The following is a 45,160-nucleotide window of genomic DNA, read 5'->3' as shown; positions in this document are numbered from 1 at the left end:
ATTTAATATTTTATGAAAAATTTCACGTTTATTCTCAATATCATCTAAAGATTCATCAATTCTAATAAAGTTGCTTTCTATATATCGGTTCAAAGCATACTGATCTATATCAACATTATGTATCTCAGGGTCATAACCTTCTGAATATTTTTTTATATTTTTAAAAAAATGCTCATCATCAAATTCAAATTTCGTATCTACATAGTTTTTAGCAAACACTTCTACGCTATCTAAAAAGAAAATGTTATTTCTTTGCTTATGGATATGGCATGTTTCATGCTCTAGAATTCGTCTAGCTATATCTATAGTTCTTGGCTTAGATATAGTCTGTTCTATAGCATTATTTGCGTTTTTAAAATTCTGCTTTGTTAAAAAGTTTTCAAAAGATTTTTTGTTTGAAGAGATGGTGGTTGATTGATTATTGGAGTTCATAGATTATGCCTATACAATAGTTAAGATCTATAGAAGATATTTATGAAAGTTATATGCTTTTTCTTACTAATTTTTTAATATAGTCAATACTAAATAAAACTGATATTGGACATTATAACGCGAGACTGGCACAAATTTTCCTTGCTTCCTTGCTTCCTTGCTTCCTTGCTTCCTTGCTTCCTTGCTTCCTTCCTTGCTTCCTTGCTTCCTTGCTTGCTGTGCCTACGCCGACAGAGGCTACGAAAAATTCCTGCCAGTCATGCTGTATCATTTTTATATTGAATTTACTATACTTTAAAAGTAAATTCGTTCTGTCTTAAATAAAATTTCTATATGTGACTGCGTGACAAAGCATGTAGAATTCTAGTAGCCGGTAAGTTTATCAGGGACGTATGACTTTAATTTAATATTATTTTGACATGTAGGAAAGCTGTAATTAGTTTGATTTAATTTGTTTAACGATCTGTATTAATAGATCAGGCGACACACCTTGTGCTTGTAAGCTTTTTATTAAAACATCTTTATCATGCAAAGCTATATCGACTGCTTGCTCATCACGACTACGCATTTTGTTAGTAATTTCATCTGGCGTCATTAAGTCAAAATTAACAGCCTTGCCAGCTCGAAGATCATCTAAATGATTTGCCCATTGATTCATCATCATCTGTCGTTCTGCTAAATGTGCAGACAAGTCATAGCGCTTTTTGACACTAGACTGCTTAAGATGGGCTAACTGTATTTCTATTACATCCTCACTGAATTGCATTTCATACAATCCTGTGCTGGCAAGCTGTCTAAATCCATGCCCAGTCATTTCAGGGTAGGGATCACCTGTGTAACCCATGCGTTTCAGAGCTTGATTAAACCAAGCCTCACTATAAGGTTTATTCTTTCTGAAGTTATAAAATACGTAACCCGTTTTTTCTGTCAAAGGTCGCATACGCTCGATAATGGCCATCGCTTGTGATGACAGCGGAATGATGTGGTCTTGACGCATTTTCATCTTATGAGCCGGTATACGCCACACATTTTTATGATAATCAATCTCCGACCACTCAAAAAACCTTAGCTCTTTCGTTCTAACAAAACAGAAGGTCATCAGCTGCATGCCAGCCACGGTTTGTTCATGGGCATTCGGATGATCTGCAACATATTTATCAATATTATGTAATAATTCAGAAAGTTGATGCTGCTCGACCGCTTTCATACGCTTAGCCTGATGAGGTCTTAAAGCTTTATTACGACCATGAGCGACATTAATGATATCGTAGCCTAACGTATTAATAGCATATTCAAAAACTGAGCCAATTAGCTCAACACACTTACTTGTAGTATCGGCTGTCCATTTGCCTTGTTTTTCGAAGTAGTTTTGAATTTCTAGACCTGTTTTGATAACGTCTTGTGCAGTAATAGAGGCAATAGGATAGTCACCGATATGAGGTGCAATATGCCTATTTAGATAGTTGTGAAGTTTTTGAATATTCTTAGAGGTAGTGGTAGATTTTTCGTCAATATAGCTCTTGGCAATCACTTTAAATAAGTCTTTTTGCTCAAAATTATTTTTTTCATGATTTTTGTGCTCAGTTGGGTCAATGCCATCACTGAGGAGCGCCTGAGCTTTATCGCGTGCCAGCCGAGCCTCTTTTAGTGACACCTCTGGTTTAAATGTAGAGCCAATGATTTGCTTGGCAGATTTATAAATACCGATCTGATAAGTTTTTTGCTTTGGCTTAAGGTCTTTAGGGGATTGATAGCGATAAGTCACCTGCCAAAACAGTGAGCCATTTGGGTGTTGTATAAGATATAGATTGTTGCCATCACCATGGCGCGTGACTTTGGTCGGTGTGGATTGTTTGGCGATGGCTTTCACGCCAGCGTCAGTTAGACGGTAGTCTGTTTTTCTTGTCATGGCTTATACCTCTAGGCTCTCGGAGGTTTAACAACAACCTCACTGCATAATTAACAACAAAAAATGATGTTGTATGCTATTTAACAACTTATTTAACAACATTGTAGAGGTGCTAGCAGGTAATAACAAGTAATCAATAAAGACAGCTATGTATGCGTATAAGGGGTTTAAAGGGATTGAGGTAATGCGAGGTTATGTCTAAATACAATGATTGGTGCGCCCACCAAGACTCGAACTCGGATCGATCGCTTAGGAGGCAACTGCTCTATCCTGTTGAGCTATAGGCGCATTTTGGAATAACATTGTAGGAAAAATTGCTCATAAAAGCAATCAACAAAATATAAAGATTTTATGATTAATTGCCATTACTCAAGGCGTCAGCGACATTCACAGTGTTGGCATTTGATGCTTCTTGTGTACGTGATGTTGGATTAAATAAATCATTTACACTGTTTTTATAACCTTCAATATTATAATAATCGTACTTTGCTAATATATCTTGTCCGGTACTCGAAAGTAAAAAATTACGGAAGTTAATAGCAGCAGTATTTTCTGTCAAGATAACCCCTTCAAGCGCTTGCTTGTCTCTCAGTGCATAGCTGAAAGAATTTAGGGTACGTGCCTCTGCATTGTCAGTCTCAGCAGCATCTACTTTTTTATCATCAGTATTGCTGATATTTGCTTTGTCTTGGTTTATTTTATCTTGAGCCGCTTTTAGCTCTGCTTGTAACGGTGTGAGACGGTCTGCAGATAGACTGTCGTTAGCGATGATCATGTCTATATCAGCGCCTAATTCTGAGCGTTTATCATGGCTAGGATTGGCGTTTGATAATGTTAAGAGGTCGCTGGCGGGTACATAACTTGGCACAACCTGCACATGAGGATAACGAGATTCGAAGCTAACGATGATATCGTCCAAGGGTGCTTGTAAATCCTCTTCAGCCTTTATATACAGCGTACTGTCGGTGAGGGTATTTACCTCGTCTTGAGTGGTGGCTGACGACTCATTTGCATTTGCCATGATCGGTAGGGGATCTATATTTTTACGGTTACTGCTCCATAACCACGTAAAGATTGCAATAAAGATTATCAGCAGCAGTAAAATTAGCCCAGCCAGTAGCAGCTTGTAGTCTCTCATATGTTACTGCTCTTCTCTTAATGGGTTTGTGTCAAGTTTACATAAAATGCGGTGTGTGACGTATGATTTTTAAAGCTGTTGGTGTAACACTTCATCTGCTAAGTCCGCAAGCATATCTGCAAAAACATCGGTTTCTGAATCAGGTAAAAGTTTTTTCTCGCTATTATTCTTATGACCAATTGTACTATTTTGATTGGATAGCACAGGTTGATCGTTTGAGGGGGAGGTAACATCATTGTCAATGGCTTTTATTTGGTGTGCAGCCAATGGCGATTCGCCCATCGTAAGCTTGTCTTTAAGCCATTCAAAACCATGGGCTTCCCACCATGCTTCAAAGCGTGGCAGTGTGCTCCCACGCACTGCGACAGGCAGATTCAATGTTCGCAGTTTTTGTGCAAGTATGGGGTCGTTAATGGCTTGATGGATGCTCAAATAAAGCGAGCGACTGTCATCAGTATAGGGCTGTCTGTTTTGCCACGATCTGTCGTCAATTTTCATACGTGGCAATTGCCACAATTCACCGCGATAGTATACAACATATAGACGTCGTTTAGGATGAACGAAAATGGCATCAATGGGACGCAAGGGCATAGTATTAAGTTATTCCGTTAAAAAAGGGTTATGGACATAAAAATTACAGCAATTAATCTGACAACAGCACTGACTTCTCTATTCGTAAATATGAGACTTATCAATGCGACACTATCTGTCGTAAGATATTATAATAGTGGCACATATACTAGTAAACGATAGCTATCGATGGCACACTAATCAGCAGCCTATTTTATGATTGTTATAAATAATCACTGATGATGCAATGATAGTTAATCGTTGTTGTCATTTGCATCGTGTTTATGACAGCCATGCTAGCAGAAATACATTGTAGTAACGACCGCGAAACATAGATTGGTGAGTATCCTTCGTGGTATTCCTTAGCAGCCATCAATATGCATTAGAGAGTTAACGCAAATGTTATTCCATTTCAGGCATTCACGACCGTCTACATCACACTATCACTCATATTATAACTTCAATCAGACTATCCTCTATGTTTACCATTATTCAATCGCACCGCACCGAAAACCTTGTTGATCAACTGCTTGTGCAATATCAGTCTAAGGATCAGCCTGTTTTTGAGCCTTTTATTGTTATTGTGCCGTCAATGGTATTGGGCGATTGGTTGGACAAAACCATTGCCAGTCGTGCTGGGATTAGTACCTTGGTACGTACTAAGTTTTGGGGTCAGTATCAGTGGACGCTCATGCAGGATGTGTTAACCCGCCATAACGCGTATTTGTTAGAGAATGACCCTGAAGCGGCAACCCTAAATGTGCCAGAAGTGGCGGTGTTGTCACCAACGGTCATGCAGTGGCGATTGTTTGGGTATTTGACTTACTATCAAGAGTCGATTGTTGCAGATGAGAAACACCCAGTCAATCCGCTATTGGCATCTTTGATTGATGACCCACAGGCAAGTGCTCAACAAGACAGCTTACAACAGGATAAGGCGCAACAAGATGCCCGTATTTGGCAGCTGGCAAGCGATTTGGCAAGAGTGTTTAACCGCTATTTGACTCACCGTGAGGATTGGTTGGCGTTATGGTCGTATAACAAACCGCTAAATGTAGATGAGTTGATAGCAGATAAAGATGCACTGTCACTGCGTTTTGATAAATATGCGCGCGGCACGCCTGAATGGCTGGTGGAGCATTATGTTGAGTTAGAGGCGGCGCAACGATTTTTGTGGTCGCATTTGTTTGCTGACGTTCATCTACACCGTGTGGCACTTGAAGATGTCTTCTGGTCGGCTTTGAAAGATAATAAGGCGAATGAGCGTGCTCAGTTGCCCAAAGTACTGCGCATTTTTACCATTCAACAGTTGCCACAGACCGAGCTTGATTTTTTACAGCGCTTATCGAAGTACATGAATATCACGCTATTACATTATAATCCGTCAAAGCTGTTTTGGGCCGATATCGTCGATAAATCATGGTTACAGCGCCAACAGATTATTAACCCTGAAAGCGTGTTTTTGCGTGATTATGGTCACAGTTTGCTATCACGTTTAGGCAAGCAGTCGCGCGATGCTTTTGCCATGCTTGCCAACTTGTCGGGTAATGAGCAGTACGACGATGCACTGGTTGAATGGCAAGATAATTTTGATGATACGCTGAGCATTGGTTCTAATAATGGGGTTGCTGCTGAGTATATCTATGATGCTAGTAGCGCTCAGAATAGTCCAAGTTTGTTAAAGCGTTTACAGAACGATGTGTTAATGCTTGATGAGCAATCGACTCAGCAAGCAACGGCTGCTACAGTCTCGCAAGCGGTAAGCCAGCAAATAGAGTCAAGTTTTGATGAGGATAAACAAGAGACAGCTTGGTATGAAGATGAAGCGTTAGAGAATAAGCGTTTTGAGATAGACCGTTTTTGGGCAATTTCTTCCCAAGATAATAGCCTAAGCATTCATTCGTGTCATAGTTTGCAGCGTCAACTTGAAGTGCTGCGTATCATGATTGGGCGCTGGCTAAATGAACCTATCAAATCTGGTGAGAAAAAACGCCATATATCTGACATCGTGGTGTTACTACCCGATGTTGAGCGTCATCATGCGCTGATTAACTCTATCTTTGTCAATGGTAGAGGTCAAGATGGTTTGACCTTACCTGCTAAAGTCACTGGTGTTGTCGATGCCGATATTCGGCAGTTATGGGAAGCGATTATTGGTTTTTACAAGCTGTTAGGCAGTCATAGTGCTCGTTTTGAAGCAGCCGAGGTCCTAGACTGGTTGATGCTGCCTCCTTTATTTGAAAGTTTTGGGCTGACTCACGAACAAATGAGCCGTGGTTGTGACTTGTTGGTAGAGGCGGGCTTTATCCGCGGGTTTGATGAGCTGCATCTTAAGCAAACCTTAGATATTAATGACTACGATTACCGATTTAGCTTTGCACAAGCATTAGACAGATTGACCTTAGGTCTGGTGATGCCAGAGGCCGAGTTGAGCGATTGTTTATATCCTTTAGATGAAGATGAATGGCCAAGCACTGCCTTACCAGAAATGAGCTTGCCACTGCCGCAAGTGAGCTTAAATGATGCGTTGATCGTTGAAGCGCTTTGCCGCATTTATACTGGCTTGGTCGCACGACGCAATGACCATACACAAAAAATGAAAGCGGAGGATTGGTTGGATCAGATTGAGACCCAAGTCATCCATCGCTACTTTGGTGATGTTGATCAAACGCGTACGATGCGCGCCATATATAACGCAATGAACGGCTTTAAATCAGGTTTGCGAGCTAACCGCCACTATAGACAGTACTCTAGTGGTGATAGCGCCAATAGAGAGGTTGAACAAAAGCTGTCAGGTGTAGAGCAATTACCCCTTAAATTAAGCTTTATGTTAGACAGTATCGAAAACGAGCTTGAAAGTCAGCAAGTCAGTGCGGAGCCTACTGGTGTGATTACTTTTGGGCGATTTGGGGCGCTCAGGAACGTGCCTTTTGAGCTGGTGGTGATGCTCAATATGGATCTCTCAGAGTTCCCTGGGCGTGATCGTGATAATAGATATGATTTGATGAAAGCGACTAATTCACGTCGCGGTGACAGAGTCAGTGAAGATGATGATAATGGGGCATTTTTAGATGCACTGCTGTGCGCACGTAGTGCTTGTTGGATGTTCTACAACGGTCAAAGCCTGACGGACACTCATGAGCATCTGCCAGCCAACCCAGTGAGTGAGCTATTACAGTTCTTACAAGGCGAGGTGCAATGGCAAGTGAATTCGCTGGATACATTGCCTGAGAATATTGACCCAACCACCGAGAGTCTCAAACGCTATTTACCTAAATTGATTAAGCAGTGGCTAGTAACTGAGCATCCTGCATTGCCTTTTCATGAGAGTCTGTTCGAGACAGAAATTGAAGGCGATAATGTTTTTGAGCAAGCGTCTACTGATATCGAAGACAAGGATCAAAACAATAGCCCTGTCAATACGATTGATGAGCTGGATGCTTTATTGAATACAGCGATGCGTAAAACTAAGCTGGCTCAGAAAAAACAGTTTCCACCTGCGCCGCTTTGGCAAGCTGTGTTTGATACATTGAAAGGGCGAGTGGCTAGTGAGCCTATGCAACTGGTTGGCTTACCCACAAGAGCACAGTATGAGTCAATTGCTCAGGTTCTAGGTCAAGGCTTGGGACAATTAGGTCAAGTGGACAATAAAACCTTGTCTGCATTGGCTGATATGCTAGCGCTAGATACGGTTGTTAATACTAGCAATGTCAGTAGCATGACAGAGGCGCTCATCCAGAATTTATCTGATACTGTGTTTGATATTGGAGAGATAGACATTGAAGGGGTGCTGGCTTACCAAGTGCGCCATCCTGCCAAAGCGTTCTTACGGTCCCAAAAGGTGCATGTGGTACAAGGTGAAGAAGCGCTGTCGCAGCAAGAGCCATTATTTCTAAACAGTTTGACTACTTATCAAATAAAAGACCATTTGATTAAGCAATTGGTCGCTGATGAGAATAAGGCCAATGGTGGTGATACAATCGCTGAAAGTTCCACTCCAATCCTGATGTATCAAAAAATTATGCCCGCTGGTGTCGCTCGCCAAACTACATTACCCAATCAACAAAAGAAACTACAACAACAATGCGTGGAATTTAAAGAGCAATTAATAGCTAATGATTTTGGCGAAAATATTGTACCCAATGAAGATGGGATAGAGGGTACGACAGGTTTGCAGCTACTAACGCCAACCGCCGAGCATCCTGTTCAGGTAGAGCTAAAAAATATACTTAGTAGCACTGACAACGAGTCAAGCAATCAGACGAATATAGAGGATATAGAAGCACTGCTTAAGCTGTTGCCAAAAGTCATTAAGATCAAAGGTTCAGTACCTATATTGGCGCCCATATCAGTTATTCAGGCGGGTATGCCTTATGCTCAGCAATCACCCAAGCAGTGGTTAAATATATTGCCCAATTCTGCCAGTCCTAGGCATTTACTCAAGTTTTGGTTATCACATTTGTATTGGCAAGTGGCCAGACGTACCACTGCCGAGCAAGCGGCATTAAATGATGGGGTGAGTATTTGGCGCTTTAATAAGCCTAGCTCGCAAGTCAAAAAGTACGAGAAAGTAATCGCATTTAAACTAAGCCCAATTGTCTATGAAGATGCTGTGATTGAGCTGATAAAATGGGCTGTTTTTGGTAAGTTAACAGGTCTAGTACCTATCACGTTATTACCAGAATATGCACTCAATTACCTAGATCAGTGTTCAAAATCTGAAGATAGTGAAGGCAGTAGTTATTGGCCAAAACGAGCAGACTTTTCAGATTGGTTACGATCTGGCTATCATACAGACACAGTATATGATACTTGCTCTCAGCATGCCATTTGGCAATATGTACTACGTGACCAAGATGCATTCAAAGCACTATCAGCGGCATTGACTACCTTGGCTCAACCATTATATGAGCCGATGTTTACTGCGTTAATTGACTTAGATGGCTAGCTAGCCATTTAGAATAATCGATTTCTGCTTTCATGATCTAATAAATAATAATTAAAAGTATGCGCCCATATGACAGACTTGACTGATCCAACCCATATCATTGAACTTTCTGCACAGCCACATTTATTCGATGAGCACTCAGATGCGCCTCACTCAGATCCTATGAGTGAGCGTCAGGCTGATGTGATACCAGCAGTTGATGTTGACCTAACGGGCAAGCACCTGATTGAAGCGTCTGCTGGTACTGGTAAAACTTGGACGCTAACAGGCATTGTATTGCGCCTGCTAATTGAAGCACGACGTGCGCCAGAGCAAATTATTGCTACTACCTTTACGCGAGCCGCTGCCGCTGAGATGCGTCAGCGTATTCATGATCGTTTGGTGGATTTTTATCAATTATTGCAGTGGGTCAACAGTTTAAGTGCTGACATCAGTAATAAGGAGGCTTTGTATCCCAATATATTGCAGGTGATGCCTGAAAGCGATAAGGATAAACAAGAGGGCAAACAATCAAGTACGGATTTAAATACTGAGATAGGCGCTGATGAGTTAAACCAAGACCTTGCTACTGATAAGCAAGCTGCTGCCACAAAGCGTGTACAAGCAAAAAAAGACCGTGAAGACTGGTTGGTAGCACAGGCTAAATATGTGCGCTTAGATGGCATCATGCAAGATCCCATTAACCTGCATCTCGTCGGTTATTTGCTGGATCACGTGTACAGCTATCCAATGACGGAAGCTATCAGGCGTACCGCACTGGTTTTAACCACGTTGGATAAACTGTTTGTGGGTACGCTCGATAGCTTGGCGCAAAAATGGTTGACGGAGTACAGCAGCGAGACGGGTCACCAGCAGGGCATGGGGATTATTGAAGACAGCAGTATTGAACAGGTGACTGACAGCATTGTTCATGATGAGCTACGTCAATTTCAGAGCCGTTTGTATTATGAGCAGCCTAAACTTTACGCGCTAATGGATCAGCAAGGTAAGCTGACTGCCGTGAGTGATCATAAAAAATATGTGACTCGATCGCTTAATTTTATCTCTGCGCCGATTGATGAGATTGTAGTAAATGACTTTTCGTTTGAGGGCTATGAGCGGCTTATAAATACTATCATTGGGCGCAGCGATGAGCTTGATATCTTTTTTAAACCTGACGGCGAGTACTATGACGTTCCCAAAGGACAGCTACAAAATAATAGAGACTCTTGGCCGAAAATCATTCAAGCATTAAAAGATTTTGGTCCAGCCGCTTACAAATTTATATCAGACGCAAAAACTTATACAGGAAAGTTAATACAAGCTTTTCAGAAAACTGATGACGTAGGCAAACAATTCTATAAACCAAAAGATGGCGAAAGAGTTAATCTGATATTTAATGAGTCGCAGGTCGTTCGTGACTTTAAACGCTATATTGAAGAAAGCAAAAAGCTCGATGAATACATAGTGACTGTTTTAGCCAATCTTAATCGTCATATCGTGCTGGCGGTACGTGACAGGCTACCAATTATTTTGGAAGAGCGTGGTGAGACTACCTTTAGCCTGCAAATGGTGCGTTTAAACCAAGCATTAACTGGTCGTCAAGGAGAGAAGCTGGCACGTTATATCCGTCACCACTATCCTGTGGCGTTGATTGATGAGTCGCAAGATATCAATGGCGCACAAGCCATTATGATTGAAAGCATTTATTTGCCAAAGAAAAAGGGCAAGGTTGCTGATAATGATAAACAGTCAGCTACTAAAAAAGCCAGCCATGAGTTCCTGCTATTGGTTGGTGACCCTAAGCAGGCTATTTATGGGTTTCGTGGTGGCGATGTGGCTAACTATAACTACATGAAAGCTCAATTTGATAAAAGCACGCTTTGGACGCTCGATATTAACCGACGCTCAAATGCTGGTGTGATTAATGCCCTAAACTGTTGGTTCGGCATGGCTGATGCAACCACTGGTGAGAATAAGTTAGCTCAATTAGGCGCAGGTATTTATTACCAGCATATCAAAGCGGCAAAACCAGAAAATCAGCTGTCTTGGTTTAATGAACCAGACGCTCACAGCACTACCTTAGTGACTGAGGTGCTCTCTGCCCAGCCAGTGAGCGTCTTACACTTACCTTATGATAAAGACAAAGAGCTTGAGTACGATGAGCATGAAATCACGGCGCGTCATATTGCGACTTTGCTTAGTAGTGATCAGACCTTAAAAGGCAAGCCTATCCAGCCCAGTGATATCGGCGTGCTGGCACGTACCAAAAAAGACTTAAAGCGGGTTGAGGATGAGTTGGTTAAGCTTAATGTACCGACCTTAACTACCAGTGATGTCAGTATCTTTGAAACCATCATGGCAGAAGATGTGGCGGCGCTGCTGAGTGCCATGCTATATCCGTATCGTCATGACATGATTAATCGGGTGTTGACCAGTCATCTATATGGACTGAGTATTAAAAACATCAAAGCCATGATGACGGATCATGAGTCAGGCATTACTGAGGGCAGTAGTACAACGAGCTCCCATTCACACAACTCTAATTCTAAGGATACCTCAGTTAATGAGGCTACTGATAATAAAAAGAGCTATCAAGACTTTATTACTTATCTAAAAGAAGGCGCACAACGTTGGCAGCACTTTGGCATCTTGTCGGCATTGCATTACTTGTTAGATAAAAATCCCATACAGCCACAAGGCGTTTGGCAAGCGCTAGCGGCTCGTCCAGAAGGCGATCGTCATATCATGGATTTGCGTCATGTGATGGATATCTTGGCGCAGTATGGCCTAGGTATGGGTGAGCATGAACTATTGGCTTGGTTTAGACAAAATATAGATGCTGCCCCTAACAGTGATTGGGCTAAGCAATATCCACTGCCTACAGAATCTGGCGTACAGTTGATGACCATTCATAAGTCCAAAGGACTTGAGTTCCCCATTGTCTATGTATTGGGAATGGGTGATGCCAGTAGGAAGTCTGGGAATAAGGAAGACTACGGGTTGTACTTGTACAATGCCCAACAAGCGCCTTCAGCGCTAGTGCATAAGTCGACAGAAGTTTATCATTCGATAGATAGTGAATCAACGGGAAACCAGCGCCGCTTCTCATCCTTAAAAGGCTCAGCGACTACAGAGGACTATTACACCAATATCGAAACGCGGGAAGATTTCGATGAGCTGCGACGGCTTGGTTATGTGGCATTTACTCGTGCCAGTGAGCAGCTTTATGTCGTGCTGCGAGATCCTAACAATAAAACAGGATTTGAGTTAAAGCCGGTGTTTTATTGGTTTGAATCACCAGAAGCGAAATTTGAGTTGCCTGATAGACTCAAAGGTACGATAGGCATGCTCAGAGGGCATAAGGTCAATGAGTTCTACGACAAGAATTACGCAAGCAACGATACTAAATCAGCAGGCGTAAATGACAATGTTCAGCTCGCTCTTACCAAGTCAAGTGCTCATAAGCCTGCCACAGAGACTATTGAGTATGCGCCTTTTGCAGAGGTTATGAAAACCAATTATTTTTATGGTTGGGCTAAGACCAGCTTTACCGCTTTGGCACGTCAGCTCGATGAATCTACACAAACAATGGCGATAATGGATGAGCGTATTGATGATGCGATAGACATCGATATGACAGAGTCTTCAGTTTCAGATCTCCATTCACTTAATAGCAAAGAGTCTCTCGAACAAGACAGTGAACTAAGCCTCAAATCAGAGGATGATGTCCGCTTTACCTTTGTGAAAGGTGCTAATGCGGGTACGTTCTTGCATGAGATATTTGAAAAAATTGATTTCAACAATAAAGCGCAGTGGTCTCAGGTTATTGATAGAGCGATCAGCAGCTATCAACTGCCTCTAGTTTATAGTAGCGCTGAGCAGCAAGGCCGTCGATCACAAGCGAAGAAGCAAGAGCAAGGCGATGACGGTTCATTCAATACTAGTTCACTTGATCTTGCTTCAATAGATGCTACCAAGCATGAGGCACTAATCAATTGGATTGAAGAGGTGCTACATGCGCCGCTATTGGCCTCCAATCAACCATTAAACTCTCTTAATGCAGGTCAGCGGTTTTCTGAGTTAGAGTTCAATATGGGGTTGTCAGAGAAATTTAAAGTACAGGATATCACTAAACTCTTCCAACAATATCTCCCTAATGAGATGGACAAACACGTCACTCTTATTCCGCAAAACAAAGCGCATTTGTATCGTTATTTACGCGGCGAAATTGACTTAGTGTACGAACATGCTGGCAAGTATTACGTTGTCGATTATAAAAGCAACTTTCTAGGAAATAGCCTAAGCGATTATAATGAAGATACACTTAAGCAAGCAATGTCCAAGGCAGGGTACTGGCTACAAGCAGCGATTTATCAAGTAGCGTTACATCGATTCCTTTCAATGAGAATACATGATTATGCAGGCAATGAAGATAAGTATTTAGGCGCTGTGGAGTATGTTTTTTTACGAGGTGTGTATGATCCCAACTCTCAAGCAGCTGATGATCTATCACAAGATGTTAAAGAGGCTGATAATAGCCACTCAATGCACAACGACCGCTATGGATTAGTGACGTGGGATATTCCAATTGAGTTCATTAAGGCTCTAGATGCGTTGTTTGGCATGCCCAACTAGTAGGTTATAAGTAATGATTAAATGCTAAAAAACATGATATCGATTAACTATTTCAACATAGAGACAAGCATACTATGAGTAATAATAAAAAAGAGAGCAAGGCAGTAATTGGGCTACAACAAAGCTGGGCTAGTAACATCAGTGATTATATATTGCTACGCCGCGAGCAAACGTATTTAGCGTATAAGGCAACGGATGCAAAAGCTAATACTGATAGTAAGCAAGTCGATAAAACAGAAGAAAGTAATTTATTCACCGCTCTATTCGTTATGTTAGCGACTCACTTGGAAGAGGGGCATACTGTATTGACCATTGAGTCCTCTGAGCATGAGGAAGCATTGCAAGGTCAAATCAATGATGAGGCAGTTACGCTATATGCTTGGCAGCAACAGTTATTAGAGATGCTAGCAATGCCAATCTTTGCGCTGATAGATAGCAAACTAAATACGCAATCAGAAGATGACTCTATAACTGAAAGGTCGCTATTCGTATTGCTAGACACGCTATTTGATAAGAGAGATCAGCTGTGGATGCAATTGGCGCTTAGCAACCACGAAAAAGAGGTACTAACCAAGCGTTTTGACATGATTGCTACACTATATCACTTATTGAAAAATACGGACTTAAGTTTTTTTATGCGCCTAGTTAACGAACACAATTTGTTAGCTGAGGTTAATAGTAGCATTAATAATAACGATAAATTAAATAGCCTAAGCAAAAAAAATCAACCTATTATTTACAAACAAGTTGACAGTCGAAAAACAGAAGGTTCAGCAGTATTAATAATTTTTTGGCTACATCGTGCATGGCAAGCAGAATTTAACTTAGCACAGCACATTAATACTATTTTAAATCAACAGATAATCCCTCTAAATATATCAATACCCAAAAATTTAAACGATCAGCAGATAGCAGCTATTAATGTGACTAATAATAATGCATTTAGTATTATTACTGGTGGTCCAGGTACAGGTAAAACCTATACCGTGGCTCAGTTAGTCATTGCGCTGCAACAAGCGACAGAGAGTGGGGGATACAGGGCTGGAAATATTAGATTCAGTACAGATAGTGCCAGTCTGGCATTGGCAGCACCAACTGGTAAGGCCGCCCAGCGCATGCAGGAATCTTTACAAGCTGCTCTCGATGCAGCAGATATTGATCTACAGTTACAAGAAGCTAAGACAATCCATCGTTTGTTAGGTATTGGTCGGACGGGTAGACCGCGCTACGATACTAACAATCCACTTGGCGAAGATATTATCATCGTTGACGAGGCGTCGATGCTCGGGGTCGAGTTGGCTAATTATCTCGTAAGTGCAGTGAAACCAGGTGCAAGGCTTATATTGCTAGGCGATGCGAACCAACTAGCAGCAGTCGATGCAGGAGCAGTATTGGCTGACTTGTGCCATATCCCACTGTTACAACCCATTCATGCAGAATTAACCGAAAGCCGCAGGTTTAGTGCAGAATCAGGTATTGGCAAACTTGCCTCCCAAATTAATCAGGCAGAGGTAGATACGCAAGCCATCTGGCAGCTGTTAAGGCAAGATGAAGCCTTGAGTTTTCAATATGTAAATACGCTGCAAACAAATGAGTTTAAAGATAATAAGACAAGAAATAGCCTAAGCAATAAGGAAATTATTTCAAAAATGTCGCTAAAATATATCAAATATATAAGTAAAGTAAAAGAACTCCTAAAAGATCCAATCGAAAAATCCATGCCAGAATCAGTAAAAAATACGATTACATCATTAATGGAGACATTTAATGAGTTTAGAATTCTAAGTGCTGGTCATAATGGTGAATGGGGCGATCACTACATTAATAACTATCTCACTCAATGGCACCTAACTGAACTAAAGCTACCACTGGGTCAAAACACATGGTTCCATGGCCGTCCTGTGATGGTTTTACAAAACAACTACGAGTTAGGATTATTTAATGGTGACATTGGTTTTTGCTTACAAACATCGGATGAAAGAAGTCGATTAGAAGTTTTTTTCGAGAATAAAACACAGGGGATTCCCGTCAACCTGCTAAATGAAGAGGTGATTGCCACCGCATATGCGATGACCATTCATAAATCGCAAGGATCTGAGTTTGAGCACGTTGCCATTACTTTTGATAATAGTCATGCTAGATTGCTAAGCAAAGAGCTTATTTATACGGCGGTGACCCGTGCTAAGAAACAGGTAACCATATATAGTACAAAATCTGCTTTTGAAAAGGCTGTTCAAACACCTACTGAGCGCCATACAGGTTTGGCATTACAGTTTTCTCAGCGTTAATAGAAAAATGCTCAGAAATATAAAAAGAGGACTAGAGTTGCATACCTTTGATACGGTGCTAGAGTATATTAATGAAATTATTTATAAACCCAACCAATTCATTATTGCTTCAACTAAAGAAGAGCAACAAAATCTAGAATATGCTGCTGGTACATTTGAATTAATGAACAGACTGACTGTCAAAACAGTTAGATTCAGAGTAGCTAAACAAACACCTACTAAAGTAGGGCAGTTCGTTACCTTTTGGGAAAAGGATTCCAAAGGTATTAATCAACCTTTTCAATATGATTCGTCACCAGACTTGTTAGTAATCACGACATTTAAAGACAACCATACATTGGGGCAGTTTGTTTTTCCAAAAAATGTCTTGCTTAGACATCATATTCTTCAGTCTCACTTTACAAAAGGTAAGATGGGTATCAGGGTGTATCCTAGCTGGGATAAGCCAACCAGTAATACCGCTAAGAAAACACAGAATTGGCAACTCGATTATTTCTTCGTGGTGACTGGTACAAACATACTGCCTACAGAAAACATACGGGCTTTGTATGAGTAGCAAAATTAACAGTAAGTGCAAAATCTAAGCAATAAAAAAGCATCCAAATCGGATGCTTTTTTTGAACTCAAATATAGAACTTAAACTTTGTCTTCTTTGATGGCATAGATGCCAGGCAGATGACGCAAGTAACCATGGAAATCCATACCACAGCCATAGACATAACGATCTGCAACATTGATACCGACAAAATCAACATCAAAACCTTCAACTTTACGATCATGCTCTTTATTAAGCAACACACAACACTCAAGTGATAAAGGTTTTTCTTTGCTTAATTCTTCGACAACTGTTTTTAGCGTGATACCTTCATCAAAAATATCGTCAATCAGCAATACATGCTCACCTTCGATACTAACATCAGGTTTGAATTTCCAATCTAGCTCATTGGTGCCTGCATTATCACGATAGCGTGATGCATGAATATAATGCATGCGATGGTAGAACGTCAAATGAGTCAGAAGTTGACCAGCTGGAATAAGTCCACCATTCATAACAACCATAACGATTGGGTTTAAACCAGCATAATGTAGGTTGAGCTGGGCGGCAAGGCGCTCATAAGCAGCGGCTACTTCGATGCTACTAATAAGGCACTCTGAGTTGCGTAATGTTTTTTCAATTTCTTGGTTGCTGATTTGGGTCATCGGGTGCGCCTTCGGTAAAAAGTGCCGCTTATTTTAGCAAATTTTAGTGAATTTGCCCAATACCATCTGTCTTTTGAGGCAAAATTAATCAAATACTGGCATTTATTCCGGCTTTTCTACGATGAAAGGGCGGTAATAGTTTGCTAAACGATTTAAAGAGCGATCAGGTAGGTCGGGTAGCAACTTATTTAAGGCCATACTCATGCCTTTATCAATGGCGGCTTTGGCAACTGGGACAGCTTTGCGTTTAATCATGCCAAGTTTCAGCGTTTCAGCATAGCGGCTGATAAAATGAGTCAATGTCTCTTCATTCATGGTTTCAAGCGCTGTTTTAAATGCTTTCATATCTACTTGCTCAGGTGTGATAGCAGCAAAGCCTTTTTCGATGGTTTGCGCATCTGCATCAGATAATTTGAAACCCACTCGTTTTACACCTTCATTATCAATAAACGTCGCCCGATCTCTCAAGAAATGAAAGCTTGGCATTACTTCTTCGTTATTCTCTTTACCGAGTAAGATGTTAAGCAGCGTATCTGTTGCTTTTTCAACTGTGCCAACAATTTTGCGCATGGAGGCTTGACGTTCAGGGTTTGGAATAATATCTACCAATCCAATCAACAAATTGTCGATTAAATCACGTGCTGTTTGATGCGTCAGGGCATCACGATATGGGTAGTATTCGACCTCCTCATTTGAGGCAATCACTTGCTCAGCGTCAATGATTAATGCTTTCAATTTATCTGAAGGTACAAACCCAAAATAATGCGCCATGGTGCTTCCTTTATTTGTTGTTTTTCATGTTTAACCAGCGTTACATTTGTCGTTAAATCAGTTAGTATCTAAATGGGTTGCAGTCAAAGACTCACCATATGCTGACTAGTGACATGTGCTAACGATAGAATGCAAAGCCTTATTAATGGATGATGATACTACAGTACTTCTATAAACAGCCTTTGGACAGGTGCGCTAAGTCACTAGTCGCCGACTAATTTAACATATTTTTTATATTCTAAATTAAAAAGCTTGAACTTATAAGGCTACCTATTACTTGTCTAAGGAGAGATAAGATGAATAGTGCAATCGTGCTAGTGTTTGCTGTTGCCGCGATGCTTTGCGGTTATCTGTTTTACTCAAAATTTATCGCTACTAAAATCTTGGCATTGGATAACAGTATCCCCACGCCAGCGCATACTATGAAAGATGGGGTGGATTATATCCCTACCAATAAATACGTGCTATGGGGACATCATTTTACTTCAGTCGCAGGAGCAGCTCCGATTATTGGTCCTGCCATTGCCGTTATTTGGGGCTGGGTGCCTGCTATCATTTGGGTAGTATTGGGCACGATTTTTATGGCAGGTGTCCACGATATGTCCGCCATTTGGGCTAGTATGCGCAATCGAGGTCAGTCGATTGGCTCGATTGCCGGTACCGTCATGGGTACACGGGTACGTAGCTTGATGATGATCGTTATCTTCTTATTATTACTCATGGTAAATGCGGTATTTGGCGTCGCTATTGCTAATATGATGATAAAAACCCCGTCCGCTGTGCTACCTGTTTGGGGGGCTTTGATAGTCGCCTTTATTATCGGTCAGTGTATTTATCGCTATAAGATGAATCTGGTTTGGGTATCAATCATTGGGGTCACGGCTTTATATGGGCTTATCTATCTTGGTCCTATGTTCCCTGTCGTATTACCTGAGACATTCTTAGGCTTACCTGACAATGCTGTTTGGATTATTATCTTGTTTGCTTATGCGGCAATCGCTTCTTTATTACCGGTTTGGATGCTTTTACAACCGCGTGATTACATCAATGGCTTACAATTATTTGTCGGTCTGATTTTGTTATACGCTGCCATCTTTATTGCGACGCCGAATATTGTCGCGCCAGCGATAAACACGGCATTGCCAATCGGTACACCATCTATGGTGCCTTTATTGTTTGTCACCATTGCTTGTGGTGCAATTTCAGGCTTTCATGGTTTGGTGGCAACGGGTACGACGTCTAAGCAGATTGATAAAGAAGAAGATGTACGATTCGTTGGTTACTTCGGTGCCATGGGTGAGGGGATGCTGGCACTGGGTGCGATACTTGCGGCAACGGCGGGCTTTGCAACTCTTGGTGATTGGCAAGCCGTTTATCAAAAATTTGGCGATGGCTCTATTGGTGCCTTTATTGATGGTGGTGCAACCATACTGAATGCAGGCGTCGGTATTGATATGGTTTTATCACAGACGATGCTGACGGTAATGGCAGCATTGTTCGCTGGTACTACCATGGATACTGGGGTACGTTTGCAACGCTATATCTTCCAAGAGTTTGGTGAAATTTATAAACTACCTGTTCTAAATAAAAGTGTGGTGGCAACATTGCTTGCCGTTGGCAGCTGTTTGTTATTAGCCTTTGGTGCTGGTGGCATCGATGGTGCTGGCGGTATGATTATTTGGCCGTTATTTGGCACGACGAATCAGCTAATGGCTGCACTAACCTTGATGATTGTTACCGTTATATTGTTACGTAAAGGCAGACCTGTGTGGTATACCTTGGGGCCATTGTCATTCTTACTGGTCATGACGGTTTTTGCGTTATTGATTCAGCTAAAAACCTTTTTCAATGACGGTAACTGGTTACTTATTATTATGGATATCATTATCTTGATAGCCACAATCTTAGTAACGTTTGAGAGTTTATCAGTACTCCGTAAAGAATGGTCGATACACAGAGGCAAAAGTAATCTCTAAACCCTCTTAAATAATTAATGAAATGTCAGATAAAACGCTAGCAGCAATTGCTGGCGTTTTTTGTCTCATATAGGCATGATAGTTAATAAGCATCCGAAAAAGAAGAGTGATTATGGAAAACACGGATATGACAAAGCCTATAAAAAATATTGAGCCATGGTGGCAAAGATTTGCGGCAGGGTTAAACGAGTTTTATCATGCGCCTTATCGTCAGACAATGGCACGCGCCGCGCGTGATGAAGAAGATTTTTTCATGCTACTCATGTTTGCGGAAAGCTTAGGTATCGACAATCCGGCAAGCTTTTATACGCTAGAGTTGCAGCCTTTGTTTTTAGAAAACTTCCATGAATGGCATACCAGAATGGGTATGGATAGATGCCCTTTTGACCACGTAGGTTGCTGCTAGTTTCCTTTGAATTCATTAAAATGAGATACAAGTATGGCATTACACCCTTTACCCGCATTGGTAGAGCAACTGGCAAAGCAGCCGATTATATTTATCGGTGGCAAGGGCGGTGTCGGTAAAACCACCACTGCCGCCGCACTTGCCAGCTATTATGCCAACCAAGGCAAAAAGACACTGATTGTCTCGACCGATCCAGCACACAGCTTGGGCGATGTGTTAAACGTCCCGCTCAAAAACCAAAAAACAGTAGTAACTTCTTGTCTAGATGCTATTGAACTAAACCCTGATATCATCGTCGATGAGCATTTTTCCCAAGTTGAACGCACCATTACTTCCTATGCAAACCCAGACATGATGCCAAAAATTCGCGAACATCTACGGCTATCAAAATCAGCACCTGGCGCACAAGAAGCCGCGATGCTCGAATCCATGTGTCAGCACTTGGTTGCAGCAGCAGATGCCGGCTATGAGCATATTATTTTTGATACCGCACCGACGGGACATACACTGCGTTTATTAGTGCTGCCTGAAATGATGGGGGCATGGACGGATGGATTGCTAGCGCAGCAGCGGCGGCAGGCAAAACTTCGCTCAGTGGCAAATCATTTAGGCAGTCATGAACAACACAATAACAAAAATGACTTAGCTAATCCATTTACCACAAAAAAAACCGACCGCTGGGAGCAAGCAGTATCTGTACTAGAAAAACGCAAGCAGCTGTTTCGTCAGGCAGGGTTGCTACTGCATAACCGTACACAAACCGCCATTGTATTAGTGATGACGGCTGACGTATTGCCACTGGCTGAAACAAAGCGGGCGATAGCTCAGTTAGAAGACAGTAAGCTCATGCCAGCCGCCATCGTTATTAATCAGTTGATAGCACCAACTCAGTCTGATGATTTTTGGCAGCGTCGTGCTGAACGCCAGCAACAATTAATGCAAGATATTGAGCAAAGCTTTCCCAAGTATCCGCTATATTCTATTTATTTACAGCAAACCGATGTGCGTGGTATTGAGGCATTAAGCGCTCTTTTAATAAACGGATTAGATTCATAGGATATATGACCATATAGGTAATCTCTCTCTTTTTAAAACTTTAAAGTAAATACAATAAAAATTAACTATAGTATGGATTTATTTGTTTACTTATTAGGATGGGAGATTATTTTGCAAAAATTATTATTAGTTGGGGCGTTGTTTTTTGGAGTCACTTTTATATTTGGATCATTAGGGGCATTTCTTGAAGGAAGTTTAATCGCTGGATTATTAATGCTAATTGGAGGAATTTTACTATTACCCCCTGTTAAACGATTGATTATAGATAAAAACCCCAGTTTAAGCAGAGGTAAAATCACAGCAGTAGGATCTATCTTGATATTTATATCAATGTTCTTTGTTTCATCAGATGATGCAAAAAAACTGATGGCAATGAAGATCAAGCAGTAACTAGAAAATCAGTAGAAGCGAAGACCGAGCAGAACGTTACAAAGCCTAAACCTAGTACAGAAGTTGAATCTTCTACTGAGGTTGTTACAAAAGAACAGTCGGTTGAAGTTACTAATGATAAACAAGCTAAGATAAATAAGATAATGGAAGTGGGTATTACGCTTGGAATAACACCAGAGGAATACGGTAATAAGTTTAACAAACTCACCAAACGTGCAGGTCTAAAGAAAACGGTTTGGAGTGATGTTGGCTTGAATTTGAATAAGCAAGAGTATCTTGATACTTTCGTTGTAAATTATCCTTCTGACATAACATTAGTGGGAGCTGTAGATAAAAACGGAGAGCTTAAAAGCTTAGAATATCAAATCAATACCAGTGACTTAAATACGACTAACGCTGCAAGTATAGGTTTGATCTTTTCGTTCTTATCTGGAGCATCAACTAGTATATTAAGTCCTGATCTGTCAGATGATGAAGCATTGGCATTTGCGGCTGAACTTATAGGAAATACAGTTACTGAGTTTTCCAAGACAGAGGAACCTCAAATAAAAGTTGAGATTAAGGGCGATAAAGCTTATATGGTTGAAGCTAATCAATTCATGCTTACGTTTAGAGTAGAGCCTGAAGCAAGCGACAATCACAAGGACTAATAATATCAAAACAATCCCTGATTGAATGTATAACAAGCAAGGCTACTCACGATTACGTGACTGCAACTTACCTGAAAGCGACCATGCCATATCTGCGCGTAATAGCTGCGCTTGTTCAGACTTACCACTACTGAACGATGACCATTGCGGTTTACCACGAGCTTTTTTTAGCTCACTGGGCAATTTATGTGTCGGCCATGGTGTGACAGTGGCGCTTTCGTCATCTAACGACTGTTCAATACTGGATTTCTCACCTTTATACAGCAATTGCGTGGCATCAGTTGCAGCATGACCACGATGGCGCAATGCTGTCAATAAATCTATGGCTCGAGTGGCCAGCAAGGTTAGGGTAGCAGGGTCGATATACAAACGTTTTACCCCAGTGATTCTATCGGCAATACTACTGGTATTAGATAACAGCCCACCTGCGATACCACCAATGGCAGCACCCAACCCCAAGGTTGTACCAAGAGCGGCCGCATCAATCCCTAAGCCTAATAGTGCACCAGCTGCTGCTCCAGAAGTGGTGCGTATGCCATAGCTTTTTAGCAGTTCAGGGTCAAACGGATCTTGTTGATAGGCTTTTAGCTCAAGCGGCGTTGCAGCTACGTCATTGTCATAAAATTTATATAAATTGAGCAAGTTGTTCTGCATCGCCCGTTCGCTCTGTCTGACCGCTTCTTGCATTTGCTGTAATACTGGCATTGGGTCATCATCTTCACTAATCTCACGAACAAAAGCAGCAACATTGATTAAAAAATCAGCAATGATAATGTTGGCCTCGTCATTTAGCTGTGCCCAGTCTTCAGTGCGGCGCGCCATTAATTGCTCAAGCATCTCTGAGTGGGTGAGCATGGTGGCTAAATTTTGCCATAGACGCATTTCATCGTTAAATTCAAAGGCAACAGAATCAAAGCGCGTTGAGATATGTAAATTACGTCTTGCCAGCATGGTCTGCCACTCATCTATATTGGCATCCTGAGCGTCAGTGAAATTAAATACTGGCATCACAGGAATCGCTGCCCAAGATAAAATAGCTAACTCGTCTTTATATTTACCGAGTACCGGCTCACGTGCATCGACGACATAAATGACCATATCACTTGCCAGCAGCTGCCGAATCACTTTGGCCTCTTGGCTATAGTCCTCATTGCTATTTATATTTAGCGCATCACCACCTTGGGCAATGTCTGCTGCCAAAAACTGTTGCAAACGCTCAATGCCATCACGCCGACTGGCGGTATTGTCCTCTAACCAATCCATCAATCCTGACGCATCTTCTAAACCCGGTGTGTCATACAATACCACCAACACTTCGCCCGTTTGGTTGTCTGTTAATTTGGCTTGCTCTACATGACGGGTAGTTGCGGCTTCGTTTTTGACTTCACCAAAATAGACGTCACGCAATAGTGTACGCAGTATGGATGTCTTGCCCGTATTGGTATGACCAACGACGGCCAATTTTAGCGGTTCACCACTGGCGATGGTTTTCCTTGTCATACTTGTCGTTGTTGATAAAGATTGATTGTCTTGAGTTTCCACTGACTCAGTTACAGCTGATTTTAAAGTGCTGTTTGCGTTATTAGGGGTTGCCTCATAAGCCTTATCTGCAAAGAGACCAGCAGGCTTATTGTGTTCATAATTATCTTTTTTATTATCATTATTCATAATATCGTCTTATATTTATTAATGATCAAAACATACATTGGCTTTTATTGTAGAACAAATTGTGTGCTATTTCGGTATTACTACTGACCATCTGTCTTAAGTAACTGATAATCCCAGTTTGGCTAGTCAATCAAGTATTCACTAGACCAATGTTGCGGGCAGAGAGTGCGGTTTGCCACTGCTGATAACGAATATCTTGATGGTCTGCAACCTGCTTGGTTAACTCTAAAGCGCTTGAATCACTCAGCAGCTGCACAATGAGCCCATCTTTTGCATGGCGGGCGATTTGATCAAGTTTGCGTAGCGTACCACGGTCAGGTAAGGCTTTATGATGAATGCCAAGTAAGACCTGCACTGGGTGACTGTCTAAATACGTCTTCAAACGTGCCATATCGTCACGATCATCAACGATACCGAAATTCTCTATCTCGCTATTATTAATATTGGCATCCAGACCTGCAAGCCACCAGTTATCCTGCTCTGCTGGATACTCAAGCAAAGCAACCAGTTTCTTGCCAGCGCTAACAGCTGCTTTTGGGGCAATAGGAACGGGCACTTCATTAAAGTCATCAGCATCTACCACCTGACGTTGCCAAAAGTTTAAAATCTTTTGATAATAGGGCTGCTTGATGTCCAAACGCATCTTTTTACGACGGAACATCAATGCACAAAACGCCCAAGCAATCGCTCTTGGTACAATACCGTACATCAGCAAACTACCAACCAATAAGCCTGCCCATTGCCGCGCAACAGTCAATGGCATCGCATCAGTCACCAAGCGACTCTGTACAATAGCGTTGCTATTTGGCACATCGAATCCCACCATACTTGGTAACCAGCCAAGTACCTGTGTCAAAGTAATTAGCGCTTGATCGGATAGTAAAGTCGACTCCCAGCTAAAGCTATACTGACGCACAATCAACAGGAAAATAATCGCCACCAGCATGCCTGTCAACGTTGCCAGCCATAACTGATGACTAAAGCGCCCCAAATACCAGCGCATCCCACTATGCTGTAATTGGCGCTCGTACAAGTCGACTGCAGCCTTGGTAACATCATCCTTGCCACGTATCAGATAACTGGGACTGACAAAATTGGCAAACCAATTCGAAGACGGCTTGCCTTGATTAATCAGGGTCATCACAAGCCAGCCTAACAGCATAATGGTATGGAAACCCAGCAAGCAAACCAATACATAAAAGAAATTCACCACATTGGTCTGTAGTAAGGTGAATAATCCCAAAAATCCCGAGAGACACCACACCACGCTCATGACCACCATGATGCCTTTAATACGCCCGTCAATTTTGCCCAATACTCGTGTCAGCGCACCGTTACTATCGATACGTGAGGCTCGGCGTTGCAATTTTTGAATGGGTTTGCCATCCTCACCTTGTAGCTTTTCCGTGATAAGTAGCGGATCAGTGGCAAAGACATGTTGCTGCGTCTCAAGCGTGCGTACCAACTCAGTCAATTGATCTTGGGGTGATAGCATAATGCGATAACATCCATATAAAGGCGTTTATGTAGGAGATAATTCTTGATTATTGTAGCGTATATATGAGGACACGCCTTCGCCAAATGTTAAAAAATGAACATTTATTAAGCATTTTTATCATGGTAAAGACAATAAAAATCAGCCAAAATGAATAATGAACAAAATGATAATAACAATAGTGTGAAAAAACAGAGGGTAAAAAACGCTGTTAAAGAGAATCCAAAAAAGGAATCATCATGAATAACAGAACATATCTAATCGTTGGTGGTACAGGCGGCATTGGTAGAGCGATGATTAAGCAACTAGTAGATGGCACTGCCAGTGACAATAAGGATGAGAATGCGAATACCGATAATGGTGGAAAACAGGGTATTCATGTTTTTGCGACTTATCATCGCAATGTACCTGATTTTGAGGCTGACAATCTGCATTGGATATCCATGAACCTCTGCGACGAACAGAGTATCCAACGAGCAGCCGAGGTTATTCAGCAGCAAACCACTCATATTGATTGGATTATCAATTGTGCAGGGTTATTACATACGGCGACGCAGCAGCCAGAAAAAGCGTTGCGTCAGGTTGAGACTGATTTCTTTTTACAAAATATGCAAGTGAATGCCTTAGCCAGCTTGCTTATTGCCAAGCATTTTAGGCCACTATTAGCCAAATCTGCGCGTAGTAATGACAAGCCCGCAATATTTGCGACGATCTCCGCGCGCGTTGGCAGTATCAGTGACAACCAGCTGGGCGGATGGTATAGCTATCGTATGAGTAAAGCGGCACTCAATATGGGCATGAAAAATCTGAGTATTGAATGGAGTCGCTCGCTTAAAGACGTGTGCGTGGTTGTCATGCAACCAGGAACGGTAAATACGCAACTATCAGCCCCTTTTCAAGGTAATGTGGCCGAAGGTCAGTTGTTCTCGCCAGCCTACAGTGCGGAATGCTTATTAGAAGTGCTTAACCGTATGACAGCGTTGCAATCAGGAAGCTTTGTTGACTGGGCAGGGGAATCCATACCTTGGTAGTTTTTAGAAGCTAGCTATTAATGGAGAAAAAAGGCGTGTCGTTGTCATTATATTAACGACAACGACACGCCCTATGTTATTGAGAAGATAAGGGTTGTTTTTAGATAGGCACATGCTTAATTCGCCATAAACAAGTCCATAAACTCATGTACAGGTGTGTGCTCTAAGCGTGTTTGATCGCTACAAAGCGCCAAAATATCCTGACAGCGACTGTCGATAAATCGCGTTGCCAAACTGGCACGAAACTTGGCTTCTAATACAGGAATACCTTCTTTGCGGCGGCGCTTATGTCCGATAGGGTATTCGACCACAACCTTGTCGGTACTGCTACCATCTTTAAAAAATATTTGAATAGCATTGGCAATCGAGCGCTTGCTTGGGTCATGGTAATCTTTTGAATAACCCGCATCTTCTTCTACGATCATTTTGCGGCGTAGACCATCAATTAAGACATGGTGCTGTGCATGATAATCGTCTTCGTAGTTTTCTGCCATTAAATCGCCAGTGAGCAAAGGCACCGCGACCATATATTGCAAACAATGATCGCGATCAGCAGGGTTGGCCAATGTGCCTTCTTTAGAGATAATTCTAATCGCGGATTCATGAGTGGTCAGGACAATTTTTTCAATATCGTCGATTCTATCATCAATGCGTGGATGTAGAATAACAGCGGCCTCACAAGCAGTCTGCGCATGGAACTCGGCAGGAAAGCTTAACTTAAATAAGATGTTTTCCATCACGTAACTGCCAAACTCACGCTGGAAAGTAAAACGGCGCTCGTTTGCAGGTTTAAGGGCTAAGTCTTTATTGGTATGGCTAAACAATACATCATAAAACCCCCATTGCGGTGCAGAGAGTGCCCCAGGGATACCCATTTCACCGCGACGGGTAATGTCAACCAAGCGTACCGCACGACTGGTAGCGTCGCCTGCCGCCCAAGATTTACGGCTACCGGCATTGGGTGCATGACGATAGGTACGCAACGCCTGACCATCGACGATCGCCTGCGAGATGGCAGCCATGATACGCTCACGTGGCAATTTATAGAGCTTGGCGACCACAGCAGTAGAGGCCAATTTAACTAAAAACACATGATCAAGACCCACACGGTTGAATGAGTTTTCCAGTGCAATTACCCCCTGAATCTCATGCGCCATAATCATAGCCTCAAGCACCTCACGCATGGTTAATGGCGGATGATTGCGACTGACACTTTGTTGGCTGATATAATCGGCGACTGCTAGGATACCGCCTAAATTGTCCGAAGGGTGTCCCCATTCAGCAGCCAGCCACGTGTCATTATAATCGAGCCAGCGCACCATACAGCCGATATCAAAGGCGGCTTTGATAGGATCTAGGCTGTGGGTTGTACCCGGAACGCGCGCGCCATTAGGTGTGAGCTGATCGGCACAATCAGGACCCAGATGCTTAGTACATTCAGGGAAACGTAGCGCAAGTAGACCACAACCAAGCGTATCCATCAAGCAATGACGCGCAGTATTCCAAGCATCTGCGCTATTGGGGGAGTCGTTATCTATCGAATAATTAAGCACATAATCAGCAATCTTTCGAATCTCAATGTCATATTCTGGACGGACATTGCTTTCTACCGTTGCATCATTTTTATTTGAATGTGTTGTATCTGAATTATCATTTGACATGGTTGTCTCCTCTTCCTTGAGTATGCTACTTCCTTGACCTATTATCTCGGTCACCTTTTTAAATTAGCCATCATTTAAAAGTAGCATACTCAATATGAAACAACCAAACTGAATTATGTTAAAAATTAAAACCTTGCGGCGCGCTTAAATCATCAAATATAGCAGACCTAACACAAATAAAGCCGCCATGATAAACAGCAGAAAACTTAAGACTTTGTTCGTTGTGGAGGCAGACTCAGTACGCTCTTTTTGTACTTTGTTTTTCTTGGCAACGTATAGAACCATTTTCACATGTTCTATGTTGTCTTCGAGATAATGATCGCCTTCAGGGACAAACCCCAAGGACTCATAGAAGCTGAGTAAGTAGGCTTGTGCAGAGAGTATAATCGGGCGCTTTTTACCATATTTTTTACGGCAGTGCGCAATGGCATGAATCATCATCTGCCGTGCTATACCGTCACCTCTGTGCTCTGATAATACCAGCACTCTACCGATGGCAGGCATAGCAGTATGATTGGTCTTAATCGTAGGGTCAGCGACCGATAGATTGGATTTTAATTTATTAAATTCAGGCGGAATGATACGGCAGTAGCCTACCAACGCCTCGTTTTGATGCGCGATAAGATGGAGGCAATCAAAGTCCACCTCATCCATATCTTGATAGGCGCAGTTTTGCTCAACCACAAACACTTGTGATCGGGCTTTTAAAATATGATAGAGATCAACTGAGGTCAGCTCATCAAAGGTTTTGATAGAAAATTCACAAGTCATAGTGGGCTAGCTTCTGGAAATAGGCGGTAAAAGATTGGCATTATAACGATTTAGGCACACATTAACCATTCCTAACCATTTAGAGTCTGGCTGATTTTATCCAAATTTAAGCTATCCGACATGGCATTGAATATCTCAAAATACTTGCCGTGTTTCTCGTATAGCGCTTCATGCGTACCGGTTTCAACCACGCGACCATCTTCTATCACGACCAAGTCATCCGCATCGATAATTTGGGCAATATTATGCGAGACCATAATCACGGTACGATCTTTTTTGATGAGATCTAGGCTCTTCTTCACTTGTTGGCTGGCGATGGCATCGAGGCTAGCGGTTGGCTCATCCAAAAACACAATGGGTGGATCTTTTAAAAACATCCGTGCCAGCGCGATACGTTGCTGTTGACCACCAGACAATGACTTTGCTGTACTCTCATAGCCTTCTGCTAAATTAATAATTTGCTCATGAATGGAGGCTTTTTTTGCTGCAATGATAATATCTTCATCAGTCGCATTCATATCGCCATAGCGGATATTTTCGCTAATCGTCCCCGAAAATATATGATTGCTTTGTAGTACTAAACCGATATTTTGACGCAATTCATGAGTATCGCAGTCGGCTAAATTATGTCCGTCTAGCCATATAGTGCCGCTATCTGGCGCATAAAACTTTACTAATAAGCTAATAATCGTACTCTTGCCAGCACCGCTTAAACCCACCAGCGCAGTAATACGATTGGGCTTGATAGTAAAGCTGACATCTTTTAGCGCTTGCGTGCCATTAGGATATGTGAAATCGACGTTTTTCAGCTCAATATGACCTTTTAAATTTTTACTACTTCTGCCCGTGATATCTTCAACTTGGCTTTCATCTTCTAATATATCAAAGAAGCCTTCAGCGTAAGTCAGGGCGTTATTAATCTGATCATAAATACGATGCAATTGGCGGATAGGGGCGGCGACGTTTTGAAATAGCATGACATGGAATAAAATCATACCGATGGTCATCTCGCCTTTTAAAACAAAGTAGGATGTCAGCAGAATGATTACCACCACGCCAATTTGCTCAATAAAAGTTTTTATCGCATCATAAATAAAACCAATACTGCGAATGCGCAGCTGATTGTCAGTCATGTCTTTTTGAATGGTTAAATGCTTTTCCGCTTCTATCGACTCACGAACAAAGGATTTCACCACGCTGATGGAGTTGATCAAGGAGATAACCAAGCCACTTTTGGCTTCTCTATAGCCGCGCATCTGCCGACGGAATCCTTGTAGACGCCGCGCTTGTTTTTGGCTGATGAAAAAGTAAATGGGAATGATAATAAGACCGACCAAGCCTATCCAAAAATTGGTCGAAAACATAATGATGAGTGAGACGATCGCACTGGCAAACAATGGCAGCATATCGATAAAGAAGTTTTGCACTAAACTGGTTAAACTGCTGACCCCGTAATCAATACGCGTTTGCAACTTACCGCTGTCGTTTTCGCTACTGGTATAAAATGCCATCCGATAGGTGAGGATGCGCTCAATGATTTTTTGCGATAAATCACGTGATAAATTGATACGAATCTTTTCGCCGAAGAAGCGTTGCCCAAACGAGATGAATATCGATAATATCTCTTTGGTTAAGAGTACCGCACTGATAATGGTCAGCATGCGCACGCCAGCTTCCCAAGGCTCAGCGAGGGTAGCGATTTCGGTCAAGGTATCAACGGCATAGCGCAGCACAAAGGCATTAACTTGCGCTGTAAACGAACCCAGTACGGTCAATATCAAAGTGGCAATAATTAATACTTTATATGGCGCGGCAAAGACTGCAAGCTTTTTGAGGATATCCCACAACAAAGCTCGCCGCTCAGTTTTTTTGAGCGGCGGCTTTTTATCTAACGGCACATGGCGTGGCTGGGGAGATATTGGCATGTATTTTTATGAATATTAGTAATTAGCTTTCATTATGTACTACTTTATTAGCGATTCCAAAAGGAATATGAACTGATGGCAATACACCAGATGATTTCAAATGTGTCATCTGATCGTCAAAAAAGATATGAGGCTTTAATATCTCAAGAACCTTTGATTTGTCTACTCCGCCCATAAAAAAAGCTTCATTTGCAAGAATACCCCATTCACGCATTGTGTTAATTGCACGTTTATGTGAAGGTGCGTTTCTTGCAGTGACGATAGAGACTCTTACCATTGGTTCATAATTAGGGTTTTCAAGCTTATAATCATTTTCAAGTTTTTGAATATGAGAAATACGGTCAATAAAATTCTTTAGTGGTCCTGGATTATGAGCTATATCAACCTTAGTAGACTCATGGAGGTGAAACTCATCAAGGTTTTTATTTTCTTTATAAACACTTTCAGATTCATCGTCGATTATCACGCCATCAAAATCGAATGCTATTCTCAATTGCGTATCTTCAATATTATCAGAAATATCTCCATGTAAAATCTGACCTGCTGGGTAACCTGCCTCTATTGCTTGTTTAACGTCTCCCTCATTAGCAGATAAAAATAATTCAATATCAAAGGCTGGAATATATTCGTGTGCTGATCGACCTTGCAAAAAAACCGCACGAGTAATAGAAAGATTATAATGTTCAATTGAGTTAATAACCCTGAGGCCGGTGTCAGGATCATTGCGTGATAATAAAATAACTTCTACTAACGGATCTTTAAGCAGCTCATTTAGCTTCAATAGTCTCCTGATAAAAGGGTAGGCGACCCCAGTATTAAGAGCATCATCTTGATGCTTTCTCTGATATTCTCTATAGGCTTGCTCGCCTTCTGTCCTGAATATACTATCTGATTCTTTAAGATCAAATAATGCGCTTGATGAAATACCGATAACTAGTTTTTCTGTAAGATCGTAAGCCACTTAAGTTCCCTTAACTAAAACGCATCCGCTGGTACAAAGACTTCACCACCCATGATACGCCTTGCCGAGCGGCTCATTGATACTTTTTTAGCCTGCCAGCGTCCATCAACCAGTTCAGTCTTACCGCCAACGAGTAATGTACCTGATGGATGACCAAAACGCACTTCGTTCAGTTCATGTCCACCTGCCGCTTCATTGACCAATGTACCCTGTGTCGTTGCTGCCGCTGCTATTGCAACCGCTGTTGTGCCCATCATCGCATGATGTAATTGACCCATACTCATAGCACGAACGACTAAATCAATATCTGCCGCCTCGACAAATTTACCGCTCGACGCAGTATAACTTTGCGTAGAAGCAACCCAAGCGATTTTAGGAATATGTTGACTGGTTTGCGCTTCACTGACGTCTTTAAACAGCCCCATCGCAACGCCGCCTTTGGCACGGATTTTCTCAAGCTTGGCAAGTAGCTCGCTATTACTATTGATGTCGCCTTGTAGCTCAGTACCGGTAAAGCCCAAATCTTCTGCTTTCATAAAGATGGTTGGGATACCAGCACTAATAAAAGTTGCCTTGACGCTATCAGTATTTAGACCACAGCCAGAGACATCAAAATCATCGACCAAGTTACCAGTAGGGAACATATCGCTGGTAGCATCAACAGGATCGATAAACTCAATTTTGACTTCAGCCGCTGGGAAGGTTACACCGTCTAATTCAAAATCGCCGGTTTCTTGTACTTGCACTTTGCCTTGTGCATCCATGTAAACAGGCACATGAGCAATGATGGTTTTACTGATATTTTCTTGCCAAATACGTACTTCGCAAATGCCGTTATCCGTACTGTCATTAATACTATTAGCCACTTTATCGGCATCGACCAAACCCATATTAATCGCGCAAGCGCCAACGGCGGCGGTCAAATTGCCACAGTTACCCGCCCAATCAATCATTGGCTTGGCGATATTGACCTGTCCAAACAGATAGTTCACATCGTGATCTGTTTTATTTGAATTAGAAAGAATTACCGTTTTTGAGGTGCTAGAGCTACCATTACCCAAACCATCTATTTGCTTGCCATAAGGGTCAGGGCTACCGATGACACGTAGCAGAAACTTATCGCGCGACTCGCCAGCAACTTGGCAACGCTTTGGTAAATCAGATAGTTTAAAGAATGTACCTTTTGAGGTGCCGCCACGCATATAGGTGGCGGGGACAGATAGTTGTGGGGCAAAAGCAGGGGTTGGTCGGGTCATTTTTTTATTCCTATTATTTTAGTACGATATATTCATCACCGTTTTGAATGACCATTGTTAATGACTCAATAGATTGCGGCGACAACATATTTAAAGACTCACTAGATTCTTCAGAGCTTTGTGCAGCTGCTTGTTGCAGCCAATAACGTGCTTTTTCTTCATTTTTTCGAATACCCCATCCGTTTAAATAGGCTGCTGCTAAAAAGTTCTGTGCCTGCAAATCGCCTTCTTTTGAGGCAATAGACAAAAGCTTAGCAGCTTTAGTCAAATCTTGCTTGGTACCCCATCCTTTTATATACATAAGGGCTAAAGTTGTCACGGCATGAATAAACCCACTTTCAGCGGACAAACTGTACCAGTAACACGCTGCTACTAAGTCTTGACCGACACCATCACCAGTATGAAATTTAAGCGCCAAGAGATACTGCGAAACTGGGTCGCCTTCATCAATGCCAGGTCTCAAATCGGACTTAGCCATTTCAAGTTGTTCCCGTCGAATTTGTATAATACTATCAACGGATTCTTGCATATCGCGGCCGGTACGTACATTAGAAACCCAACAACCAATAATAATAGCAATAACGACAATGGAAATAGAGACGTCTACCATTGATAAATCAGTGAGACTACTACAACCGCTAAGATTCAATACAGAAATCAAAATAATAAAAGTTCTATTGATGTTTTTCATGCCACTTCTCATGATAAAAAATGACAATTATACTAAATAGAAAAACAAATGTTTATTTTTTTAAGAAAATTCATTTAAATAAAGTACTATAAGTAATGTATTTAATGGATATAAGCCTAATAAGACTAAAGAGTATCAGAATCTATTGTGAGACTACTAAAAAAGCCAATACCATATAAATATAACATTGGCTTTTGTCACGTGTACGGCAGCTATCGCTGTTGTTTATTCGTTTCTATTAAACGATATCTAACGTGCCATCGATAAACTCTTTGGCAAAGCGCTGGAGCATACCGCCTGCGTTGTACATTTTGACCTCATCAGCAGTATCTAAACGACATTTCACTAAGGCTTTATCGACAGTGCCATCTGTGCGGTTAATGACCAATGTCATCTCACCGCCAGCAGACACTTCGCCTTCGATATCAAATACTTCAGTACCATCGATATTTAGGGTGTTACGATTGACACCTTCTTTAAACTGTAAAGGTAGCGCTCCCATACCGACCAAGTTTTGACGATGGATACGCTCAAAATCTTCAGCGACGACTACTTCTACGCCTGCTAAACGCACACCTTTAGCAGCCCAGTCACGGCTTGAGCCTTGACCATAGCCATCACCTGCGATGATGATAAGCGGCTGCTCTCGATTCATGTAGGTTTCAATGGCTTCCCACATGCGCATGACTTGACCTTCAGGCTCTACTCTAGCAAGCGAACCTTGAATAACTTCACCTGTCTCGTCACGTACCATCTCATTCAATAGCTTAGGATTGGCAAAGGTTGCACGCTGCGCGGTTAAGTGGTCGCCGCGATGGGTGGCGTAAGAATTATAATCTTCGCTAGGTAAACCCATAGCATCAAGGTACTCGCCAGCAGCTGAGTCACCTAAGATAGCATTAGATGGCGATAAATGGTCAGTAGTGATATTGTCACCTAACACCGCTAACGGGCGCATACCTTTTAGCTTATTCATCGCTGCCATTTTGCCTTCCCAATACGGCGGACGGCGGATATAAGTCGTCTGTTCACGCCAGTCATAGAGTGGGCTTAATGCTTTGCCGGTGTCTTTTTTGGCTTCGTCAAACATCGGAATATAAACAGCGTTAAATTGCTCAGGTTTTACCGCTTTAGCCACGATGGCATCAACTTCATCATCATCGAACCAGATGTCTTTTAGATAAACGTCATTGCCGTCTTGGTCTTTGCCCAATGAGTCTTTTTCGATATCAAAACGGATATTACCGGCAATAGCATAGGCAATCACCAATGGTGGTGATGCTAAAAATGCTTGCTTGGCATACGGATGGATACGACCATCAAAGTTACGGTTACCAGACAGTACAGCTGTGGTGAACAGATCATTATCGATAATTTCTTTTTCGATATCTGGGTCAAGTGCGCCGCTCATACCATTACAAGTGGTACAAGCAAAGCCAACCACGTCAAAGCCAATTTCTTGTAGCTCAGGCATCAAGCCGGCTTCTTCTAGGTACATTTTGACCGTTTTTGAGCCGGGTGCGAGTGACGATTTAACCCAAGGTTTCCTTAACAACCCTTTGGCATTGGCGTTACGAGCGACAAGGCCTGCAGCAACCATGTTACGTGGGTTTGAGGTATTGGTACAGCTGGTAATAGCCGCGATAATCACCGCACCATCTGGCATTAGACCATCTTTTGGTTCAGGCAGTTTTTCGTCAGCGCCATGAGCGATACCTTTGGCAACCAAATCCGTGGTTGATACGCGAGCATGCGGGCGTGAAGGGCCCGCCATGTTACGGACAACAGCGGACAAGTCAAACTCTAGGACGCGGGCGTATTCGGCTTTTTCCATGCCGTCAGCCCATAGACCCACTTGCTTGGCATACTGCTCAACCAGTTTAATCTGATCTTCACTACGACCAGTTAGGCGTAAGTAATCGATGGTTTGCTCATCGATATAGAACATCGCAGCAGTTGCACCATATTCAGGCGTCATGTTGGAGATAGAGGCACGATCACCGACACTTAGCTGCCGTGCACCTTCACCAAAGAATTCGATATAGGTAGAAACCACACCTGCATCACGTAAAAACTCAGTCATCGCAAGTACCAAATCCGTACCGGTAATGCCTTTTTGCAATTTGCCGGTTAATTTAACCCCAACGTAATCCGGTAGGCGCATATAAGACGGGTTGCCTAGCATGACGCTCTCAGCTTCAAGTCCGCCAACACCGATGGAGATAACACCCAACGCATCAACCATAGGCGTATGGCTATCGGTACCGACCAAGGTGTCAGCAAAGGCAACTTGTTCACCAGCTTTATTGTGGACGACTTGGACGACTGGCGACATTTTCTCTAAGTTGATTTGGTGCATGATGCCGTTACCGGGCGGTACGACGTTGACATTATCAAAGGCATACTGGCACCAGTTGATAAAGTGAAAGCGATCATCGTTACGGCGCTCTTCGATAGCACGGTTTTTCTCAAAAGCGTTTTCCTCAAAGCCGGCATGTTCAACGGCTAGTGAATGGTCGACAATCAATTGCGTCGGTACAATTGGATTTACTTTTGATGGGTCACCGCCTTGCTCAGCGATGGCATCACGTAGACCTGCCAAATCAACAAAAGCGGTCTGACCTAGGATGTCATGACAAACGACGCGGGCAGGGTACCAAGGAAAATCTAAATCTTGTTTGCCTTCGATATGCTGCTTAAGCGCAGCCGTTAAGTCTTCTGGTGGGCAACGGCGTACCAAGTTTTCACACAATACTTTTGAGCAGAATGGTAGCTTGTCATACGCGCCAGCTTCGATGTTTTCGATCGCTTCACGGGTATCAAAGTAATACAAGTCTGTGCTGGGTAATAGCTTTTTGAATGAATCATTCATTGGTTGTACTAGGGCGTTGTCCATGAGTCACCTTTGGCAGTTGGCTGGTTTAAATTTAAAAAAAGAGTCATTCTTTTAGCAAAATCGTCAGTGGTATTAGAAATCGGCTTTGCTAAAAAAATATGCTTAAACAGAAAGTAAGATTACTAAGAAAATATTTAACGGCTAAATGGTGAATACATTTAGCCGTTAAATCCGTTACCGAACATAAACTTTTATACTCGATAATCACAAGAAATATTAACGCGCACTCATATCAGGTACAGGACGTAAGTCTTCACCGGTATATTCCGCACTTGGGCGAATGATACGGTTATTAGCACGTTGCTCAAATACGTGAGCCGCCCAACCTGTTAGACGTGAGCAAACAAAGATTGGTGTGAACAGCTTGGTTGGGATACCCATGAAGTGATAAGCAGAGGCATGGAAAAAGTCAGCATTACAGAACAATTTTTTCTCGCGCCACATGACTTCTTCACAGCGTACTGATACTGGGTATAGCACTTCATCACCAACATCCGCTGCCAGTTTTTCAGCCCAACCTTTAATAACGACGTTACGTGGATCTGATTCGCTATAGATGGCATGACCAAAGCCCATAATTTTGTCTTTACGCGCCAGCATACCCATCATCTCGGTTTCAGCTTCATCAGCTGAGCTAAAGCCTTCAATCATATCCATCGCCGCCTCATTAGCGCCACCATGCAGAGGACCGCGTAGTGAACCGATTGCGCCAGTGATACAAGAATGGATATCAGATAGCGTAGAAGCACATACACGTGCGGTAAAGGTCGAGGCGTTGAACTCATGCTCTGCGTACAAGATAAGAGACACGTTCATCACTTTTGTGTGTAGCTCGTTTGGTTTTTCACCTTTAAGCAAATGTAAGAAGTGACCGCCAATGGTCGCATCATCAGTTTCGGTTTCGATACGCACGTTGTCATGGGTAAAACGATACCAGTAGTTGATGATAGAAGGGAAGACCGCAAGCATGCGATCTGCTTGGTCGTTTTCTTCTTCAAAGCTCATTTCTGTTTCTAAGTTACCCAGCATAGAGCAACCGGTACGTAATACATCCATTGGATGCGACTCGGCAGGAATACGTTCAAGCACGTCTTTTAATGACTGCGGTAAGCCACGTAAGCTTTTGAGCTTGGCTTGATAGGCATCAAGCTCAGTTTGGTTTGGTAAGTTGCCATAAAGCAGCAAGTAGGCCACCTCTTCAAAGATGCATTTGTCTGCCAGTTCTGACACGTCATAACCGCGATACGTCAGACCTGATCCTGACTTACCGACGGTAGATAGCGCGGTCTTGCCAGCGACTTGTCCGCGTAGACCTGCGCCTGACAATACTTTTGTTGATGGGTTTTGTGCTGCCATGATGAAATTCCTTTTGTGGGTAGCTTTTTGGGTGAAAAACGGTGTTTCTAAGTTTCTAATAATAAATTTATTGGTTAATGACTGACTATAGCGTTAGTTAAGTGTTACGCAGGCTGTTCAAGCTGTGGACCATCTAAATCGACATTACAACGCTTGAATTCGGTTTCAATAGGAACGTTCAAGACTTCCATTGCGCTGCCTTCACCTTCTGCATTATTGATTTTCATGTACTTGACACCCAGTGGTGATTCCATGAATGTCTGAATCTCAGTCATCTCTTCTGGGGTAGGGTCAGCCAGTGGCGTTGCAATCTCTTCACCATTCATGACACGCAGTTGCTCATTACCAAACGTAATCAGCTTTTTCCCTACCTCTGACGTATAAAAGTCATCCAACTCTTGTAACTCTGCATCGGTAAACTGACTCTTATAGAAGCTATCGACTTCGGCTTTACCCAAGTCTTTGTCGCGTGATTCGAGACAGCTGACTTGCTCTGCACTGAGCGCACCACTATTGATAACCGGTGCAAATAGTAGGCTGTTGACAGTATCTAACGTAATCGTCGTCATGACTAAGTCATCTTGAGTGGCAGGTGCAGGAGCATCTTTGGTAGCATTAACTTCAGCAGTGCTTGCACCACTGGTCGTCTCGTCGGCGGTTTCTGGTGTTTTATCACAGCCCGTCATGAATAATAGCGCCGCAAGCGTGCTGCTCAGTAGTGACGTTTTAAGAGCAGTATTAGCAATAAAAAATGGCATAAATAACCTAAAAATAAATGAAGACGGATTTCGAAAAGATAACACACTCAAAGGTGAGCTATCTTTTCAGTGTTGCCAATAACTAACTCTTAACTACTTACTATTAGCAAATAGCTTGTCTAGTGTCTGCTCAAACTCATGATAGTTTAAGAAATCATACAGCTCCATGCGGGTTTGCATGGTATCAACAACTTTTTCTTGTGTGCCATCAGTCAATAGATGCTGATAAACGTTTAATGCCGCTTTGTTCATCGCACGGAATGCTGATAGTGGGTACAAAACCATCTCGACACCCACGCTATATAGTTGATCCGTGGTGTAAAGGTCGGTCTGACCAAACTCTGTCATGTTGGCGAGTACTGGAATATCTAGTACATCGGTGAATTTACGATACATCTCGATATCGGTTAACGCCTCGGCAAAAATCATGTCTGCGCCTGCTTCTTGGAAGGCAACAGCGCGCTCTACAGCAGCATCAAGCCCTTCGACCGATAGCGCATCCGTACGTGCCATGACCACAAAATCAGGGTCCGTTTTGGCATCCAATGCCGCTTTTAAGCGATCAACCATTTCTGAAATACTGACGATTTCTTTATTTGGGCGATGACCACAGCGCTTTTGAGCAACTTGGTCTTCGATATGTACCGCTGCCACGCCCGCTTTTTCCATTTTTCTAATGGTTTGGGCAATGTTGAATGCACCGCCAAAACCAGTGTCGATATCTACTAATAACGGCGTGTCAACTGCGTCAGTGATACGTCGTGCATCTTCTAGTACATTATCAAGGCTAGTCATACCCAAATCAGGAAGACCAAATGAGGCATTTGCCACACCAGCACCAGAGAGATATAACGCTTGGTGACCGATTTGGGTCGCCATCATTGCAGTATAGGCATTGATAGCACCTGCAATTTGTAGTGGCTGGTTATTATCATTTTTTTGGGTCAAAGCACTGCGAAAGCGTGCGCCTGCTGAAGATGAAGTCATGTGAGTGTCCTTGCATAGAGAGATAGTATTATCGTTATTGTGTTCGATTATACCCAATAATCAGTGAGTGAAAAGCATTGTTTGAGCACAGTAATTTAGATAATTCAAACAAATAGTTTATTAAAATTAATATTATTCACTATATAAATAGCATTATCTATAAAGTAATAGTTTGCTCAAACTATTATTCATATTGCTGAATTTGCAAAGACACGTATAGCTCATTATTTACATTTATTTACAATAGCGGTTGCGCTTATTTTTATCGATTCATGATTTTAGCTTACCAAAAAGCCCTAATAGCTAAGCTAAAAGGGCTTTTATGATATAAATAGATATTTTTAAAACTGATACCTAGCCAAATAGTCCAGCAAGATTGGCTAAAAATAACAGCGCAAAACCCGTTAAGAAGATGAGTCCTGCGATAGAGAGTGCATTCATGCCAAAAGACAGTTTTTTATGGTTTTTAACCAGTGAGTAATTTAACCAGCCAAAGATAGGCGCTGAGACAAACGCCGATATCATGGCAAACTTAAGCATAGTCCCTAGTTGTCCAGTAAAGAAAGTGATAATCATCAACCCACCACCGATAGCATAGGTCGTCCAAAAAGCGATTTGCTTTTTGTTGATTTCGCTTTCACCTTTTATTAGACGCCAGCACTCAGCGTTGGCACGGCCATAACCGTCTGCACAGGTGATCGTCGTGCCAAACATACACATAAAGGCGACGAAAGCGACCAATAGACGTGACCATTCACCGATGGTTGCGGTATACATGTTGATCAACTGATTGATATAAGCGCCACCAACCAGCTCAATTTCTTGTCCTGAGCCATACTGTACAAACACACCTAACGATAAGAAGAACAATGCCAAAATTGCTGAGACGGCATAACCGACGTTAAAATCTAACAAACCTTGGCGATGGGTGGTGTGATCGGCTTTGACTTTGGCAGATGTCCACATCGAGGTAATGGCGGCAAACTCAAGCGGTGCTGGCATCCAGCCCATGAGTGCCACAATAAAACCTAAAGTTGCTAAATTCCAAGGAGAGGCGGCGACAAAGTCTACAGCCATAACCGTTGGCTTGCCAGCGGCAATAATGACCGCAGCAACAGTGGCCGTGGTCAGAGCAATCATAATCCACTTAGTCACACCATCGAGCAATTTATAATGCCCTGCAATCAAAAAGAACCAAGAAACCGCCACGATAATCAATGACAGCGCCATCGTCGACAGCCCAAGGGAGGCGGGTAGCATAAAGCCTAGTATCACCGCTGCTATTAATGAGACCGCGCCCGTACTAATGACAGCTGATAGGATAGAGAGTATAAAATATACCCACAGATATACTTTTGAGCGTTTGGCATAGCCTGCAATCAAACTCTCGCCAGTGTCATAGACGTAGTCGGTTGCAAAGCGAAAAAATGGATACTTAAAAACGTTGGCTAAAATAATCATAATGGCCAGTTGCCAGCCATATATAGCGCCAGCCTGCGTCGATGAAATCAAATGTGAGCCACCGATAGCAGCGGTTGCCATCAAAATACCGGGACCAAAGATACGCCAGCTAAAGCCTTCTTGCGGCGAGGTCGCAGTATCGTCAGTGGCATTTGGGTTGGTGCGTGGGTTATTGAGTGGTTGTGTGGTCATGAATACCTCTAAATGGTTAAAACGGCAAATTATCACTTACCTGTGTCAGCTTGCCAATGATCATGAGAGAAGCGCTTTATAAACTGCTTAAATATAAAACGATTCATCTTGTATCGACTTTAGCACACCGAAGCCAGTCAGGAGAATGATTATTCTAGTTGTTATTACTATTTGTTTGCATTGCCATTATTTTTAGTTAGCATAATCAGTTGCTAATATCAAGTATTAAGGCTGATTATTTTTTAGCGGTTCTTTATAACACAATATCCATTCAATATCTGATAATTTAAGGCTGTGACACAAATTTTTGCTGCCGATAAGTGATGCCGCGCTGCTCATATACCTGATAGGTGGCGCGCAGTAAATCAGAAATGCTGGGATGAACGAAATCTTTGAGTGTGTGCAGATAGATAGGGGAGGTGACGTTTTCGTGTACTAAACGTTGATAACTGATTTGGTCGGTACGCACGGTCTTTAGGCTAGCAGGCACAAGGGTAATGCCTTCGCCAGCCGCCACCAAGCCTAGCGCTACTTGCAAATCACTCACCGTCGTAGTCATAAAAGGCGAAATACCGTATTGTGCGAATAAGTGTAGCAACGGCTCCGTAATAGGCGCGCTAAGTGTGGATTGCTCAGCGCTTGTGCGTCTGGATTTTGTATTACTATCCAGCTTTGCATTGGTTGATCTTACGCTAGTCGCTATCGGTAAATGGGTTTGATGGTAGAGAATCAGTCGATTGTTTGCTAAGTCTATCAACCGCTGCTCCTTTACATGCGCCAAAGGATGCGCTTTCGGTAAGGCGACGACATAACGCTCATGACGCAGTAGTATTTGCTGAATCCATGGATCTTGATGGGGGAAACGCCCAAAACCGATGTCTATCTCACCAGATTTGAGCGCCTCTATTTGTTGATATGAGCTGATGTCTTTGAGATTGACGTCGATATCGGGGCTGGATTGCTTTAGCATGGCAATAATTTCAGGAAGCAATCCATAAAGCACGGATGGGACAAAGCCAATATTCAGCATACTACTGGGCGTAGATAGCCTCTGCGTCATGCTGGTGACGGTATCAATCTCTGTCAATATGGCGCTGATTTTGTCGTAAAAGAATGTACCAGCTTCAGTCAGATGTAGCGGTCTATGGTAGCGATCGACCAATTCCACACCCATATCTGTTTCAAGCTGTTTAAGTAGACGACTCAAGCTTGGTTGTGACAATCCAGTTTTAGTCGCTGCGGCACTAAAGCTCCGTGAATCTGCGATAGCAATAAAAGCATTGAGCTGTTTTAAATCCATATCTTTATGCTCACTTGTTTATGATGTCACCGTTGCTTGTGGCTTATTTTTTTGGCTATTTTGATTATTTTATCCGAATAAGAGCAGTAAGCGACAAATTATGCTTGAAGCGAACGAGGCGAGCTACTATATTGTTTATTAACGTTAGTGTTACAATTTAGCAAACAATAAAAACTTTATTCTTAATTCTAGCTATTATCTACTTTTTCGCGGTAAAAACTGGTTTGGTATTACTTCATGAGCGACAAAAAAAATAGCCCTAATGCGCAGTTAGAGGCAAATTTAGCCAAAATTGCTAATACTAAGCCACGTAAGCGTATGCGTAAAGATAATATCTACGAGCGTTTCATCACGCGTGTCGAAAATGTCGATAGTAATGAGGATAACGCTACTTTCAGAGAAAATGCATTAAAACCACTAAAAAATACCAATCATCTTTCATCGTATGAGCCATTAAGCGCTACAGAGCTAGAATTATTTGCTAATTTAGAGCAAGAAAGCGTCAGCACAGGTATTAATGTAGATTTTTCTGATGACGATAAAGACGAAGGTTTTTCGACAAATCATGCACCGATAGCTAATACTGACAACTATTTAGATTCTGATGCAAGTAACGATAAATCTTCTTTATATATCGCTGACAGCGCGAATGCTGATGATTTAAAACGTCAAGATTCAGAAAGATTAGCAGCGGAAAAAGTTAGAAACGAACAACTATCTAATAATAACGACGCTGTAAATGACAGTGCCATTGCTAAACAATTAGCAAAATCAAAGGAAGAGCAAGTAAGTAGCAAAAAACCGCTTATTATTGGCATGATATTTGGCTCATTATTGATTGCTACTATTGTAGCAACACTAATTTTCACCGGCGTTCTATCGACCTCAACGAAAACGATTGCACCTGATAGTGCAGAGACGAAAACAACAACGACAGATGCAGCACCAGCTGTTAGCACTGGCAAAGCAGTAGTAACCGATGACAACCAACCTTCTGCTGATACAGGCGCGATAGACAAATCGACAGTGATATCGCAACCAGATGAATCCTCCACTGAGAATCCAGACACTAATCCTAATGGGGTAGAGACTACTGAAGCCCCATCGACCATGCCAGCAGCTGAGGCAGCCATCACTTATGATGACTTTAGAGAAGAATCTCAAAGTACCTTGTATCGTGAGACCAATGATTAGTCATTCAATCTAAGGAGTGTTATCAATTCAAATGGACTGAATTTTGCCAAGCAGCGTTAAATATCTGCCTAATACCTCGAGATAACCTGTGCTATTTTGCTTATTAGACTGCAATTCATCTCATTTTTATTACCATTTTTCAAATTGCTCATCAGCAACTAGCCATACAATAATAGTGCTTTCAAGCCGCTTATCAGTCAATTCTATCGCTCATACCAAAAATCATTGCAACATACCCGAGAGCCCGTATCCTGAGATCAAGGATACGGTGATAGGCCGTTCATAACATGGATTGACTCGGTATTGAATTATGACTATCTCAGACAATAAAAATGATATCAATAAAAGTGTTGGCTTATCCAGTAATTCTAATAACGAGCCTCTATTAGCAACCGACACAGCAAAGCTAGAAAAAGGCAGTTTGCTGAGTCATGTAAAATGGTTTGCCATAGTGGGCGTCTTGTTGTTAATGACTATATTTGTGTCGGCTCGTTTTTTTTCAACAATCCCTCAAACATCCATGGTAAGTGTTCATCTACCTGTTACGGTAGCTACTCATCAAATTAACGAGACGGCAGCAGATAGTTCACAGCTAGCAAAAGTTAAAAATAATCACAATCAGGCTAATGTTGAAGCTAAGCATGTTCAAGCCGAGACTGCTATTAGTTATGGTGATTTTAGACAGGAAGCACAGAATATCTTATATCGTGAGCCAGAAGCGTCTGTCTCACATGTAAACCTAAATACAGCTAGCATTGAGCCTGCCATTAGTCATGAAGATTTTAGAGTAGAAGCAAAAAACATCTTATACCGTGAGGAAAAATAATCAAGTTTATAGGCTAATACAATAGAATTGAAACGCAGATGACGACTTATTTAAAACCAGCTATTTGACATATGCATATCTCCAGATAGCTTTGTAAGCAGGCAGAGAAGCCCCTACTCATTGGAGGGATTTGGTTAACTTAGCCTCGCTATATCCTGATATTGAAATAATATCAACGCGAGTAATGAGAGTGCTAATATTCACACCTTCATTAGGAGAAAAATCTGCAAGAGTGATTGGCTGACCACTCTTTGAAAAGCAAAGTGGGTATTCAATAAATGGTTGATAAGTTTATTATGCATGTTGCATTTTCGACATTTAATTTACAAAGGCGGCAGTATTTTTAACGGCTTTACAAATTATTAATACTGAGTGCTCAG

Annotated in this window: 32 protein-coding genes and 1 tRNA gene; 12 read left to right on the top strand and 21 right to left on the bottom strand. The window is 42.1% G+C overall.

Annotated elements, in window-relative coordinates; all coding sequences use genetic code 11:
- The 5 genes from ACT3S4_RS12370 to ACT3S4_RS12350 all read right to left on the bottom strand — a co-directional run.
- A partial coding sequence (locus ACT3S4_RS12370; RefSeq protein WP_444761158.1) for a hypothetical protein occupies positions 1 to 432 on the bottom strand: 432 nt, incomplete at its 3' end.
- Positions 433 to 868: 436 nt separating this feature from the next.
- Positions 869 to 2,341 carry a tyrosine-type recombinase/integrase gene (locus tag ACT3S4_RS12365; protein ID WP_201616608.1) on the bottom strand — a complete coding sequence of 491 codons (1,473 nt, stop codon included), beginning with the start codon at positions 2,339 to 2,341 and terminating at the stop codon, positions 869 to 871.
- Positions 2,342 to 2,553: 212 nt separating this feature from the next.
- Positions 2,554 to 2,629 (bottom strand) — tRNA-Arg (locus ACT3S4_RS12360).
- Between the two features lie 67 nt (positions 2,630 to 2,696).
- Positions 2,697 to 3,479, bottom strand: coding sequence for a hypothetical protein (locus ACT3S4_RS12355; RefSeq protein ID WP_444761157.1), 783 nt, complete (start codon positions 3,477 to 3,479; stop codon positions 2,697 to 2,699).
- A gap of 69 nt (positions 3,480 to 3,548) precedes the next feature.
- A complete protein-coding gene (locus tag ACT3S4_RS12350; RefSeq protein ID WP_201581311.1) occupies positions 3,549 to 4,070 on the bottom strand; it encodes a hypothetical protein in 522 nt (173 codons plus the stop codon).
- 457 nt (positions 4,071 to 4,527) lie between these two features.
- Here ACT3S4_RS12350 and ACT3S4_RS12345 point away from each other — a divergent pair, with 457 nt between their 5' ends.
- From ACT3S4_RS12345 to ACT3S4_RS12330, 4 genes are all read left to right on the top strand, one after another.
- Entirely contained in the window at positions 4,528 to 8,997 is a 4,470-nt protein-coding gene (locus ACT3S4_RS12345; RefSeq protein WP_444761156.1) for an exodeoxyribonuclease V subunit gamma, read from the top strand.
- Between the two features lie 69 nt (positions 8,998 to 9,066).
- Positions 9,067 to 13,614, top strand: coding sequence for a UvrD-helicase domain-containing protein (locus tag ACT3S4_RS12340; RefSeq protein ID WP_444761155.1), 4,548 nt, complete (start codon positions 9,067 to 9,069; stop codon positions 13,612 to 13,614).
- A gap of 74 nt (positions 13,615 to 13,688) precedes the next feature.
- A complete protein-coding gene (recD, locus tag ACT3S4_RS12335) occupies positions 13,689 to 15,902 on the top strand; it encodes an exodeoxyribonuclease V subunit alpha (RefSeq protein ID WP_201560949.1) in 2,214 nt (737 codons plus the stop codon).
- 37 nt (positions 15,903 to 15,939) lie between these two features.
- Positions 15,940 to 16,458, top strand: a complete 519-nt coding sequence (locus ACT3S4_RS12330; RefSeq protein ID WP_201560948.1) for a MepB family protein — start codon at positions 15,940 to 15,942, stop codon at positions 16,456 to 16,458.
- Between the two features lie 80 nt (positions 16,459 to 16,538).
- Here the strand turns inward: ACT3S4_RS12330 and ACT3S4_RS12325 are convergent, their stop codons facing one another.
- Positions 16,539 to 17,102, bottom strand: coding sequence for a hypoxanthine-guanine phosphoribosyltransferase (locus ACT3S4_RS12325; RefSeq protein WP_444761154.1), 564 nt, complete (start codon positions 17,100 to 17,102; stop codon positions 16,539 to 16,541).
- A gap of 102 nt (positions 17,103 to 17,204) precedes the next feature.
- Positions 17,205 to 17,873: a hypothetical protein gene (locus ACT3S4_RS12320; RefSeq protein ID WP_055125814.1), complete on the bottom strand. Its 669-nt coding sequence runs from the start codon at positions 17,871 to 17,873 to the stop codon at positions 17,205 to 17,207.
- Positions 17,874 to 18,169: 296 nt separating this feature from the next.
- Between ACT3S4_RS12320 and ACT3S4_RS12315 the strand changes: the two genes are divergently transcribed.
- From ACT3S4_RS12315 to ACT3S4_RS12295, 5 genes are all read left to right on the top strand, one after another.
- Positions 18,170 to 19,849 (top strand): carbon starvation CstA family protein, encoded by a 1,680-nt coding sequence (locus tag ACT3S4_RS12315; protein WP_055125815.1) that lies wholly within the window; start codon positions 18,170 to 18,172, stop codon positions 19,847 to 19,849.
- Positions 19,850 to 19,961: 112 nt separating this feature from the next.
- Positions 19,962 to 20,255, top strand: coding sequence for a cory-CC-star protein (locus ACT3S4_RS12310; RefSeq protein ID WP_193007426.1), 294 nt, complete (start codon positions 19,962 to 19,964; stop codon positions 20,253 to 20,255).
- 33 nt (positions 20,256 to 20,288) lie between these two features.
- The gene (locus tag ACT3S4_RS12305; protein WP_201560947.1) at positions 20,289 to 21,311 is read left to right on the top strand and encodes an ArsA family ATPase; all 1,023 of its coding nucleotides are present in this window, start codon (positions 20,289 to 20,291) and stop codon (positions 21,309 to 21,311) included.
- Between the two features lie 111 nt (positions 21,312 to 21,422).
- Positions 21,423 to 21,701 (top strand): hypothetical protein, encoded by a 279-nt coding sequence (locus ACT3S4_RS12300; protein ID WP_201560946.1) that lies wholly within the window; start codon positions 21,423 to 21,425, stop codon positions 21,699 to 21,701.
- Positions 21,702 to 21,844: 143 nt separating this feature from the next.
- Positions 21,845 to 22,351, top strand: coding sequence for a hypothetical protein (locus ACT3S4_RS12295; protein WP_201560945.1), 507 nt, complete (start codon positions 21,845 to 21,847; stop codon positions 22,349 to 22,351).
- A gap of 42 nt (positions 22,352 to 22,393) precedes the next feature.
- Here ACT3S4_RS12295 and ACT3S4_RS12290 read toward each other — a convergent pair whose 3' ends face one another.
- Together ACT3S4_RS12290 and ACT3S4_RS12285 are read right to left on the bottom strand one after the other, a co-directional pair.
- Entirely contained in the window at positions 22,394 to 24,019 is a 1,626-nt protein-coding gene (locus ACT3S4_RS12290; protein ID WP_201560944.1) for a DUF3482 domain-containing protein, read from the bottom strand.
- A gap of 130 nt (positions 24,020 to 24,149) precedes the next feature.
- Positions 24,150 to 25,514, bottom strand: a complete 1,365-nt coding sequence (locus ACT3S4_RS12285; protein WP_444761153.1) for a DUF2868 domain-containing protein — start codon at positions 25,512 to 25,514, stop codon at positions 24,150 to 24,152.
- Positions 25,515 to 25,753: 239 nt separating this feature from the next.
- Here ACT3S4_RS12285 and ACT3S4_RS12280 point away from each other — a divergent pair, with 239 nt between their 5' ends.
- Positions 25,754 to 26,545 carry an SDR family oxidoreductase gene (locus ACT3S4_RS12280; RefSeq protein ID WP_444761152.1) on the top strand — a complete coding sequence of 264 codons (792 nt, stop codon included), beginning with the start codon at positions 25,754 to 25,756 and terminating at the stop codon, positions 26,543 to 26,545.
- 116 nt (positions 26,546 to 26,661) lie between these two features.
- On the opposite strand, the gene ACT3S4_RS12275 is transcribed toward ACT3S4_RS12280, so the two are convergent.
- The 12 genes from ACT3S4_RS12275 to ACT3S4_RS12220 all read right to left on the bottom strand — a co-directional run bounded on the left by ACT3S4_RS12275 (position 26,662) and on the right by ACT3S4_RS12220 (position 42,760).
- Positions 26,662 to 28,206 carry a bifunctional 2-methylcitrate dehydratase/aconitate hydratase gene (locus ACT3S4_RS12275; protein WP_444761151.1) on the bottom strand — a complete coding sequence of 515 codons (1,545 nt, stop codon included), beginning with the start codon at positions 28,204 to 28,206 and terminating at the stop codon, positions 26,662 to 26,664.
- A 144-nt stretch (positions 28,207 to 28,350) separates the two neighbouring features.
- The gene (locus ACT3S4_RS12270; RefSeq protein ID WP_087815402.1) at positions 28,351 to 28,977 is read right to left on the bottom strand and encodes a GNAT family N-acetyltransferase; all 627 of its coding nucleotides are present in this window, start codon (positions 28,975 to 28,977) and stop codon (positions 28,351 to 28,353) included.
- Positions 28,978 to 29,048: 71 nt separating this feature from the next.
- Entirely contained in the window at positions 29,049 to 30,902 is a 1,854-nt protein-coding gene (locus ACT3S4_RS12265) for an ABC transporter ATP-binding protein (protein WP_443518188.1), read from the bottom strand.
- A gap of 22 nt (positions 30,903 to 30,924) precedes the next feature.
- Positions 30,925 to 31,863 (bottom strand): 5'-nucleotidase, encoded by a 939-nt coding sequence (locus tag ACT3S4_RS12260; RefSeq protein ID WP_109589751.1) that lies wholly within the window; start codon positions 31,861 to 31,863, stop codon positions 30,925 to 30,927.
- Positions 31,864 to 31,877: 14 nt separating this feature from the next.
- Positions 31,878 to 33,119: a 2-methylaconitate cis-trans isomerase PrpF gene (gene prpF, locus ACT3S4_RS12255; RefSeq protein WP_109589753.1), complete on the bottom strand. Its 1,242-nt coding sequence runs from the start codon at positions 33,117 to 33,119 to the stop codon at positions 31,878 to 31,880.
- Positions 33,120 to 33,132: 13 nt separating this feature from the next.
- On the bottom strand, positions 33,133 to 33,810 hold the full coding sequence (locus ACT3S4_RS12250) for a tetratricopeptide repeat protein (RefSeq protein ID WP_444761150.1): 678 nt from the start codon (positions 33,808 to 33,810) through the stop codon (positions 33,133 to 33,135).
- A gap of 238 nt (positions 33,811 to 34,048) precedes the next feature.
- Complete coding sequence (acnD, locus tag ACT3S4_RS12245; RefSeq protein ID WP_443518227.1) at positions 34,049 to 36,682, bottom strand: Fe/S-dependent 2-methylisocitrate dehydratase AcnD; 2,634 nt, start codon at positions 36,680 to 36,682, stop codon at positions 34,049 to 34,051.
- 240 nt (positions 36,683 to 36,922) lie between these two features.
- Positions 36,923 to 38,062 carry a bifunctional 2-methylcitrate synthase/citrate synthase gene (gene prpC / locus ACT3S4_RS12240; protein ID WP_443518191.1) on the bottom strand — a complete coding sequence of 380 codons (1,140 nt, stop codon included), beginning with the start codon at positions 38,060 to 38,062 and terminating at the stop codon, positions 36,923 to 36,925.
- A 104-nt stretch (positions 38,063 to 38,166) separates the two neighbouring features.
- Positions 38,167 to 38,820: a DUF2059 domain-containing protein gene (locus ACT3S4_RS12235; protein WP_444761149.1), complete on the bottom strand. Its 654-nt coding sequence runs from the start codon at positions 38,818 to 38,820 to the stop codon at positions 38,167 to 38,169.
- Positions 38,821 to 38,913: 93 nt separating this feature from the next.
- On the bottom strand, positions 38,914 to 39,807 hold the full coding sequence (gene prpB, locus ACT3S4_RS12230) for a methylisocitrate lyase (RefSeq protein ID WP_444761148.1): 894 nt from the start codon (positions 39,805 to 39,807) through the stop codon (positions 38,914 to 38,916).
- A gap of 354 nt (positions 39,808 to 40,161) precedes the next feature.
- A complete protein-coding gene (locus tag ACT3S4_RS12225) occupies positions 40,162 to 41,460 on the bottom strand; it encodes an NRAMP family divalent metal transporter (protein WP_444761147.1) in 1,299 nt (432 codons plus the stop codon).
- Between the two features lie 286 nt (positions 41,461 to 41,746).
- Positions 41,747 to 42,760: a LysR family transcriptional regulator gene (locus tag ACT3S4_RS12220; RefSeq protein WP_444761146.1), complete on the bottom strand. Its 1,014-nt coding sequence runs from the start codon at positions 42,758 to 42,760 to the stop codon at positions 41,747 to 41,749.
- A 237-nt stretch (positions 42,761 to 42,997) separates the two neighbouring features.
- Here ACT3S4_RS12220 and ACT3S4_RS12215 point away from each other — a divergent pair, with 237 nt between their 5' ends.
- On the top strand, positions 42,998 to 43,954 hold the full coding sequence (locus ACT3S4_RS12215) for a hypothetical protein (RefSeq protein ID WP_443518196.1): 957 nt from the start codon (positions 42,998 to 43,000) through the stop codon (positions 43,952 to 43,954).
- Between the two features lie 310 nt (positions 43,955 to 44,264).
- Complete coding sequence (locus ACT3S4_RS12210) at positions 44,265 to 44,780, top strand: hypothetical protein (RefSeq protein WP_443518198.1); 516 nt, start codon at positions 44,265 to 44,267, stop codon at positions 44,778 to 44,780.
- The last annotated feature ends 380 nt before the right edge of the window (positions 44,781 to 45,160 follow it).

It is taken from the genome of Psychrobacter sp. AOP30-A2-5, from assembly GCF_052378115.1.
In the GTDB taxonomy this organism is placed as follows: Bacteria; Pseudomonadota; Gammaproteobacteria; order Pseudomonadales; family Moraxellaceae; genus Psychrobacter.
Note: the sequence above shows the minus strand (reverse complement) of the source record. Positions and strands in the feature narration are given on the sequence as shown.

Excerpts from the sequence above, each read along its gene's own strand:
- ACT3S4_RS12365 (WP_201616608.1), bottom strand. The coding sequence starts at position 2,341 with ATGACAAGAAAAACAGACTACCGTCTAACTGACGCTGGCGTGAAAGCC.
- ACT3S4_RS12355 (WP_444761157.1), bottom strand. The coding sequence starts at position 3,479 with ATGAGAGACTACAAGCTGCTACTGGCTGGGCTAATTTTACTGCTGCTG.
- ACT3S4_RS12350 (WP_201581311.1), bottom strand. The coding sequence starts at position 4,070 with ATGCCCTTGCGTCCCATTGATGCCATTTTCGTTCATCCTAAACGACGT.
- ACT3S4_RS12345 (WP_444761156.1), top strand. The coding sequence starts at position 4,528 with ATGTTTACCATTATTCAATCGCACCGCACCGAAAACCTTGTTGATCAA.
- ACT3S4_RS12340 (WP_444761155.1), top strand. The coding sequence starts at position 9,067 with ATGACAGACTTGACTGATCCAACCCATATCATTGAACTTTCTGCACAG.
- recD (WP_201560949.1), top strand. The coding sequence starts at position 13,689 with ATGAGTAATAATAAAAAAGAGAGCAAGGCAGTAATTGGGCTACAACAA.
- ACT3S4_RS12325 (WP_444761154.1), bottom strand. The coding sequence starts at position 17,102 with ATGACCCAAATCAGCAACCAAGAAATTGAAAAAACATTACGCAACTCA.
- ACT3S4_RS12320 (WP_055125814.1), bottom strand. The coding sequence starts at position 17,873 with ATGGCGCATTATTTTGGGTTTGTACCTTCAGATAAATTGAAAGCATTA.
- ACT3S4_RS12315 (WP_055125815.1), top strand. The coding sequence starts at position 18,170 with ATGAATAGTGCAATCGTGCTAGTGTTTGCTGTTGCCGCGATGCTTTGC.
- ACT3S4_RS12310 (WP_193007426.1), top strand. The coding sequence starts at position 19,962 with ATGGAAAACACGGATATGACAAAGCCTATAAAAAATATTGAGCCATGG.
- ACT3S4_RS12305 (WP_201560947.1), top strand. The coding sequence starts at position 20,289 with ATGGCATTACACCCTTTACCCGCATTGGTAGAGCAACTGGCAAAGCAG.
- ACT3S4_RS12295 (WP_201560945.1), top strand. The coding sequence starts at position 21,845 with ATGGAAGTGGGTATTACGCTTGGAATAACACCAGAGGAATACGGTAAT.
- ACT3S4_RS12290 (WP_201560944.1), bottom strand. The coding sequence starts at position 24,019 with ATGAATAATGATAATAAAAAAGATAATTATGAACACAATAAGCCTGCT.
- ACT3S4_RS12285 (WP_444761153.1), bottom strand. The coding sequence starts at position 25,514 with ATGCTATCACCCCAAGATCAATTGACTGAGTTGGTACGCACGCTTGAG.
- ACT3S4_RS12280 (WP_444761152.1), top strand. The coding sequence starts at position 25,754 with ATGAATAACAGAACATATCTAATCGTTGGTGGTACAGGCGGCATTGGT.
- ACT3S4_RS12275 (WP_444761151.1), bottom strand. The coding sequence starts at position 28,206 with ATGTCAAATGATAATTCAGATACAACACATTCAAATAAAAATGATGCA.
- ACT3S4_RS12270 (WP_087815402.1), bottom strand. The coding sequence starts at position 28,977 with ATGACTTGTGAATTTTCTATCAAAACCTTTGATGAGCTGACCTCAGTT.
- ACT3S4_RS12265 (WP_443518188.1), bottom strand. The coding sequence starts at position 30,902 with ATGCCAATATCTCCCCAGCCACGCCATGTGCCGTTAGATAAAAAGCCG.
- prpF (WP_109589753.1), bottom strand. The coding sequence starts at position 33,119 with ATGACCCGACCAACCCCTGCTTTTGCCCCACAACTATCTGTCCCCGCC.
- ACT3S4_RS12250 (WP_444761150.1), bottom strand. The coding sequence starts at position 33,810 with ATGAAAAACATCAATAGAACTTTTATTATTTTGATTTCTGTATTGAAT.
- acnD (WP_443518227.1), bottom strand. The coding sequence starts at position 36,682 with ATGAATGATTCATTCAAAAAGCTATTACCCAGCACAGACTTGTATTAC.
- prpC (WP_443518191.1), bottom strand. The coding sequence starts at position 38,062 with ATGGCAGCACAAAACCCATCAACAAAAGTATTGTCAGGCGCAGGTCTA.
- ACT3S4_RS12235 (WP_444761149.1), bottom strand. The coding sequence starts at position 38,820 with ATGCCATTTTTTATTGCTAATACTGCTCTTAAAACGTCACTACTGAGC.
- prpB (WP_444761148.1), bottom strand. The coding sequence starts at position 39,807 with ATGACTTCATCTTCAGCAGGCGCACGCTTTCGCAGTGCTTTGACCCAA.
- ACT3S4_RS12225 (WP_444761147.1), bottom strand. The coding sequence starts at position 41,460 with ATGACCACACAACCACTCAATAACCCACGCACCAACCCAAATGCCACT.
- ACT3S4_RS12220 (WP_444761146.1), bottom strand. The coding sequence starts at position 42,760 with ATGGATTTAAAACAGCTCAATGCTTTTATTGCTATCGCAGATTCACGG.
- ACT3S4_RS12215 (WP_443518196.1), top strand. The coding sequence starts at position 42,998 with ATGAGCGACAAAAAAAATAGCCCTAATGCGCAGTTAGAGGCAAATTTA.
- ACT3S4_RS12210 (WP_443518198.1), top strand. The coding sequence starts at position 44,265 with ATGACTATCTCAGACAATAAAAATGATATCAATAAAAGTGTTGGCTTA.